Consider the following 57,671-nt stretch of genomic DNA (forward strand, 5'->3'; position numbering starts at 1 on the left):
CTGGTTACTGCGATGGGGGGACGGAGAAGGGTAGGCGATCCAGGCGCTGGTTGTCCTGGTTCAAGCGTGTAGGGGGAGAAGGCAGGTAAATCCGCTTTCTCGTTAACTCTGAGACGTGATGACGAGAGCGTATGCTCATAAAGTCGTTGATCCCATGCTTCCAAGAAAAGCCTCTAAGCTTCAGGTAACTTGAGACCGTACCGTAAACCGACTCAGGTGGGTGAGGAGAAAATCCTAAGGTGATTGAGATAACACTGGTTAAGGAACTCGGCAAAATGACACCGTAACTTCGGGAGAAGGTGTGCCTCCACTAGGTCTAGCGATTTGCACGTGAAGCCGAAGGAGGTCGCAGAGAAATGGCGGTAGCGACTGTTTACTAAAAACACAGGACTCTGCTAAGTCGTAAGACGATGTATAGGGTCTGACGCCTGCCCGGTGCCGGAAGGTTAAGGGGATTTGTTAGCCGCAAGGCGAAGCTTTGAACCGAAGCCCCGGTAAACGGCGGCCGTAACTATAACGGTCCTAAGGTAGCGAAATTCCTTGTCGGGTAAGTTCCGACCTGCACGAATGGCGTAACGATTTCCGCGCTGTCTCAACCAGTGACTCAGCGAAATTGAATTCTCGGTGAAGATGCCGAGTACCCGCGGTAAGACGGAAAGACCCCGTGAACCTTTACTACAGCTTGACAGTGACATTCGGAATAGCTTGTGTAGGATAGGTGGGAGACTTTGAAGCTGGCACGCCAGTGTCGGTGGAGTCGTCCTTGAAATACCACCCTGGTTGTTTTGGATGTCTAACCTAGGCCCGTCATCCGGGTCGGGGACACTGTCTGGTGGGTAGTTTGACTGGGGCGGTCGCCTCCCAAAGAGTAACGGAGGCGCGCGAAGGTTCCCTCAGCCCGATTGGAAACCGGGCGTAGAGTGCAATGGCATAAGGGAGCTTGACTGCGAGACCCACAAGTCGAGCAGGTACGAAAGTAGGTCATAGTGATCCGGCGGTTCTGTATGGAAGGGCCGTCGCTCAACGGATAAAAGGTACTCCGGGGATAACAGGCTGATCTCCCCCAAGAGTTCACATCGACGGGGAGGTTTGGCACCTCGATGTCGGCTCATCGCATCCTGGGGCTGAAGTAGGTCCCAAGGGTTTGGCTGTTCGCCAATTAAAGCGGTACGCGAGCTGGGTTTAAAACGTCGTGAGACAGTTTGGTCCCTATCTACCGTGGGCGCAGGATACTTGAGAAGAGCTGTCCTTAGTACGAGAGGACCGGGATGGACGTACCGCTGGTGTTCCAGTTGTTCCGCCAGGAGCAGTCGCTGGGTAGCTAAGTACGGAAAGGATAACCGCTGAAAGCATCTAAGCGGGAAGCCTCCTTCAAGATTAGGTATCCCTGGGTGTAACAACCCCTGAAGGCCCGTTGTAGACCACAACGTTGATAGGCTAGGTGTGTAAGCGCAGTAATGCGTTCAGCTTACTAGTACTAATCGGCCGTGAGGCTTGACCATAAAAAAATAAATGGAAGGGGGGTGTTAACCCACCCCCCAACCTATAAAGCAATCGACTCCAAAAACTAAACAACTACAATCCCTCAAATGCAATTGGAAATCAATTCGGGTAAGCAGCCTGCCATGTGCTGTTGCTTGACCCAAAAGATTTCTGGTGGCTATGCCGAGGGGGCCACACCCGTTCCCATCCCGAACACGGAAGTTAAGCCCCTCTGGGCCGATGATACTGCACGGGTAGCTGTGTGGGAAAGTAGGTCGCCGCCAGAATTAATTACAGAAGCCCCGCCCAGGTATACCTGAGCGGGGCTTCTGCGTTAATCAAGAAATAACTCTTTCAACTTGGATAAATCATCCAAAACGAGTATAGTCACTTGAATTTATCCGTATGTTGGTTTGAAAGGATTACTGCCGGTATGAGCAGAAAAATGTTGATAAACGTACTCCATCCCGAGGAGGCCCGCGTAGCGATTGTGCAAGACGGCCGCTTGATGGAGCTGAACATCGAAATCAGTGGCAAGGAACAGACCAAAGGCAACATCTATAAAGGGGTCGTCGTGCGGGTTGAACCAGGCCTGCAGGCGGCCTTTGTTGATATTGGCCAGAAAAAACCGGGCTTTATCCAGATGGGGGATCTGCATCCTGACAGCTGGCAGTGGCGCGAGGATGTTCCAGAGGCCGAGCGCAAGCGTCGTCCACGTATTCAGGATGTCCTGCGCAGAGGCCAGGAACTTATCGTTCAGGTTGAAAAAGATGCGCGGGATATGAAAGGGGCCGCCCTGACCAGCTATCTTTCGCTGCCTGGCCGTTATATGGTGCTGATGCCCGGTGATGATGCTGCCGGGATATCCCGTAAGATTGAGGATAATGCAACCCGCAAGGAGTTGAAGACCTTGGTTGCTGAGTTGCAGGTTCCGACTGGTTATGGCTACATTGTGCGGACTGAGGCGGTTGGCAGGACAAGTGATGAGCTAAAAAAAGATCTTGATTACCTGGTTGGCGTACACGAACGGATTCTGTCTCAAGCCGCTGAAATCAAGGGCGCCGGCGAGATATATCAGGATGCCGGTGTGATTATCCGTACCATTCGCGACTATTTTTCTGACGATATCGATGAGGTGTTGGTTGATGATAAGGCCGCCTGTCAACAGGCCATCGAATTTTTTAAAGAGATCATGCCCGGTTGCGAAAAGCTGGTTAAACTGCATAAGGAAAAACGACCGATTTTTTCAAAGTACCAGCTGGAAGAGCAGATCGATCAACTCTACGAAAAGCGCGTGTCTTTGCCCTCCGGCGGTTCATTGGTAATTGAGCCGACCGAGGCGCTGGTCTCTATTGACGTTAACTCCGGTAAGTCAAGTGGCGAAAAAGGTGTTGAGGATACTGCCTTCAAGACCAACCTTGAGGCGGCAGCCGAGGTTGCCCGTCAGCTGCGTTTGCGCGACCTGGGCGGCCTGGTGGTGATCGATTTCATTGATATGCGCGACAACAAGCATAACAAGGAGGTCGAACGGACCTTGAAAGATGCCTTGAAGTCTGATAAGGCGCGGGTCAACCTGGGGCGGATATCGCAGTTCGGCATGATGGAGATGTCCCGTCAAAGGATTGCCAAAAATATTAACGATGCAATTCATCTGGAGTGCCCACATTGTGAGGGCCGTGGTCGTGTCAAGTCAGTCGAGGCGATGGCGGTGTCGTTTTTGCGTAAGGTTCATGCAGCAGCGGCTAAGGGGCAGATAGCTGAAGTCCGAGGAGGTCTGCCGCTTGAAGTCGCGTATTTTCTTTTGAATCGTAAAAAACGAGAGCTGGCGCAGATTGAGAATGACTATGAAATTGTTGTGACAATTAAGGGTAAACCGTCATTTTTGCTAAATCAGCTGGAGCTCGAGACTGTTCGCAGGGAAAAACAGCGCGAAGAACCGCTGGAGCCTGAAGCCCGGCAGCAATTGCCGGCCGTTGAGGTGGCAGGGCCCGAAGCTGTTGCTGCAACTGAGGGGACAGTGCCGCCGGAAGGGGAGCCTAGTCCCGAGTCCGCTCCTAAAAAACGTCGCAAACGCAAGCGTAAGAAAAAGAGTGGTGAACGTACTGTTGAAGCGGCTGCTGCTGATCAGGCTGATATTGTTCCTGATCACTCCGGTGTCGCGGACATGGCACCAGCAGGGGGTGAAGAGCTTGTGTTGAACCAAGCGGCAGAGCAACAGGAACCGGCTGCGAAAAAACGCCGCCGTACCCGTGCCAAAAAGAAACCGGCGGTAGTCAAAGATAGTGAATCGCAGGATCTTAAGCAGGAGATTCTCGTCGTTGACCATGTTGAGGCGCAGGTTTCTGTACCGGTTTCTGAACATGAGCAGCCAGTACGACCGGTAAAAACGCCGCGTCCTAAGCGTGCTACCGGTGTTAAAGCGGCTGCAGCGACAATCAACGTCTCGGGAGAGGTGGCTGCGCAACCTGTTGAAGCTGTTGCAGAGGTGAAGCCTGCAGCTGCGAAACGTAAAACTCCGGCTCGTAAGAAGCCGGCCGTGGAGGCAGCTGTTACTGACGCCGGTTCAGTAGAGCCGGTTCCGTCTGCCAAACCCCGCAAACGCCCTGCTGCTCGTGCCAAAAAGAGCGCCGTTAGTACCGTTGACGAGGCTAAAGAATAGCTTGACGCTGTTGGTTCTCTGAGCTACTTTCTTCCGTTACACCCGCTGTGCGGAATGAGTCTGAAAGGTGAGTTGAGGCAATGGAAGAATTAAGTGAATTGCTGTTGCAACGTAGAAGAAAAGTCAATGATTTGTGGGCCGCCGGGATCAATCCTTACCCCAATGATTTCAAACCGCAACATACCTCTGCTGATGTAGTTGCCGCCTATGGCTCCGTCGAGCAGATTGACGCCCCGGATGCCGAGTTTGTGCTGGCCGGACGGATTATTGCCCGCCGTTCATTCGGTAAGGCTGCCTTCATGCAACTGCAGGACCGCAAAGGCAGGATTCAGGTCTATGTGCGCAAGGATGATCTGGGTGAGGAGGTCTTTGCCCAGTTTGAGTCCTTTGATATCGGCGACATCATCGGTATTGCCGGCTTCCCGTTCCGCACCAAAACCGGTGAACTTTCAGTGCATGCCCGCTCAATCCGTCTGCTGGTTAAGTCACTTCTGCCGTTACCCGAAAAATTTCACGGGCTGACTGACGTGGAGACCCGTTACCGTCAACGTTATGTCGATCTGATCGTTAATCCGGAGGTGAGAGAGCTGTTTGTCAAACGCTCCCGGATTGTAAACCTGATCCGCAGCTTTATGACCTCTCGTGATTTTCTTGAGGTTGAAACGCCGATGATGCATCAGATCCCTGGTGGTGCCACGGCCCGTCCCTTTGTTACCCATCACAATGCCCTGGATATGGAGCTGTATCTGCGGATTGCACCGGAGCTGTATCTGAAACGCCTGGTCGTGGGCGGTTTTGAACGGGTCTTTGAGATCAATCGAAACTTCCGCAACGAAGGGATTTCAGTCCGGCATAATCCTGAGTTTACGATGATGGAGTTTTACCAGGCCTACGCCACCTTTGAAGACCTGATGGATTTCACCGAAGAACTGTTCTGCCACGTAGCTGAACAGGTGCTGGGTTCGCTTGATTTTAACTATCAGGGACTTGCTATCAATTTTCAGCGTCCCTGGCGGCGCCTGACCGTTAAAGAGGCTATCCTGGAGTATGGCGACATCGATGCCAAAAAACTTGATGATCGCGATCTGGCGCTGGCATATGCCCGCAGTATCGGCCTTGATCTGCCGGATGATATCAGTTATGGCAAGCTGGTAATGGAGATATTTGAGGAGGTGGCAGAACATAAGCTGATCCAGCCTACCTTTGTAACCGCCTACCCCACCGAGGTGTCGCCGCTATCCCGTAAAAATGACCACGACCCTTATATCGTTGACCGCTTTGAACTGATGATCGGCGGACGTGAGATTGCCAACGCCTTCTCTGAGTTGAACGATCCGGTCGATCAGAAGGAGCGTTTTTTGGCGCAGGTTGCCGAAAAGGATAAGGGCGATGAAGAGGCGCACTACATGGACGAAGATTACGTTCGCGCCCTGGAGTATGGTCTGCCCCCTACTGCCGGTGAGGGGATCGGTATTGATCGCCTGGTTATGCTGCTGACGGACTCGGCCTCAATCCGTGACGTGATCCTCTTCCCACAGCTTCGTAAAGAGGCAAAATAACCGTTGGCGCTGCCGTTTGAACTGAAAATAGGATTGCGTTACCTGAAGGCCAAACGTAAATCCACCTTCATCTCGATCATCACCTTCATCTCTACAGCCGGTGTGACCTTGGGCGTTATGGCGCTGATTGTTGTACTTGCCGTCATGACCGGATTTGAGCGGGATCTGAAGGAAAAGATACTGGGGACCAACGCCCATCTGGTGGTAATCCGCAGTGGTGCGCCGATGGATGACTACCGCACCATGATGGAGCGCCTGCAGCAGTTGCCCGGCGTGGAGGCGGCAACGCCGTTTATTTACAATCAGGTGATGTTGTCAACCGGGCGGCATGTGTCCGGTGTGGTCTTGCGCGGGATCGATTCCGTGTCAGACAAAAAAGTCACGAGGCTTTCACGGGCGATTGTCCAGGGTTCGATGGACTCCCTTGATCCTCCGCGCGGGTCTGATGCCGATCCTGGAATTCTGATCGGTCGTGAACTGGCAAAACATCTGAACCTGTTTCTTGGTGACCGGGTCAATGTGGTCTCGCCGACCGGTACCATCACCCCGTTGGGGATGATGCCCAAGCTGAAGCCGTTTAAGGTAACCGGCATTTTTAACACCGGCATGTTTGAGTATGATTCAACCCTGGCCTATGTCAGCATCAATCAGGCCCAGAAATTTTTTGATCTTGGGGACACCGTTACCGGCATTCAGCTTAAAGTTGCGGACGTGTATGCGACGACCGAGCTTGCAAAAAACATCAACCGTACCTACGGTCCTGATCTGTATGCCCGTGACTGGATGCAGATGAACAGGAATATCCTTTTTGCTCTCAAGACGGAAAAAGTGGTTATGTTTATCATCCTGACCCTGATCGTGCTGGTGGCCGCTTTCGGAATCGCCTCTACCCTGTTCATGGTGGTCATGGAAAAGACCCGTGATATTGCAATCCTGAAAACCATGGGGGCCCGCTCCGGCAGTATCATGAAAATCTTCGTGCTGGAGGGGCTGATCATCGGTGTGGTTGGAACGGTATTGGGGGTGCTGTCCGGTCTGCTGATCTCGTTCAACCTGGAGCCGATCATAAATCTGGTGCAAAAAGTAACCGGCAAGAACTTCTTCAGCAAGGAGATCTACTACCTGGACCACTTCCCTTCCCATGTGGTGATGTCGGATGTCCTGATCATTTCGATAACTGCAATCCTGATTTCCTTTCTAGCCACGCTCTATCCGGCTTGGCAGGCATCCCGGATGCTGCCGGCAGAGGCTCTGCGTTATGAGTAGTCTGCTGGAGGTGACAGGACTCTGCAAGGATTACCGGATGGGGACTGATACGGTACAGGTGCTGAAGGGGATTGATCTTGGTATCTCGGCTGGAACCACAACAGCCCTGGTCGGGGCTTCCGGTGCCGGCAAGAGCACGTTACTCCATATTCTGGGAGCGCTTGACCGCCCAAGCAGCGGCACGGTTGCCTACAAAGGTCAGGAGCTGTTTACTCGGTCTGACCGGGAACTGGCAGACTTCAGAAGCCATACCATCGGTTTTGTGTTTCAGTTTCACCACCTGTTGCCGGAGTTTACGGCACTGGAAAATGTCATGATGCCTGCCTTGATTGCACGCAAGGATAGCGCTCTGGCAGGTCAGCAGGCCCGGGCTCTTTTGGCGGAAGTCGGCCTGGAACACCGTCTCAACCACAGACCAGGCGAGCTCTCTGGCGGAGAACAACAGCGCGTTGCCATAGCCAGGGCGCTGGTGATGGAACCTGAGTTGCTGTTAGCCGATGAACCGACCGGCAACCTTGATGCAAAGACCAGTGAGGCGATCTACGAATTGCTGGTAAAGATTCAGAAACAGACTGGCATCAGCATGGTAGTTGTTACCCACAATGAGAGAATTGCTGCAAGGATGGAGCGAGTAGTCCGGTTGCTGGATGGCCTGATTCTTCCCTGCACTACGGAGGACATGTGACTTTTTACCCCTACCTGACAACGGCACTGCTGGCTGCTCTGCTCCTCGCAGACCGCACGGCGTATGCCGATGGTGAAAAAATTCTCGACGTGGTTGTGCGCGGCAACCGGCGGGTGGAGGGGGCTGCCATTCTGGGAGCCACCAGGATCAAGCCGGGTGATATACTCGACAGTGATCGCACCGATGCCGATGTCCGGTCAATCTTCCGCTTGGGGCAGTTTCAGGAAGTGCAGGTCTCCAGTGAGCCGGGTAACGGCGGGGTGATACTGGTCTATGCGGTGATTGAAAAGCCGATTGTCAGGGATATCCGGTTTGAAGGAAACAAGGAACTCAAACAGGACAAACTGCTGGAGGGATTGCCGGTTCGCCGGAATGCAATCTTTTCCCAGAAGGATCTTGACAGGGCGGTCGCCAAGCTGAAGAAACAGTACCAGGATGAAGGGTACTATCTGGTTGTGGTTGAGCCTTTGATTGAACAGCGTTCACCAACTGAGTACCAGATCCTCTTCAAGGTAACGGAAGGCAAAAAGATCAGGATCAGTACCATCAATTTTGAGGGGAACACAGCCTTCAGCGCCGGCAAGCTGCGTGGTGTAATGGAGACCAAGCAGGAGTGGTTCATGTCATGGCTGACCGGGGCCGGCACCTATAAAGAAGAGGTGCTGAAGAACGACGCCCTGCTGATTGCTGATCACTACATGAATAACGGGTATATCAACGTCAAGGTCAGTGAGCCGGTCATGAAGCTGGCAGATGACCAGGAATCGTTGCTGGTTGAGATCAACATAACCGAAGGCGACCAATACCGGGTTGGTGAGGTCGCCTTTAAGGGGGATATCCTCTATCCAGAGCATGAAATCCGTAAACAGCTGAAGACAGAGAGCGGAGAGGTATTTAGCCGGGCCAATCTCCGTGCTGATATCGGTACCCTGACGGACATGACCGCAGACAAGGGCTATGCCTTCAACAACGTTAACCCCCAGACCAAGGCGGATCCTGACAGAAAGGTGATGGATCTGACCTTTGACATTGAAAAAGGGGATCTGGTCTATATTGAGCGGATATCCATCGCCGGCAACTCAAAGACGCGCGACAAGGTTGTACGACGTGAGTTGCGCTTGATGGAGGGCGATCTGTACAGCGCCACAGGGTTCAAACGCAGCAAACAGAACCTGATGAATACCGGCTATTTTGAAGAAGCCAATGTGGCAACCTCCAAGGGGAGTAGCGGAAACAAGTTGAACGTCAATGTGGACCTGAAGGAAAAGGCCACCGGTGCGTTTACTATCGGCGGCGGTTACAGTTCGCTGGATGGCCTGATCTTCCAGGGGTCGGTTTCTCAGGCAAACTTTCTGGGACTGGGGCTCAAGGCCAATGCGTCAGCTGCCATCGGAGGCAAGTCCAACACCTACTCGGTCGGTTTGACTGACCCCTATTTCCTGGACAGCAAATGGACGCTCGGACTTGATATCTACCGTTCAGAACGTGACTATACCGACTACAGCCGCCGTCTGACCGGTGGTGACATCAAGGCCGGTTATCCGATTACCGATTTTATCGGTACCTTCTGGATGTACAAGTACGAAATCAAGGATATTTATGATCCTGATATCTACTATCTGGATGCTAACGCAAAGTACCCGGACAGCTATCCGCTGGGGCAGACCACGACCAGCTCCATCTATGCCAGCCTCACCAATAACACAACCGACTTCCGCTTTGACCCGTCCAGCGGCTGGGTCAACACCCTTTCGGTGGAATATGCCGGCTTGGGTGGTGACAATAAATATGTCCGTGAAATTTTTGATAATACCTACTACCATCCGCTCTGGTGGAAGTTCGTTGTCTCCGGCAAGCTTGTGGTCGGTGCAATACAGAAGGCCGGCGGCCCGATCCCGATTGATGAAAAATTTTACCTGGGTGGCATCGGGACACTGCGTGGTTATTCAGCAAGGACGGTAAGTCCTAAAAATAACGATGTCTATGTCGGTGGCGAAAAAGAACTGTTCGGCAATATTGAGATCAAGTTTCCGTTGTTGCCGGAATATGGCATTAAAGGGGTCGGCTTCTTTGATTATGGTAATGCCTGGTCAGGCAGCTTTAAGCCTCCGCAAATGCTGATGAGCTACGGGGGCGGCATCCGGTGGGCCTCACCGATGGGGCCACTGCGGCTTGAGTATGGTATTCCGATCAATCCGCGCCCTGAAGACAGCAAATCCGGCCGTTTTGAGTTTGCAATCGGCAGTTTGTTTTAAACTATACGTAACGTAAGGAGAAATGCGATGAAGCGTTTGGTCATGATGGTACTGATGCTGGCTCTTATGTCTGGTTCTGCCTGGGCTGCTGATACAAAGATCGGCTACCTTGATATGCAACGCGCTCTGAATACCTCTGAGACGGGCAAGGCCGCCAAGGCACAGCTGCAGGAAAAGCTGAAGAAGTATCAGGAACAGATCAACATCAAACAGGAAGAACTCCAAAAACTGAAGGACAGCCTTGAAAAGCAGGGTCTTACCCTGACGGAGGCGGCCCGTGCCGCCAAGGAAAAGGATTACCAGCAGAAGCTGAAGGACTTCCAGCGTTTCACCAAAGATGCTGAAGAAGACCTGCAGGCCCGTGACAGCGAATTTACCAAGAAGATTCTTGAAGTTCTGGAGAAGATTGTTCAGGAGTACGGCAAGAAGAACGGCTACTCGGTGATATTTGATGCCCGCAGCGCCGGTATGCTCTATGCTGACACATCAGTAGACCTGACCGACGAGATTCTTAAGGCCCTGAATGCCGCGCAGGCCAAGAAATAGGCGCAGGTGGCTATGATGTTGACCAAGACGCTTCAGGAACTGGCAGATCACCTGGGTGGCACTGTCCGTGGCGACGGTACGATCAAAATCAACGGACTTGCCCCGCTTGAAGGGGCGACGCCGGACAAAATCACCTTTCTTGCAAATCCCAAATATGCTGCAAAAGTAGCAGAGACCAGGGCTGGCGGCGTATTGATGGCGCCAGGCGGAGAGTCGTACGGTCGCAATGTGATCGAGCTGGCCAACCCGTATCTGGGCTTTGCCAAGCTGCTGAAACTCTTCTACACCCAGCCGCATCCGGCGTTAGGGGTGTTGCCTGAAGCGGTGATCGGGACCAACGTTGTGCTCGGCGAGGGGATCAGTATCTATCCCGGTGCCGTGGTCGGCAACAATGTCAGTATCGGTGACCGGGTGGTGATCTATCCCGGTGCCGTGATCTATGACGGTGTCGTCATTGGGGATGAGTGTGTCATCCATGCCAATGCGGTGGTACGGGAACGTTGCCGACTGGGCAAACGCTGCAAGCTGCAGCCCGGTGCCGTGGTCGGCAGTGACGGCTTCGGCTATGCGCCGGACGGTCCTTCCTATTATCCGATTCCCCAGATCGGCATCGTGGTGCTGGAAGATGATGTTGAGATCGGTGCCAATGCCGCCGTTGACCGGGCAGCCCTTGAAGTCACCCTGATCAGGCGCGGCACCAAGCTGGATAACCTGGTACAGGTGGCCCACAACTGTCAGATCGGCGAAGACTGCATGATTGTCTCCCAGGTAGGGATTGCCGGCAGCAGCAAGATCGGCAACCATGTCACCCTGGCTGGTCAGGTGGGGGTGGTGGGGCATGTCAGCATCGGGGATAACGTGATTGTCGGTGCCCAGGCCGGTGTGCCCGGCTCTCTGGAAGGCAACGCCTACTACAGCGGTTCTCCGGCCATGCCGCACAAGGAATGGCTGAAGACCATGGGAACCCTGCCCAAACTGCCTGAGATGAGAAAAAAAATGAACGAGTACGAAAAACGGCTGGCCGCCCTTGAAGCCCGGCTGGTAAAGGAGTAACGGTTTATGGAACAACCAACTATGCCGATGGATGTGAACGCCATCATGAAGATTCTGCCCCACCGCTATCCGTTTTTGTTGGTGGATCGTATTGTGGAGCTTGAACACGGCAAACGCTGTGTCGGCATCAAGAACGTCAGTATCAACGAACCGTTCTTTCCGGGGCACTTTCCCGGCCATCCGGTCATGCCCGGAGTGTTGATTGTTGAGGCGATGGCCCAGGTTGCCGGTATTATGGCCTACCTTGCCTCTGATGAAGAGACCAGGAAGAAGGTCAGCTACTTTATGGCCATTGACAGCGCCAAGTTCCGCAAGCCGGTTATGCCCGGTGATCAGCTTCAGATCGAGATTACCACCACCATGAACCGTCGCGGCATCTGGGGTGTTGATGGCAAGGCATTTGTTGACGGCAAGCTGGTGACCGAGGCCTCACTCAAGGCTACCTTTGCCCCGGCAGAATAGACAGGGAGAGACCATGAGCATACATGCAAGCGCAATCGTCCACCCTTCTGCACAGCTGGCTGAAGGGGTTGAGATCGGTCCTTACGCCATTATTGAAGAACATGCCATTATCGGTAAAGGTACCAGCATCGGTGCCCATGCGGTGATCGGCAAGTGGACCGAGCTGGGGGAGAATAACCAGATCTATCACCTGGCTTCGGTCGGTGCTGCCCCGCAAGACCTGAAGTACAAGGGGGAGGAGTGCTGGACCCGCCTGGGCAACGGAAACGTGATCCGTGAGTTTGCCACCATCCATCGCGGTACGGTAACCGGTCATGCCGAGACCGTGATGGGTAATAACAATCTGATGATGGCCTATTCCCATGTGGCCCATGATTGTACGGTTGGTAGCGGTAATGTCTTTGCCAATTCAGCCACTCTGGCCGGTCATGTGACGGTACAGGACAACGTGATTCTGGGCGGACTGGTTGCCATTCACCAGTTTGTGACCATCGGCTCCTACTCCATGTTGGGAGGCGGAACCTTGGTGGGGCTGGATATTCCCCCCTACATGATTGCAACATCGGGGAAAAGAGATGCCAAACTGCGCGGGCTGAACCTGATCGGTCTGAAGCGTCGCGGTTTCAGTGATGCGGCGATCAGCAACCTGAAAAAGGCATACAAGACCCTGTTCATGTCGGAGCTTAAGCAGCCCGAAGCAATTGCCAAGATCAGGTCCGAAATTGTCGGCTGTGCCGAGGTCGATACGCTGCTGGCCTTTATCGAGGCCTCACAACGCGGGATCTGCCGCGGATGAGCAGGCTTCGCACGGCGGTCATAGGGGTTGGCTACCTTGGTAACTTCCACGCCCAGAAATACGCTGCCCTGGAAGGGGTTGAGCTGGTTGGGGTCGTGGATGCCGATGCTGCCCGCGGGGCTGAGGTGGCTTCTGCCTGCGGATGTCAGGCCTTTACCGATTACCGTGAGCTGATCGGCCGGGTGGATGCGGTCAGCGTGGTGGTGCCCACCCAGTACCACCATCAGGTTGCAAAAGAGTTCCTGGCTGCCGGCGTGCATGTCCTGATTGAAAAGCCGATTACCGTCACCATTGAACAGGCCGATGAGCTGATCAGCCTGGCTGACGCGGGTGCGCTGGTCTTTCAGGTGGGCCATCTGGAACGGTTCAACCCGGTGCTGATGGCCGTTGAAGAGGTGCTGATCGAGCCGCTGTTTGTTGAATCAGTGCGGATTGCACCGTTCAAGCCCCGCGGTACCGATGTGAACGTGGTTCTGGATCTGATGATCCATGACATCGAGATCATCCAGCATCTGGTCAAGTCGCCGGTGGCCAAGATTGACGCCATCGGTGCGCCGGTCTTTACCGGTGAAGAGGATATCGCCAATGCCCGGATTGCCTTTGAAAACGGCTGCGTTGCCAACGTCACGGCCAGCCGGATTAGTCTCAAGAGCGAACGCAAGATGCGGATCTTCCAGCGCGACGCCTACCTGACGCTCGACTTCCAGAACAAAAAGGTGCTGGTCGCCAAAAAAGGTGAAGGCGAGTTGATGCCGGGTATCCCCAATGTGCAGGTCAAGGAGCAGGAGCTGGGACAATCAGATCCGTTGCTGTCCGAGATCAGCTCGTTCGTAACGGCGATCACTGAAGGCAGGCAGCCCCAGGTCAGTGGCCGTGATGGCAGGATGGCGCTGGAGACAGCGTTGAAAATCAACCAAGCACTGAACAGGATACGCCCATGATACCAATGGTAGACCTCAAAACCCAGTACCACCAGTTGAAGAGCGAGATTGATGCAGCCGTGTTGGATGCCCTGGAAAGCACCCAGTTCATCCTGGGCCCCAACGTTACCAATCTTGAAAAAGAAACTGCCGGCTACCTCGGCAGCCCCCAGGCCATTGGCTGCGCCTCCGGCACCGATGCCCTGCATCTGGCTGTGCTGGCGGCGGGAATCAAGCCGGGTGACGAGGTGATCACCACGCCGTTCACCTTCATCGCCACGGCTGAGGCGATCTGCTATGCCGGTGCCGTGCCGGTTTTTGTGGATGTTGACCCCCAAACCTTTAACATCGTACCGGAGCTGATTGAACAGGCCATTACCCCCCGCACCAAGGCGGTGATCGCGGTACATCTCTTTGGGCAGCCGGCTGACATGGCGGCCATCAGTGCCATCTGTGAACGCCACAATCTAGTGCTGATCGAGGATTGCGCCCAGTCCTTCGGAGCTGCCATTGCCGGCCGTATGACCGGCTCGATTGGCGCTTTTGGTTGCTTCAGCTTCTTCCCCAGTAAAAACCTGGGCGGCTACGGTGATGGCGGCCTGGTGACCGCTGCCACGGAGGAAAGAGCAGAAACGCTCAAGATGCTGCGCAATCACGGCAGCAAGGTGCGTTATCACCATGACGTGATCGGTTTTAACAGCCGCCTTGACGACCTGCAGGCCGCAATTCTCAGGGTCAAGCTGCGCCATATTGATCGTTTTAACCAGGAACGCCGCCGGGTTGCCCACCGTTACTCCGAAGGCCTGAAGGATGTCGTGACCGTGCCGTTTGAGGATGGCAAAGGACTGCATGTCTATCATCAATATACGCTGCTCACCGATCAGCGGGACACGATTATGGCGGCGTTGAACGAGCAGCAGATTGCCAGCGCAGTCTATTACCCGATCCCGCTGCATCGTCAGAACGTCTTTGCTGAACAGTGCCGGGGGATTTCTCTGCCGGTGACGGAATCGATAGCGGCTCGTTGCATGTCCTTACCGATCTATCCGGAAATGACCGATCAGCAGGTGGATCAGGTGATTGCAGCAGTACGCGGGGCTTTGCTTTAATGCTGGTTGCTGCAATGCTGTGTATTTTTGTTGAGAACAAGGCGGCGACAAGCCGGCGACGCAAGGCGTAGTAGATGCTACGTCGAGGAGACGGCTCAGACGCCAACGCAGTTGTCGGCAAAAATTCGCGGCAACGGGTCATGATAGTTGCAGGCGAAGCGTCTGGTGATATCTACGGGGCAGGATTGGTGCGCGCAGTACATGCGGCTGATCCTGCCTTTTCCTTCTTTGGTATCGGCGGCCTCCGCATGCGTGAAGCCGGTTGCGAGACTCTGGTGGACTCTGCCGATATGGCGGTGGTCGGGCTGGTGGAGGTACTGAAACACTTTGATGTGATCGCTGCTGCCTTTCTCAAACTGAAAAAGATCCTGCTGGAAAATCCCCCTGATTTGCTGATCCTGATTGACTATCCCGGATTTAACCTGCGTCTGGCCAAGGTGGCAAAAAAGGCCGGCGTCAAGGTGCTCTACTACATCTCTCCCCAGATCTGGGCCTGGCGCCAAGGGCGGGTAAAAAAGATCAAGCGCCTGGTTGACCATATGGCGGTAATCCTGCCCTTTGAAGTCCCTTTTTATGAGCAGGCCGGCGTACCGGTCTCCTTTGTCGGTCATCCCATGGCTGACCTGGTAACGGTCAGCCTGACCCGCAATCAGGCTGCCACCTCTTTGGGCCTTGATCCATCCAAACAGATAGTGGGGCTGTTTCCCGGCAGCCGCAGGAGTGAAGTCAGCCGCTTGCTGCCCACCATTCTGGAGGCTGCCCGTCTCTTGCAACAGCGCCTGCCCGGACTTCAATTCGTCCTGCCGCTGGCTTCAACCCTCTCCGATGACGACCTCGCCCCCTGGCTTGAGAACTGTGAGCTGCCGATAACGGTTACCCGTGAGCGGATCCATGATCTGATGCGGGCCTGTGATGCGGTGATATCGGTCTCCGGCACGGTGACCCTGGAGATCGCCCTGGTGGGGACACCGCTGGTGATCATCTACAAGCTTGCATCGCTCACCTTCCAGTTGGCCAAGCGCTTGGTCAAGGTTGAGCATATCGGTCTGTGCAATATTGTGGCGGGAGAAACGGTGGCCAGGGAGCTGATTCAGCAGGAGGCCTCACCGGAGCAGATCGCTGGAGAGATTGAACGCTTGTTATCTGATGCCGCTTATAATGCAGCGCTCAGGGAGCGGCTTGCCCATGTCCGTGAGCGCCTGGGGGGCGGTGGAGCCGACCGGCGTATGGCCGAACTGGTGCTCAGTATGGTGGAACAGTCATGAAAAAGATCGTTTGGATGCTCCAGGTGGCGGTACTCTACGGTTTTACCTGGGTGGTGGCCCTGGTGCCGGAACGTCTGGCGGAACGCTTCGGGGTCTGGACCGGTCTGCTGCTGCGCCGGATATTGGGAAGCCGCCGTCGTATTGCAGAGCAGAACATCAGCCGTGTGCTTGAGCATATGCGCGCCCAGCCGGAGTGGACCTGTACTATCCCGACAGCCGAGGGGATTGCGCGGGAGGTGTTTTGCAATCTGGGGCGTTCACTGGTGGAAACCTGCCGTTTATATCACGGTAAAGGTGGCGGGCTGATTGACCGGATTGAGGTGCGCGGCAGGGACTATTATGATGCCGCCCGCGCCCAGGGAAAAGGAATTATCTTTCTGACCGGCCACTGTGGAAACTGGGAACTGGTTGCCCTGGCCTATGCCCGCTTGTTTAAGCAACCACTTTCTGTAGTGGCCCGCCGTCAGAACAATCCCTATCTGAATACCATGGTCGAGCGGATGCGCCAGCACTACGACAACAGCGTTATCTACAAGGATAATGCCCTTAAGAACATGATTGCCGTCATCCGCAGGAATGGAACCGTTGGGCTGCTGGTGGATCAGACGGTGTTTCCTGAAGAGGGGTATCTGGTTGATTTTCTGGGCCGGCCGGCCTGGGCTTCCAAGGCTCCGGTCCTGATTGCCCGCAAGACCGGTGTAGCGATTGTACCGGCCTTTATTCACCGGGAGGCCGGGCGCCATGTTATCGAGATCCATCCTCCGCTTCAGTTTGAAGGCAGTGCCGACGAACAGGGCTGGTGCGATGATGTCAAAACCTACTCCCGTATCATAGAACAGTTTATTGTGGCCCATCCCACCGAGTGGTATTGGGTGCACAGGCGCTGGAAGAGAACCGAAGGTCTATGAACAGCGGACGCTTCTGGGCAGAGCTCTGGATGGTGCTGGTGCTGCTGGTGATCGCCACCGGCCTGCTTGCCTACAGCGGTGCGGATCTGCAGCTCGCAACGTACTTTTATCAGGCTGGAGGCTGGCCGACCGGCGAACAGTTTCCCTGGAAGCTGCTCTACCGGATTGACCGGAGCCCGGCGATTCTGCTGGCCCTGGGCTGGCTGGTGGTCGTGCTGAGAAGTTTTGCCCAACCGGATCTGCGCCGGTGGCGCCGGGCCGGTATCTTTATGGTGTTGCTGCTGATCCTGGGACCCGGCCTGCTGGTGAACAGTGTCTTTAAAGAACACTGGGGCCGCCCCCGGCCACGCGAGGTCATCGAGCTGGGGGGCGGCAAGGCCTTTCTGCAACCCTGGCAGCCGGGAATCAGCGGCCAGGGACGCTCCTTCCCTTCGGGTCATTCTTCTGCAGCCTTTTATCTGTTGGCCCCCTGGTTTATCTACCGCCATCGTAAACCGTTTGCTGCACGCTGCTGGCTTTCCGGCGGGATCGCTTTTGGTGTTGCGATGAGTGTGGCCCGGATTACCCAGGGAGGACATTTTCTGACAGATTGTCTCTGGGCCTTTGGCATGGTCTGGCTGACCGGGCAGCTGCTGGCGGCCGTACTGTTGCCGGAACAGGAGAATGGCGAGGGGCTGTCGTCATGAACTGGTCGATCCTGTACCGTCTTCTGACACTGGCTGCGCTGCCATTTGCCCTGTTGTACCACTGGTACCGCTCCATCAGCAGGGGGAGAAGGAGCGCCTTTGGTGAACGGTTCGGGTTTCTGCCGGTGGCGGCTCAGAGGTCGCTGGCAGGACAGCCGGTTATCTGGTTGCATGCGGTCTCCGTGGGAGAGGTGATTGCCGGCCGGCCGTTGCTGAAAGGGTTGCGACAGCGTTACCCCGAGTACCGGCTGCTGCTCTCGGTTACCACTGAAACCGGCCGCAGTGTGGCTGAACGGGACCAGCTGGCTGATGTCGTCACCTACTTTCCGTTTGATATCCATTTTGCGGTCTGCCGTCTGCTTGATGCTGTCAGGCCGCGGGCGATTGTCATCATGGAAACCGAGATCTGGCCGGTCTTTACGTATGAGGCGCAGCGGCGCAGCATACCGCTCTTACTGGCCAATGGCCGGATATCGGCACGTTCCTTTCCACGCTACCGGCGCTTTGCCTGGTTCTTCAGGCCGGTGCTGCAGCGCTTCAGTGGTCTGGGAATGCAAAGCACGGCTGATCTTGAGCGGATACTGGCCATCGGCGCACCGGAGTCCCGCAGCCGGGTTCTGGGCAACCTCAAGTACGATATACCGTTCAGTCCGGTTGCTGCAGATGAGCGGGGACAACTGCGCCGGCTCTACCGTATCCCGGCCGACCTGGCGGTGTTCTGTTGCGGCAGTACTCATCCCGGTGAAGAAGAACCGCTGCTGGCTGCCTACCAGGGGCTGCTCAGGCAGTTTCCCGGCCTGTTGCTGGTTTTGGTGCCACGTCACCCCGAGCGGGTTGTTGAGGTTGAAACACTGGCCTCTGACCTGGGACTGACGGTGGTGCGACGTTCCCGCCTGGATCAGCAGCCTGATGGCTGCAGTGCCGGCATGGTCCTGCTGGTTGATACGGTGGGCGAGCTGATGCAGCTGTATGCCCTGTCAGATCTGGCCTACGTGGGGGGCAGCCTGGTCCCCACCGGTGGTCATAACCTGCTGGAGCCTGCCTCGCGGGGGATCCCGATCCTGTTCGGCCCGCATATGGATAATTTTCAGGAGATTACAGCTCTGGCACATGCCTACGGGGCCGGGGTGCAGGTGGCTGGCCAGCAGGAACTGCAGGATGCAGCAGCGGACTTCCTGGCAACGCCTGAGCTGCGGCATGTGGTGGGCAACAATGGTCTCAAGCTGCTGCGTGACAGCGGCGGCGCGGTTGAACGTCATCTGGCCATGCTGCACGGGGTGCTGCAGCAATGACAGGGGCTGTCTGGTGGCGTGGCATGGCTGACGGGAGCAATCGGAGTGCCGCTGCTTTTGCCCTGAAGCTGCTGCTGGCCCCCCTTGCCTTTGTGTACGGCACGATACTGCGTATCAGGGCCCTGCTCTACCGGACCGGTATCCTGGCCACCCGCCGCCTGCCTTGTCCGGTTATTTCCATCGGCAACCTCACGGTCGGCGGTACCGGCAAGACACCGCTCACCATTCTGCTTGCCCGGGAACTGCAGCAACGGGGGAAGCGGGTTGCCGTCCTGTCCCGTGGTTATGGCGGTTCCCTTGAAGGGCAGGTTGCTGTTGTGAGTGACGGTGCTTCATTGCTGCTGGGACCTGGACAGGCCGGTGACGAACCCTGTCTGCTGGCCCGAAGCGTGGCAGGCCTGATCGTGGTTATCGGTTCAGATCGTTATCAGGCCGGTCTGGTGGCGCTGGAACGCTTCAGACCTGATGTGCTGCTGCTGGATGATGGTTTTCAGCATATCCGCCTGTACCGGGATCTGAATATCCTGCTGCTGGATGCAGCCCGTCCGTTCGGTAATGGCTGGACGGTGCCGCTGGGTATGTTGCGTGAGCCCCGTACGGCGTTGCAACGGGCTGACCTGGCACTGTTTACCCGCTGCAACGGTGCAGAGACGTTACCGGTGCTTGCACTGCCAGCCGGCCGGTCTTGTCACCGTCTGTCCAGCTTCCAGCTCGTGGCAACCGGAGGGGTGGTGCCGCTTGAACAGCTGCAGCAGGGCCGGGTTGCCGCCTTTGCCGGTATAGCGGAGCCGTCGGCGTTTTTTGGGTCGTTGCGGCAGGTCGGAATTGAGCCGGTTGCAACCCTCAGTCTGTCTGATCATGAACCCTATCATGCCGCAGCACTGCAGCAGCTGGAAGCTCTGGTTGCATCGGCAGAGCCGGACTGGTTGATCACCACAGAGAAGGACGGGATCAAGCTACAGCAGGGGGGATATGCCTGGAGTTCCCGCCTGGTAACCGCACGCCTCGAAGTCCAGCTTGAGGACCGGGAACTGCTTGCAAGAACCCTTGATAAACTGTTTCAAATCGGTCCTGAGTAAGGCATACTGTACCATTGCCATGAAAAGCTCCCACAATGCTGAAATAGCCGGGCAGCAGGCTGCCATACAGAGGGTGCTGGTCCGGGCGGTTAACTGGATTGGCGACGCGGTTATGACCACGCCGGCCCTGGCAGCCCTGCGTACAACCTTTCCCCGGGCAGAGATCACATTGCTGGCCAACCCGCTGGTGGGGCAACTGCTGCAGGGACATCCGGCTCTGGACCGGATCATGCTGTTTGATCGCAAGCTGCAGCACCGTGGTCTGCTGGGGCGCTTGCGCCTGGCCCGTCAGGTGGCTGCGGAACGGTTCGATCTGGCAGTTATCCTGCCCAACTCCTTCGACTCGGCCCTGATCCCCTGGCTGGCAAGGATTCCTGCACGGATCGGCAAGGCCTCGGATGGGCGCAGCCTGCTGTTGACCCAGCGCTTCCACGAGGATTCGCCTGCTGCAGAGCGGCATGAGACACAGTATTATTGTGAGTTGCTGAGGGCATTCGGCATTACTGCCGAACAGTCGCTGCCAACGCTTGCCGTCACCGTTCAGGAGGAGCAGGAGGCGGCAACGCTGCTGGCAGAACATGGCATTTCTACAGATCAGCTGGTGCTTGGCATCAATGCCGGTGCCAGCTTCGGCTCGGCCAAACGCTGGTACCCGGAGCGGTTTGCCGGCGTTGCCCAACGCCTTGCCGCCTCATGGGGCGCGCGAGTCGTCCTGTTCGGCGGTCCCGATGAGCAGGAACTCGTGGCGGTGATCGAGCGGGAGATGGCAGGCAACTGCCTGAATCTGGCAGGCAGGACCACGGTGCGTCAACTGATGGCGTTGATCAAACGCTGCAATTTTTTCGTGACCAATGATTCCGGTCCGATGCACATCGCTGCTGCCTTTGGCGTGCCGCTGGCGGCTATCTTCGGTCCCACCGATCATAGCGGAACAGCCCCTTGTTCCGAGCGGGCTGTGATCATCCGCCAGGATCAGCCCTGTGCCCCGTGCAAGTTGCGGGTCTGTCCGACCGATCACCGTTGCATGACTGCTATAACGGTTGATGATGTTGTGCACGGCGCGGAGCAGCTCTGGCATTCCGTGCGGGCGTAAGCATTTTTTGAGGAGAATGTTATGATGATGAAAAGAGCACTGATCACCGGCATCACCGGCCAGGATGGCGCCTATCTGGCCGAACTGCTGCTTGAGAAGGGGTATGAGGTCCACGGCATCAAGCGGCGGGCCTCCCTGTTCAACACCGACCGGATCGACCACCTCTACCAGGACCCCCATGAAAAGGGGCGCCGGCTGGTCCTGCACTACGGTGACATGACCGACTCCACCAACCTGATCCGGATCATTCAGGCTGTGCAACCGGACGAGATCTACAACCTGGCAGCCCAGTCCCATGTTGCTGTCTCCTTTGAAACCCCTGAATACACCGCCAATGCCGACGCCATCGGTCCCTTGCGTATTCTGGAGGCGATCCGGATCTTGGGGCTTGAGAAAAAGACCCGCTTCTACCAGGCCTCAACCTCCGAACTCTACGGCCTGGTCCAGGAAATTCCCCAGAAGGAAACCACCCCCTTCTACCCCCGGTCCCCCTATGCCGTAGCCAAACTCTACGCCTACTGGATCACCGTCAACTACCGCGAAGCCTACGGCATCTACGGCTGCAACGGCATCCTCTTCAACCACGAATCACCGTTGCGGGGAGAAACCTTTGTCACCCGCAAGATCACCCGCGCCCTGGCCCGGATCAAACTGGGGCTTCAGGACTGCCTCTACCTGGGCAACCTTGACTCCCTGCGGGACTGGGGCCATGCCAAGGACTATGTCGAAATGCAATGGCTGCTGATGCAACAGGAACAACCTGAAGACTGGGTCATTGCCACCGGTATCCAGCACAGCGTCAGAGAGTTCGTCAATGCCGCCGCCGACGAACTCGGGATGAAAATCAGCTGGCAGGGCAGCGGCGTCGATGAAACCGGTACCGACCAGAGCGGTAAAGTGATTGTCAAGGTAGACCCCCGTTACTTCCGTCCCACTGAAGTCGAAACCCTGTTGGGAGATCCGGGCAAGGCCCGTGAGAAGCTGGGCTGGACGCCAAAGATCAGCTTTAAGGAACTGGTTGCCGAAATGGTCCGTGAAGACCTGAAGGCGGCTGAACGGGATGAACTGGTCAAAAAGCATGGCTTCAAGGCGTTTGACTATAATGAGTAGCACTGATTTGCAAAGACATGTCCTGTTGAGAACCCTTGACTACCTCAAGCCGTACTGGGGCCTGCTGGTGGTTTCAGCCCTGTGCTCTATGGTGGTGGGCGCCATGGATGGTGCCTTTGCCTATCTGGTGGAGCCGGTACTCAAAAAAATATTTGCCGGCAAGGATAACGGTATCTTCCTGCTGGTGCCGATCGGTATCATCACCCTCTTTGTGCTGCGCGGTATCTGCCGCTTTACCTACGACACCACCATCAAGCTGGCTGGTCAGAAGGCGATTCAGGATATCCGCAATGACCTGTACGGCAGCACCATCAGGAAGGATATGGCCTTCTACAACCGGCAGGCCACCGGTGAACTGATGTCCCGCATGACCAACGACATCGGTATGATGCAGGATGGTATGGCCAACGTGGTCTGCGGTCTGTTCCGGGACCTGATCTCTTTCCTGTCGCTGCTGGTGGTAATCTTTTACCGTAACTGGCAGTTGGCGATCCTGTGCTTTATTGTACTGCCGGTGACAATCTATCCGGCCCAGTTAATCGGCAAAAAGATCAAGAACTCGGCCCGGCGCAGTCTGGATGTCATGGGAGGGATCGGTTCAATCCTGCAGGAGACCTTTTCCGGTATTAAGGTGATCAAGGCCTTTGGTCTTGAGACGCGGGTCATTGAGCGCTTCCGCACCGAAAACCTGGCCTTTCTGAGCCAGTACAAACGGTTTATCAAATATGAGTCGTTGGCCATGCCGGTGTCCGAGATGATCATTTCGCTGGGGATTGCCGCAGTGGTCTATCTGGGAGGGAGTCAGGTCCTGTCGGGGCGGATGTCTGCCTCAGAACTGTTTTCCTTTATCGCTGCCATGATCATGCTGTTCAACCCGGTCAAGAAGCTGCAGGGATCCTTCAATGTGGTGCAGCGCTCTTCCGGCGGTGCCGAGCGGGTCTTTCAGCTGATGGATGCACAACGCCTGATCGTAGACAAAGACGCTGCCGTTGAACTTGGACGGGTCAGCGGCAGGGTCGAGTTGCGTGAGGTCTCCTTCAGCTACGGTGATGAACCGGTGCTGCAGGATATCTCTCTGTCCGTTGAGCCGGGCCGGATGGTGGCGCTGGTGGGGCCGTCCGGTGGGGGCAAATCGACACTGGCAGCCCTGCTGATGCGTTTTTACGATGTCAGCAGTGGCGCCATCCTGCTGGATGGGCATGACCTGCGCGGGATCAGCCTTGAATCGTTGAATCGTCAGTTTGCGCTGGTTGACCAGGAAACAACCCTGTTTAACGATACAATTGCCAACAATATCCGCTATGGCTGGACCGATGCATCCGATGCAGAGGTGGAGGCCGCTGCTCGGGCCGCCTTTGCCCATGATTTTATTCTGGATCTTCCGGAGGGATATGCCACCAATATCGGTGATCGCGGGGTGCGGTTGTCCGGCGGGCAGCGCCAACGGATCTGTATCGCCCGGGCGATTTTGAAGAATGCGCCGATCCTGATCCTGGATGAAGCCACCAGTGCGCTGGATACCGAGAGTGAGAAGATGGTGCAGCAGGCCCTGGACAACCTGATGCTGAACCGGACCACGTTTGTGATCGCGCACCGGCTTTCAACGGTGCTGCATGCCGATACCATCGTGGTGCTGGAGAAAGGCCGGATTGTTGAGTGCGGCAGCCATGCCGATCTGGTTGAGGGGAGCGGGCTCTACAGCCGTTTGCATGCCCTGCAGTTCAGCGATCAGCCCGTCAAGGGCGATGCTGCCTCAGCGTGACAGGTCATGCCGATATCCGCCACCATCATCACCCTGAATGAAGGAGACAACATCGCCGACTGTCTTGCCGGTCTTGATTTCGTTGACGAGATCATCGTGCTTGACTCCGGCAGCTCCGATCAAACGGAAGATCTGTGCCGGGTCCATCCCAAGGTCCGCTTGTATCATCAGGAGTGGCTGGGGTACGGGAGACAGAAAAACCGGGCCGCAGAGCTGGCCCAACATGACCTGATCCTGAATGTCGATGCGGATGAGCGGGTCTCACCGCTGTTGCGGCGTTCAATCGAACAGTTCGACAGCAGCAGTTTTGCTGCTGCACGCATGGCGCGGGAAAACTATTTTGGCCGGCGCTGGATCCGGCACTGCGGCTGGTATCCTGACTATTCCACCCGTCTGTATGATCGCCGTCGCTGCTCCTTCAGTGAACGTGCGGTGCATGAATCGCTGCAGACTACCGGAGCGGTCGCCACTCTTGCAGGGAATCTGGTTCACTACACCTACAACGGCGTGGGTGACTACCTGGAGCGTATGAACAGGTATTCGAGGCTGGCGGCAGAAGAGTACCACCGCGCCGGCAAAACCGCCGGACTGTTCTCGATGCTGGTCAAGCCGGTTGCCACGTTTATCAAGATGTATCTGCTGCGCAGGGGATTTCTGGATGGCCGGAGCGGGTTGGTGCTGTCACTGCTCTATGCCGTTTATACCTTCTGTAAATACGCAAAACTGTCAGAGCTTAACGCTGAAGAAAACCGAAAGTAGCCGCGCCATGCCCAAACTCTATATTGAAGAATTTGTGGGAATAACCAATCGTCTGGAGACGCTGCCGCTGGCCTTTGCCATCCAGCAGGAGTTCGGCCACGATATCGTGCTTGACTGGCGGGAGCTTGACTCGTTTGAGGTTGAGGGGACCAGGCAGGGGCGTGTGACCTGGCTGACAAAGCTGGGGGCCGAACGGGTCAGGAACTGTGATGAGGCTGTCTTTAACGGACTGCGGGGGAAAAAGATCCTGCTGCGCTCACTGGACGGCCCTCCGCAGCGGCTGGACCCGATCTACATGCAGATCCCGCCGAAGCTGCGTCTGAAACAGCATCTTGCCGATGCGGTCCGGGAGACCTTTGCCAAGACGGCCGGCCGGCCGGTGGTGGGGGTGCATATCAGGCACGGCGATTTTCAGGTCATTGATGCTGACAGCTACCGTATCGACGGTTACGAGTGGCCTGCCGTGCCGGTCTGGTGGTATGAAAAGGCCATGGAGGCGCTGGTCCGTAAAAATCCGGAGATCTGTTTTTTCCTCTCCTGCACCGGTGACCCTGCCGCATACGAGTCGCTGATGAAAAACTTTGACCTGATCACCCTCAACCAGGCATCGCATTACGCCTACAAGAATGCCGGTAATGATCACCATTCCCTCATCAACCCGGTGGCCGACCTCTTTGCCCTGGCCTGCTGCCCTGTGGTACTGGCAACACCGATCTCCGGCTATTCCCACTGGGCTGCCAACGTGCTGGGGGTGCAGGCAACCTGTCTGGTCCCCCTGCCCGGGGCAACCAGAACAGCGCCGGCAATCGGGATGGTAAATATCCATGGCAGCCGTTTGCCACGCTGGAGAGCCGCCGGTCGTACCGGAAGCGATACCGTTGCACTGGGCGCTGACCTGGCAGGGCTTGAACTCGGCCAAACAGCGGATACCGGGTGGCTGTAATGGGGCAGGCAGACGGGCGCATAACGGCAGCAGTCAGTATCGTGATTCCGCTGTACAATCAGCTGGAATATACCCGCGGTTGTCTGGAAAGTCTGCGCCGTACCACCGCTGCCGATGTCGAGCTGATTCTGGTGGATAATGCCTCAAGCGACGGGACTGCCGACTATCTGCAAACCGTGCCGGATCTGGTGCTGATTGCCAACCGGGAAAACCGTGGTTTCGCCGGTGCCTGTAACCAGGGGATTCTGGCGGCATCGGGTGAGTGGATCGTGGTCATGAATAACGACGTGATCCTCAGTCAGGGCTGGTTGCAGGGGCTGCTGTCGGCTGCCGGTGAGCGGCAACTGGATATGGTCAGCCCGGCCATTCGTGAAGGTGATCTGAATTACGACCTTGAGCCCTATGCAGAAGAGTTGACCGGCCGGATGAAGTCGGTTTTCAGATCCGGTACGGTCAACGGGATCTGTTTTATGGCACACCGCAGGGTGTTTGAAGCCATCGGGGTTTTTGATGAAAACTTCCGTATCGGTCAATATGAAGACAAAGACCTCTTTCTGCGTGCCCGGCGGGCCGGTTTTCGGCTGGGTACTGTGGGGGCGGCCTTTATCCATCACTTCGGTTCCATCACCCAGAAGGCGGTGGGGGCACGCCGCGAGACGCGGGACTACGCCCTGGCGAACAAGGCCTACTTCAGCCGGAAGTGGCACCTGCCCTGGTGGAAACGGCTGTCTGAACGTAGCTGGAACAGGCTGAAAAACCGGCTGCATAGCCTCAGGGAAAAGCGGCGCTATGGCCATACCCTGATGGAAAAATGGATTGACGGGCAGTTGCGCCATGACTAGTACACAACCGCTTACCTACCTGATTGTCTGCTGCCGCTATATCGGCGATGTCCTGGTGACCACGCCGCTGGCCCTTTCCATCAAGACGGCGCAACCTGACGCGGTGGTGGACTATCTGGTGTTTGAGGGAACTGAGGGGATTCTTGCCAAGAATCCTCATGTCCGCACCGTTCACACCATTCCCAACAAAAAGGCCTCCGTCGGAAAGCTGTTCTCACTGTACCGGCAGTATGATGTGGCAATCGCCGCCTACCCTTCTGACCGGACCGTTGTGGCAGCAGCCATTGCCGGCAGGTATGCCATCGGGCTGACCAATGGCTGGCGCAGGGAGTGGTGGAAGCATCTGCTGCTGGACATGCACTATGTCTGCTATGACCGCCTGCATGTTGTCCAGAATATGCTGATGCCTCTGCGGATGTTGGGGATAGAGCCGATTCCGCAGGTGGTGGTGGCTACTGATGCCACGGGCGGACAGGTTGTGCAGGAGCTTATTCCTGCTGGCCGCTCCTACCTGGTACTGCATCCCTACAGCAGAAACAGCTTTAAATGCTGGCCCGCTGAGGCCTGGGGCAGGCTGGCCGCCCTGATCAGCAGCCAGCTGGACTGTCTGCCCCTGTTTACCGTTACCAATGATGCAGCGGACAAGGTCTACCTGGAGGCCATTCTTGCCCATGCACCATCCGGAACGGCCGTTTTGAACCGCTGTAACCTGAATCAGCTGGCTGCCGTCATAGCCGCTGCTGATGCGTATGTCGGGAGCGACACACTGGTGACCCATATGGCATCTGCGCTCGGTACTCCTACGTTTGCACTCTATGGCGCCAGCTGGACCCGCTACTGGGCGCCCTGGCCTGATGGCTGTCATGAGTTTTCTCCCTTTGTACAGAACAAGGGGGTGCAGCGGGTCGGGAATGTCACCGTTATCCAGGAGGCGTGGGAATGTGTCCCCTGCAACAAGGAACAGTGCAGGATCAGTACGCGCAACCGGCCGGAATGCCTGGATGCCATTACTCCTGACCAGGTGTTGGGGGAAATACAGAAACATGCGCTACGAACTCATTCAAAATAACCAGTACAATATTGGTCATATCTGCACCACGCAGCAGTGCGCGGCAGGCCGCGGCAACAAGGTGGCAATGCGTTGGTTTTCTCCCCGGCTGGAGCGGAGTGACTACACCTTCCTTGACCTGGAACGTTCTACAAACCGGTTTGCCAATCTGCTGCAGGGGCTGGGTATGACAAAGGACAATTGGGGAGGTGAAAATGGGACGTAAAGAAATAATTCTTAAACATATACAAAGAGATGGGGCCGGTTTGGAAATTGGTCCTAGCCATTCTCCTGTTGCGCCAAAATCAGAGGGCTATAATGTGCATGTTGTTGACCACGCAGATAAGGCTTCCTTGATAGAAAAGTATCGTCCACACGGTGTTGCCGTGGAGCGTATCGAAGATGTTGACTTCATCTGGCGTGGTGAATCATATGCAGAGCTAACTGGTAAGACTGGTTATTATGACTGGATTATTGCTTCGCATGTTGTCGAACATGCTCCTGATTTTATATCGTTTATTAATAATTGCGCAGAGGTTCTTAAAGAAGACGGTGTGTTGTCTTTAGCGATACCTGATGCAAGATTTTGCTTTGATTGTTTTAGGCCACTAACAGGTATTTCAAAAGTTATTGACGCACATGCACAGAAGATGACAACTCACTCCCTTGGAACGGTTGTTGAGTGCCTTTCTAGATCAAGTAGAAAAAAAAATAAAATAACTTGGGGATACGGGAAAGCTAGTGGTAATTTTGATCTTGTTCATTCATTTGATGAAATACAAAATGCGATCAAAGCCAATAATATAACTGATGAGTATTCTGATTTTCATGCATGGTGTTTTACGCCCAACTCTTTTAGATTGTTAATGCATGATCTTAATATGTTGGGGCTAATCACAATGAAGGAAGTGTCGTTTTGTCCGACACGAGGCTGTGAGTTTTATATTGCGCTAAGTCGGAAGGGAGCCGGCCCTGATATTTCAAGGCTTAAGCTCATGCAGAAAATAGACGATGAGCTCCGAGTTGATACGTCATTTTTCAGGTTATTAAAGCTAAAAGCTGAACACTGGATAGCACACATTCGGCAAAAGCTGGCTTAATGATGAAAAGACTTGTCTGTTATGCACATTTTGACGGAAAGGGCCAGGTCAGGCCGTTTGTGCAGCATGCCCTGCAGATGATACGGCCATGCTGCGCTGATCTGGTCTTCGTTTCCAATTCACCGATCACGGATCAGGATCAGGCTCTTCTTGCTGCTTCAGCGACCCATGTTATTGTGAACAACAATACCGGCTATGACTTTTATATGTGGAAGCTCGGGTTGGAGTCGGTTGATCTGTCGCTTTACGACGAAGTGATTCTGATGAACTCCAGCGTATTCGGTCCCCTGTTTGCCATGGAACCGGTCTTCTCTGCCATGGCTGCTGTGGCGTGTGATTTCTGGGGTATAACCGAGTGTTTCCAGATGCAGCCGCATATCCAGAGCTATTTTCTGGTGTTCCGCAAGGCGATGGTCCGGTCAGAGGCCTTCCGGCTCTTCTGGAACAGCATCCTGCCCTATACGAACAAGCTTCAGGTGATTCAAAGCTATGAGGTCGGTCTGACCCAGTGGTTTGTTGAGTCGGGCTTCCGTGCCGGAGTGTACTGCAGCTTTGAACAGATCGGCCTGTTGTGCCGAAACGCCGGTAAGCGGCTCAGGAAAAAAGACAATACCTCGGTAAAATTTGCTCTTGAGCTGCTGCAGGCGGGCAGCCCGTTCCTGAAACGGGACGCGGTCAGAAACCGGAAGGTTGACCTGAAACCTGTTGATCAGTACCTGGAAGAGTGGGGCTACCCGCGCCGGTTGATTGATGACGAATTTTCTGAACCGGCCGGGGCGGTCTGTCCGCTCTGTGCAGGCAGCGGTAAAACAGCCTGCAAGGGGGTGCAGGATTATCATAACCTGCACGAAGCCGGGCGCTATGATTATATGCGCTGCACTACCCCTTCCTGCGGTGTTGTCTGGCGCCGGTCACTATCCGCAGTGGCAGACAGCACTGTTGCAACGACTACCCTGCGTCTGCCGGCAACAGCCGGCATGTCAGAAGCGCCGGGTGCGGATCTGCTCTCCGTTCTGGGCACAAGGCCGGCAGGTGAACTGCTCGTGATTGGCGTTGTTGATGACCGTCAGTTGCAGGGGCTGCACGAAGCCGGATGGCGGATCTCAGGCGCTCTGCCGGCCGATACGCTGCGGGAGAGTCTCGACGTGCCGACCGGGGGGGCAGCAACGGCTGCTGACCGGTATGACGGCATCCTGATGATGGACGGGTTTGAGCAGACCTATCAGCCGGGACGCCTGCTTGAGGCCTGTCATCGGGTGTTAAAGCCGCAAGGAACCCTGGTGCTTGTTACGCCGAACAGCGCTGCATTGCTGCTGAGCATATTCAGAGGCTATTGGTCCGGGTTTAATGCACCGCGCAACCTGATCATCCATAACCGCTCGTCAATCCGGTCGCTGCTGACAGCAGCGGGATTTGAGGTCGCAGGGATCAGAACCGATAGCAGGAAGAGTGACCGCTATGCGCTGTACAGTCTTGAATCGCTTTTGAACAAATGGACATCCGGTTCCGTTGACCCGCGTACCGGCAGGCGGTGGCTGGCACTGCTGTTCAGGGCCTACGGTGCCGTTTTGGGCCTTTTTCTGCGGGGCCGGGGAGACGAGTGTGTTGCGGTGGCGGTGAAAACAGCTGTTTAGTTGCCGAAAATGATTGCAAGTGAGAATTATGACCGAAGAAAAAACAAATGCTATAATTCTTGAGCGTAATTATGCCCGATTCAACTGGGTACAACAACGGGCTTTGCTAGCCTTTGAACAGCGCAAGTTTAATCAGGCTGTCGGGTGGGCATATATTGCAGGTTTTTGTGCTTGGCGTGCTCATATGGGGCAGTTTGCACATCCCGGCTTAGAATTTATGTTGCATAACATCGGTGCTGATCTCAAACATCCAAACAGAATGAGCAGGCCTGCCACCTATCATCGCTTTTCACAACGCCGGTGGTTGCATGTACTGAGCTCAGCATTTAGCATTGGAGGACATACACGCCTCGTTCAACAGTGGATTCGAAAAGATTATGGGGGGGCTGAGTGTCATTCAGTCATTCTTACGGACCAGCGCAATTATTCGGCGCCTGACTGGTTGAAAGAAGTAGCACTCGCAACAGGCGGTGATTTTAACATTTTGCCACCCAGCATGAGCATATTTGAGCGAGCTTGCGCATTACGTGAACTGGCCATGAATAGTGCTGATATTATTGTCCTTCATACCAATCCTAATGACCCGCTACCGTTACTGGCATTTGCACAAGAAGGTCTGCCACCGATAATCCTGATGAATCATGCAGATCATGTATTTTGGTTTGGTGCTACTGTTGCCGATGCAGTTGCAGACCTGAGGCCATCAGCTCAGGTAATCACACGAAGCAGGCGACTAGTTGAAAATTCGCAATTACTTCCGATTCCGCTTGAAGTGCCTGCATTGTCAAATGAATCGAAAGAAATGATCAGAAAAAGATTGGGGCTTCCTGAAAGTGCAACGATATTGCTGTCTATAGGTAGCAATTATAAATACCTGCCATACGGAAATCTTAATTTTCCTGAAACTGCCGTTAGAATCCTTCATGAAAACCAGTCAGCTGTCTTGGTTGTTATTGGTACAGATAGGAAAAATAAAGATTGGCTGTTAGCCTCAAGCAATGTTGGAAATAGGCTTGTTTTGGCTGGGCAGCAGACTAATATTGTTGATTATTATCAAGCATCGGATATTTATCTTGAGAGTTTTCCGCTAGGCTCGCTTACTGCCACCCTAGATGCCGTCTTGTATGGTGCGCCAGTAATACGGGCTCCTCAACTTGTTTTAGATATTTTGGGGCTTGATTGTTATGACGGGATGAACAGTAACGCTGAATCTATTGAAGAGTACTGTTCATATGTTAAGAGCCTTATAAATGATTCGTCCAAACAAGAAGAGCTTTTGCAACTCCAGAGGCAATCTGTTGCTTCTGCTCATACTGGTGATGGCTGGAGACAACAGCGTGACACGCTGCTTAACAGTCTTCCTGAACACCATCTGTTGAATTTTGCACACCAGAATGTACCCACAAATGGTTTTGAGCAAAGTGATGAAGTCTGGGCAGGACTTCAATATCTCCATGAGGGTAAAAAGATACTTTCTAGAGCATACTTTGATAATCCAGCCTACAGTGCATGCCTTAAACCCAGCATGCTGGACCGTCTGCAGGCTTTGACCCTGTTGCGCAGACAATACCATCCTGAATTTAAAACTGTTATGTTAAAAATAAACAAGCAACTTCCAAGGGTATAAGATTTTTTGCAAGTTGTTATGGAGGTGGGCTGATGCTAGAAGGAAGAAATATTAGATTTAGACTTATTGAGGAAAACGATGCAGAATTTATTGTTGAATTGAGGTGCGATGAATTTAAAAATAGATATTTATCAGCTGTAAAAAATGATGTGCAAACACAGGTTAATTGGATTAAGGAGTATAAATTTAGAGAAGAAAAAGGCGAAGAATATTATTTTGTTATAGAGGATAAAAATGGATGCAGATTAGGGTGTTTGCGACTTTATGATTTTAGGAATGATTCATTTTGCTGGGGTAGCTGGATAATAAAGGGTGGAAGTCCATCTTGGACTGCAGTCGAATCTGCTTTGCTTGTTTATGAATATGCTTTTTATAAACTAGGGTTTAATAAATCGCATTTTGAAGTACATAAAGAAAATACCAAGGTTGTTAGCTTCCATACAAAATTTGGAGCTAAAATAGTAAGTGAAAATGATACTTTTTTCTTTTTTAATTACTCAAAAGAAGCATATGAAGAAATAAGGGGTAAGTATACTAAATATTTGCCAAAACATAGCACTGCTTTTTGATTACAGGAGGTTATTTTGAAACTTGAATTATGTAGGTTAATTGATTTGCCTAAAATTGCAGATCCGCGAGGGAACCTCACGTTTGTTGAAGGGAATAATCATATCCCTTTTGAAATAAAACGTGTTTTTTATTTGTATGATGTCCCTGGTGGAGAAATGAGGGCCGGGCATAGCAATATTGAATCTGAACAGTTTATTATTGCTATGAGTGGTAGTTTTGACATCACCCTTGATGATGGTTTCGAAAAGAAAACATTCCATATGAACCGTGCCTACTACGGACTCTATATTCCTACAATGATTTGGAGAGAAATTGACAATTTCTCTTCAGGAGCTGTTTGTCTTGCCCTTACGTCTACCACGTATTCCGCTACTGATTACATTCGGGACTATAATCAATTTGTTAATAGTGTAAGGAAATAATCATGAGCGGGTGTATTCCATTTCTTGATCTGAAGGCTTCTTATCTGGAACTTAAAGAGGAGCTGGACGCCGCCTATCATTCTGTTATGGATTCCGGTTGGTATGTTCTTGGCAAAGAGGTTGACGCCTTTGAAGCCGAGTTTGCCTCTTTCTGCGGCGTGCGGCACTGTGTTGGTGTTGGTAACGGCCTGGATGCGTTGCATCTGATCCTGCGGGCCATGGACATCGGGCCAGGTGATGAAGTGATTGTGCCGTCCAATACCTATATTGCCACCTGGTTGGCAGTCTCCTATGCAGGAGCAACTCCGGTGCCGGTGGAACCGGACGAGCAAACCTATAATATCAACAGCACCGGGATTGAGGCGGCAATTACTGCACGTACTAAAGCAATCCTGGCAGTCCATCTGTATGGCCAGCCCGCTGATATGGATCCAATCATTGATATTGCCCGCCGTCACAACCTTAAAGTGATTGAAGATGTTGCTCAGGCCCATGGTGCACGCTACAAGGGGAGACGCACCGGTTCTTTGGGCGATGCGGCGGGTTTTAGCTTTTACCCGGGTAAAAACTTTGGTGCCTTCGGAGACGGAGGGGCCGTAACAACCAACGATGCCGGTCTTGCCGAACGTATTCGAACGTTGCGTAACTACGGTTCAAAGGTTAAATACCACAACGAGCAGAAAGGCTTTAATTCTCGCCTTGACGAGCTGCAAGCTGCTTTGCTGCGTGTTAAATTGAAATACCTGGACAGTTGGAATGCGCGTCGCGAGATACTTGCTGGAAAATATATGCTGGCTCTACAGGCTACAGGATTACAGCTGCCTTCTGTCCCTGAATGGGCGCAGCCGGTTTGGCATCTATTTGTTATTGGATGCAGCAACCGTGAGCAGCTGCAGCAGCAGCTCACTGAAGCAGGGATCGGGACGATGATTCATTATCCGGTTCCTCCTCACCTGCAACCGGCCTATGCCGAGCTTGGCCTCAAGGAGGGTAGTTTCCCTATCTCTGAGCGTATTCATAACACCGTACTCAGCCTTCCAATGTGGCCACAGATGGATGAAAACCATATTCAGACGGTGATAGATGTCCTGCAAGAGATCAGCTTATGCAGGCGAAGCCATTGAGTGCCAATGCGCTTTGAAGTAAATCCTTCCGCACCCCGTTAAGCCCGCTCCCATGGGGATGGCCCCTCGCCTTATGGGGGGCTTGATTTTATGCAATTTGAAGGTTTTTGTTGCGTATTGCATAAAATTGACGTAAGTTAGCCGCTATGTTTGCCAGAACCATCACACCAACCCTGCTATCCCTTGCAACGGAATTTCCAGTTGTTACGATTACCGGCCCTCGTCAGAGTGGTAAGACAACCCTGTGCTGTACAACCTTTCCTGATAAACCCTATATCAATCTTGAACAACCCGAAACACGTCAGTTTGCCAAGGAAGATCCCAAGGGCTTCCTGGCGACAATCCCTGATGGCGCTGTCCTTGATGAGATTCAGCGTGTGCCTGACCTCCTCTCGTATATTCAGGTGCTGGTTGATGATAAACCGGCGGCAGGCCGGTTTATTCTGACCGGTAGCCAGCAGTTTGAAGTGATGAATACCATCAGTCAGTCCCTGGCGGGCAGGACGGCGCTTTTAAAACTGTTGCCACTCAGTATCGAAGAGCTGACAACTGCGGGTGTTACCGCTTCTTCCAGCCAGCTCATTCTGAACGGCTTCTATCCCCGTATCCATAGCCAGCGGCTTAATCCGACGCGTGTGCTCAGTGACTATTTTGAGACCTATGTCGAGCGGGATCTCCGCCAGTTGGTCACGCTGAAAAATCTCGGCCTGTTTGAAAAGTTTGTTCGTTTGTGCGCCGGAAGAGTCGGGCAGCTTCTTAACCTGCAAGGCCTGGGGGCGGAAGTTGGCGTTTCTCATTCAACGGCACGCGAATGGTTGACTTTGCTTGAGGCCAGCTATGTTGTGTTTCAGCTGCGACCCTGGCACAGCAACATTTCAAAGCGATTGATCAAGTCTCCAAAACTCTATTTCTATGATGTTGGGCTTGCAAGTTATCTGCTGGGGCTGGAAACTGAGTCGCAGGTGGGGAGAGACCCTTTACGCGGCAATCTCTTTGAAAATATGGCGATCATTGAGGCCCTTAAATATTGTTACAACCGGGGCAAAAAGGGGGCAGCCTCTTTTTACCGGGATAGCAACGGCAATGAAGTGGACCTAGTGATGGAGGTCGGGCCGGACCTGTTTCCCGTTGAGATTAAATCAGCCGAAACCATAGTGCCGGAATTTTTTAAAGGGCTTGTGTCGTTCTCGAAGATAGCCCCTAAAGTACTGCTTGGCGCTGGTCTGGTGTATGGCGGGACTGAACAGCAGAAGCGTACAGCCGGAGATGTCTGGCCGGTTGCCAGGATGCATGAGATGCTGGATGGCGTCTATTGCCGTGAGGCAGTATGAAAATCCTGATCATCAAGACCTCTTCCCTGGGGGATATCATCCATGCCTTGCCGGTGCTGGAGTATCTCCGGCAGGCGGAGCCCGCTGCAACCATTGACTGGGTGGTGGACGAGGCGTTTGTTGATCTGGTGTCCGGTAACCCGTTGATCAACCGTGTGCTGCTGGTTGCCTTCCGGCGCTGGAAAAAGGCTCCCTTTGCCCGGCGTACCAGGCAGGAGCTGATGTCGTTTGTCAAGACACTGCGGCAGGAACACTACGACCTGATCTTTGACCTGCAGGGCAACCTCAAGAGCGGCTTGGTCTGCGCTTTTGGACGTGCCCCGGTGAAGGTCGGCTTCAGCAGGGCGCATCAGCAGGAACGTCTCAATGCCCTCTTCACGAACCGCAAGGTCGGCTTTCTTCCGCCGGACAAAAATGCCGGTCAGCGTTACCTGCGGATTGTGAGTGCCCCCTTTGCCCTGCCCCCCGAGTCGGTTGTCCCCCATGGCGATATTTATACCTCCCCTGAGGACAATGCCCACGCACAGCAGATGATTGGTGGGACGGCGGGGCCCCCCCTGCTGCTGTTCCATAACGGCACCACCTGGACAACCAAGCTCTGGTATGCAGAGGGCTGGAAGCAGCTGGCAGACGCCCTGCTGCTGCGTTATCCCCAGGCCACAATCCTGCTGTCATGGGGCACTGCGGAAGAGCACATGCTTGCAGAGGAGATTGCCCGCCATATCGGTGGCCGTGCCGTTGTGCTCGGTAAGATGTCGCTCAAACAGTTTGTGGCGGTGTTGAAGCGGGCCGATCTGGTGGTGGGGGGCGATACCGGGCCGATCCATCTGGCCGCTGCTGTGGGGACGCCAACCGTCTCCTTCTACCGTTGTACGGATGGCTCGTTGAACGGGCCGCTGGGAAGAGATCATTTGATTGTGCAATCGCCATTGCCCTGTACCAAGTGTCTGCGCAAGAGCTGCGAACGGGATGAGGAGTGTAGGAAGAGCATCAGCGTCAAGGCCATGCTGGCCGCAGCGGAGTCCTGCCTTGACCACGGAAAAGCGGCAGCCCTGTGAAGATCGCACTGGTCAGACTTTCATCCCTGGGAGACATCGTCCTGTCTATGGCCTCATTGCAGGTGATCAGGCAGGCCTTTCCTGACTGCCGGATCACCTGGGTCACGGACCAGAGGTTTGCCGGTCTGCTTGACTGCCAGCCGGATGTTGAGCAGGTCATTGCCCTTGACCTGAAGGGGATCAAGAAACGTCCCAGCTGGTCCGGTCTGGTCGCGCAGTTTCAGGCCTTGCGTTCCGCCGGTCCGTTTGACCGGGTAATCGATCTGCATGGCATGATCAAGTCCGCGGTTGTGGGGTCGCTGCTGGGGGGCAGGCAAGACGGTTTTGCCAGGTCATGCCGGAAGGAGGCGCTGGCCGGTCTTTGGTACCGCGAGGCCTATAGCATTCCCTATGACCTGCCGGCCACCGTGCGCTATACCCTGCTTGTCTGCAGGGCCCTGGGCATCGCCTGCAGCCCTGCAGAGGCGGCGTCCTATCCGCAACGCCCGTACATGCATTGGCAGAAACGTGATGAAGCGGTGCTGGAACCCTATCTGAGCGACCAGGCAAAAAATGTGCTGATCGTACCGGGAACCAGTGCAGCTAACAAGAATTACCCGCCGGAGCGGTTTGCAGCCGTGGCCAACCTGTTGAAGCTGAACCTGCTCGTCTGCCATGGTAATGACGCCGAGTATGCGGCTGCGCTGACCATTGCCGGGCATGCCCCCCACGTCAGGGTGCTGCCGCGGCTTCGCCTGGGGGAACTCAAGGCGCTGGCCGGTCGCATGGATCTGGTGATTGGCGGCGATTCCGGGCCGACGCACCTCGCATTGGCCAGTGGCGTGCCGTCGATCACGCTGTTTGGTGCAACACCGGTCTGCTTTACGCCCGGTCTGCGGAACAGGGTGATCAAGACCGCTACGGTGCCGAATCTGCTGAAGCCGGATCCCCGTGACCTTTCCGTGACAGAGATACCGGCCGGTCAGATTGCCGAGCTGGCTGTTGAACTGCTTTCAGGGGAGGTGAACAGGTGCAGCCTGTAGCGGGACATGAACAGATCTTCAGCCGGACGGCCCTGCTGCTGGGAGCGGCAGGGCTGGAGCGTCTGACCGCTGCACGGGTAGCGGTGATCGGTATTGGCGGGGTGGGGAGCTATGCGGCAGAGGCGCTGGCCAGAGCCGGTGTGGGCAACCTGACGCTGCTGGACGGCGACGTGGTGCAGGCCAGCAACATCAACCGTCAACTGCATGCCTTGACCAGCACGGTCGGACAGGCCAAGACGGCGATCATGGCGGAGCGGCTGCTGCAGATCAACCCGGAACTTCAGATTGTTCACCAGCAGGTCGTGCTTACGCCGGATAACGCCGGCGCCCTGCTGGCTTGCGGCTACGACCTGGTGCTGGATGCGATTGACAGCTTCAGCGCCAAGGTTGCCCTGATTCAGGGTTGTCTGGCGGCCGGTATTCCGGTGATTTCCAGTATGGGGGCAGCAGGCAAGCTTGATCCGGCACGGGTGCAGCTGGCTGACATCAGCGCAAGCCACGGGTGCCGTCTTGCCCGCAAACTGCGCAAGGAGCTGCGTCGCAGGGGTATTGCCCGTGGTGTGACGGTGGTCTACTCCGATGAAGCCTGCCAGTTTGAGCAGCTGGGACAGCCGGAAACAGACGGGGACTCCCGCCGTCCGCTGGGCAGCATCTCCTATCTGCCTGCCATCTTCGGCCTGCATATGGCTGCTGCAGCCGTCCGGCGGTTAACAGGCTGTTAAAAAACTACAACGGTGCCTGCCTACTGCGTTACGTGGTGCTTGTTCCCTCGCCTAACTGTCTAACTGTCTGTTCAGCCTCAGCCGCTGTGCTTCGCGTGCCTTGTGGCCATGCGCCCTCATAACGTTTCTCAATAGTCTGTTGAGCGGCTAGCCGTGCCGGTGTCTCCGGACTGAAACCGGCATTATGCAGCCGGTGCTTCTGAAACGGTTTCAGCCTGCTGTTCGACCCCGTTGCGTCCCCGTTCCTTTACCAGATAGAGCGCCTCGTCAGCCCGTTTCAGGAGGGTTTCCGGTGTGTCGCCGGCCCGCACCTCGGCTACGCCGATGGAAAGGGTTACCTTGAACTCGGTCCCATCCAGCAGGAAACGGCTTTCGCGCAGATTGCTGCAGAGTTTTTCAGCCAGGACGGTAGCAGGCTTGAGGCTGGCTTTGATCAGTAGCAGGGCAAATTCGTCCCCGCCGAAGCGGGCCAGAAAATCACTTTCCCGCAGGGAGGTCTTGATCTTGAATGCCACCCCCTTCAGGATCCGGTCGCCGGCCTGGTGACCATGGCTGTCGTTGATGTTCTTGAAGTAATCCACATCAATCATCATCAGTGAGAACGGCTCGTTGTAGCGCTGGTGCAGCAGGATCATTTCCAGCAGTTTTTCATCAAAATAGGCCCGGTTGGCAAGCTGGGTCAGACCATCAATCCGCACGGCGGTCTTCAGGGTCTCAATCTGTTCACGCTGGGTTGCAAGTATTGCGTGAGAACTGGCAAGCTCTCCCTTCAACAGACTGTTGCTGGCGATGACCCGGTCAATTTCGGCAATCAGCAACGCGTGGGCGGCGGCAAGGTCGCTGGGCAGGCCGGTCTGATCAATTGTTGCACGGACCTCGTTTAAGGCGTGGGAGGAGTCATTGGCGGCCTGGTCGGTGCGTTGGATGACCGACGCGAGTGAGAGCAGGATGCTGCGGATGGTCTGGGCTGAATCGCTGATCTGCTGTTCGCGCGGGTCAACCTGCCCGGCCGGCGGTGTCTCCACCCCTCGCCGGGCCTTGGCAAGATCTGATCTTTTCTCGAAATAGTTGACGAGGGCGCTGAACGGTGCGGTAACAATCTGCCCGATCAGGTCCAGCACGTAATTGATGCCGTCAGACTTCAGCATCCGTGCGAAGGGGTGCAGCATCAGTCCAACAATCAGCCCGCCGCTAAAGATAAACCAGCTCATCGTCTGCTCTCCCGGAGGATATTCAATTTTCAGTCATGAAATGCTGCTCGTAGAGGTCCTCAAGGCGCTGCAGATGCAATGACTCCTCGGCCTTGAGGCGGGCAAACAGGACTGCCATGGGGGCACCTGCGCATCCGTCGGCAACACGACCATAAAAATCGACAGCCCCCTTTTCCAGATGGATGGCATAGGCCAACGCCTCCCGGACTCCGGACTCCGGGCCAAGATCCTGCTGTTTCAGGACATAGTCGAGATTCATGCTGGGGATCTCACGCAGCATCTCGTCACTGCTGCTCACCTGCCCCTCAACCAGTGCCTTTTCCAGTTGGTACTTGTGGTTGAGTTCGTCCAGGGCATTTTCCCGCAAAATCTCCTTTGCCCCCTTGTTCTGCACCGCCTTGAGTGCGCGCAGATAGTTGCGGAACCCTTCCTCTTCCATGCTGATGGCGGTTTCCAGTGCTCCTTCAAAGGTGTAACAGGTTATTGCATCGCTCATTGATTAAACCTCCATGAAGTAGTGACGACGGCTCATACCGTACCATCTTTTCCAAAGAATGCCAGTTTCTTAAGGGGTAGAGACCTCTGCGCCGATCACGCGGATCGCTTCGTAGATAACCGCGTCATACTTGTCCTGACTGATGGCCAGGGCAACGGCAGGGATCCGCAGGAGTGATTTGACAAAACCGAAACGCACATCACGGGGCAGCAGCGCAATGTAGTTGACCAGGTGCTGCTCCTGGTCAGGCTCAAGCTGCGGCGTTAACTGCAGCGTGGTAAGCAGGTCGTTGATGGTGGCTGCCTGGACATCATCACGCTGTGCGGCTGCCCGCTGGGCGGCGTTGTCCCAGTCATCAAGCACCTCCCGGGCCGTCAGGGGACGCCCCTCGCGGTCTGCAAGCCAGCGCATGAAGGTGATTGCCGCCTCTTTGCCGATGATACCGGCATAGACCTCCATGGCCAGGTCACCCGGAAAGCGGCAGTGCCGGCGCAGGGTGCTGACCATCTCCCAGCCACGTTCGGTCGGCTCGACCTGCATATCCATGGCAGCACCCTGTTTGGCCAGCAGGGCGCTGTTGCCGGCCAGAAAACCGCGTACCTCGCTGTCCAGTTCACGGCTGGCGGCATAACGTGCCCAGCACTGGAAATCGCTCTCAACATAGAGCATCACCATCCGGTCAATCAGGGCGCGGTCAAGGGTGGCAACCTGGTAGGTGCCGTCCGGCGGGTTGATGGTGACTACCACCTTGTGGCGGGTGGCGAGACGGTGGGTATGCAGGGCACGCTGCAACCCTTCGGTGGGCGGCTCCACAAACTGGAAGATCGCCTGCAGGGTGTCCTCCTGCTGCGCCCGGTTCAGCTCATCACAGTGCACCAGCGTCGGCGGGGCTTCATCCTCAGGCCACCAGGAAGGGCGGGACCAGTGCATGACATTGTCTTCGCGAAACGGGATGCCAACCAGATCCCCTACTTCCATCTGTCCCAGGCGCAGGGGGGCATAGCGCCAGCCGATCTCCCGGCAGACCTGCACAATTCCGGCTGTCTTGCCGACCCCCCGGTGTCCTACCACGCAGGGCGTCAGGTCGGTTCTGGTCAGGATCTCTTTCAAAACGAGCTTCATCTGTTCAATATTCATACCGCAGCAGCCTCCTTGCATCGAGTCTGAAATGATAGATGAAAGAGTGGATTGGTTCAAGCGCTATTGGACTAATTTGCTCTTTTTACATTGCTTTCTTGTTGTTCGTGTATTCTGTGCTACATAGATGCAAACAGAAACGATACGGACAGAAAAGATAAGGATACCTGTCATGACTGATGCCGTTTCAGACCGTTGGGGCCTGCGCCAGATTCTGGCCCTGGTGCTGCTGGTTGCCGCTTCACTGCTGGGTAATGTCCTGGCTCCGCAGCTTTTTACCGGCTTTAACTATCTGCTGGGCAGTATCGGCGTGATGCTGGTGTTGCGGCTGTTCGGCATTGTGCCGGCTCTGTGTGCGGCCTTGCTTGCTGCGGCGTGGTGCAAACAGCTTTTCGGACATTATTATCCACTGCTCTGGCTGGGGCTGGAGCCGCTCTTTGTCTGGTTCTGGTTAAAGCGGCGCCCGCAGGACAGCCTGATCATGGCAGATCTGTTCTACTGGCTGGCTGCCGGTCTGCCGTTGCTTGTTTTTGTGTTTATTGCCCTGCTTAAGGTCGCAGCCCTGGGAACCGCTGCTGCGGCACTGATGTATTTGACCATTGGCGTTACCAATGCCCTGGTCGCCACGCTGCTGCTCAGCCAGCTTGCTCTTGAACAACGGGTCTGGCCGCAGCGCCCTGTTGCTACGGTGAGCATTTCCCAACTGATCTTTCAGGTCTTGATGCTGGCTGTTGTGCTGCCGGCCCTGCTGGTGCTGGTGCTGGTGGGCAGGAGCCGTGAGGCGGCCGTAAAACAGAAGATGTTTGATACCCTTGAGATCAAGGCCCGGCAGATCGGGCAGGAGGTGCGTCAAAAGATCTTTCATGATGTCTATCCTGCGGTCTTTGGTCAGGAACAGCGTACGCGGCTGGATCTGGCGGCCGTTACGAAGGTGCTGAAGGACATTCAGCCCAATCGGGATGTGCAGCTGCACCTGCTGGCCAATCAGGGCGAGGTGATCGCCTCCACCGACCAGACGGTCGCCGGGCTGCCCGGCTATGATCCGTTGAGCATGGGGGCCACCCGTCCAACCGACCGGGAACAGCTCTACCAGCGTATGCCGCCTAATAACCCGCCGGTGCCGCTCTGGCAGCGGGCGGGGAGAAGTGCCTTTATCCGTGTTAATCATTTTCCCGGGACAACGGTCTATGCCGTTGCAGAGACCCGTTTTGCCCCGTACCAGGCCCAGATCCTCAAGGGACATCGTAATGCCCTTGCCGCGCTGCTGCTGTATCTGGCCGTCGGCGCCGTGCTGGCTTCACTGGTGGCACGCAAAATTGCAACACCTCTGGAGCTGTTGTCAAAAACCACGACTGACCTGCCGGGCAAGCTGGTGTCCGAAGATCTTATCTGGCCTGACAGCACGATCGTTGAGATCGGAAGTCTTGTTGAGAATGCCCGCCAGATGGCCCGTACGCTGGGCAGCCAGTTCCGGGAGATTGCCCGGATCAACTCTGAGCTTGAAGAGCGTGTTGAGCTGCGGACCCATGAGCTGCGTGAAAGCAACCAGTCGTTACGCCGTGAGATTGATGAGCGGATTACCGCAGAACGCCAGCGTGATCATTTGATGGATGAGCTGACCATCCAGCTCCGCTTCCTGCAGACCCTGATGGATGCCATCCCCAACCCGCTCTATTTCAAGGATACCAGGGGGCATTACCAGGGCTTTAACCAGGCCTTCGGACAGGCGCTGGGCGTTGTCCGCGAGCAGGTTATCGGTAAGAGCGCTGATGCGCTTTACCCTCCCGAAATTGCCGCGTTCCATCGTGACAAGGACGCTCAGCTCTTCACTGATGGGGGAATGCAACAGTATGAAACAGATCTGATCTATGCCGACAGGAGGCCACATACGATCATAGTCAACAAGGCCACCTACCACAGCCTGTCCGGCGAGCTGGCAGGCCTGATCGGTGTCTTTGTTGATATCACGGAACGGAAACAGGCCGAACTGGAACGTGACCGCCTGATGCGTGAACTGGAGGCCAAGAACAACGAGCTGGAGGGGATTATCTACGTTGCATCACATGATCTGCGCTCGCCGCTGGTTAATATTCAGGGTTTCAGTCGTAAACTGGCAAAAAACTTCACGGTACTCAGCAAACATCTGACCGGGATCGAGCTGCCGCCGGAGCAACGGGATGAGCTGTTGAAGTTGCTGACCGAGAGTATGCCCCGCTCAGTCGAGTTCATTACCGGCAGCGTCGAGAAGATGGACAGCCTGCTGTCAGGCCTGTTACGGCTCTCCCGGCTGGGGCGTGCCGCCATAGCCATAGAAAACCTTGACATGAATCTCTTAATGAGCAAAATAACTAATTCTCTTGCCTATCAGATTGAATCAGCCGGAGCGCGGATAACCGTCGAAGAGCTGTTGCCCTGTCAGGGGGATGCGGTCCAGATCAGTCAGGTCTTTACCAACCTGCTGGATAATGCAATCAAGTACCGCATGCCGGAGCGGCCCCTTGAGGTGCTGATCTCAAGCACCGTCTGCGATGATGGAATCCGGTACTGTGTCAGGGATAACGGTATCGGTATCCCGTCTGACTATCAGGAACAGGTCTGGGAGATCTTCCATCGCATCAACCCGCGTGATATTCCGGGAGAAGGGCTGGGACTGACCGCCTCCCGCAGGATACTGGACCGTTTGAACGGTGCTATCTGGCTTGAATCCGAGGAAGGCGCCGGGAGCAGTTTTTTTGTCAGGCTGCCTGCTCAACGGGGGCTGAAAGGATGATTCAGACGCTCATGGAAAAACTGGCCAAAAGTGAAGTTACCATTCTGATTGCCGAGGATGATGACGGGCATGCCGAGCTGATTGTTGACAACCTGCGGGAAGCCGGTCTGACCAACGCCATTATCCGTTTCCGGGATGGGCAGGAGGTCTTGGATTTTCTGACCGGCGAGCCGGGGGCACCGGAAACCCGCCAGAGCGGTACCGCCTATCTGCTGCTGCTGGATATCCGCATGCCGCGGGTGGACGGGGTTGAGGTGCTGCGGCGTGTCAAGGCGGTGCCTGAACTGCATAAGATGCCGGTGATCATGCTGACCACCACCGATGACCCCCGCGAGGTTCAGAACTGCTACGAGCTCGGCTGCAGCTGCTATATCACCAAGCCGGTTGATTATGACCGCTTCTCAGAGATGCTGCACCGGCTGGGGCTGTTCCTGATGGTGGTGCAGGTGCCGGATATTAACGGAAAGGCATGACATTCTATGTGTGGTATTGTTGGTTATATCGGTGAACAAGAGGCAACTCCGATCATTTTTGAGGGACTGCGCAAGCTGGAATACCGCGGCTACGATTCTGCCGGTATCGCTACGCTGCAGCCTGATGGTATTGCGGTGCGTCGCAGTGAAGGCAAGTTGCTTAATCTGGAGAAGCTGCTGCGGGAGCAGCCGCTGGCCGGTTCCATCGGCATCGGCCATACCCGCTGGGCCACCCATGGACGTCCTTCCGAGACCAACGCCCATCCCCACCGGGCCGGTTCCATTGTGGTGGTACATAACGGCATTATTGAAAACTACCTTGGCCTGAAGGAACAGCTGCAGGCGGCAGGACACGAGTTTTCCAGCCAGACCGATACCGAGGTGATCGCCCATCTGGTGGAGGAACGTCTGAAAACAGCCGGTTCCTTTGAGGTTGCGGTCCGTACCGCCCTGCAGGAGCTGCAGGGGGCCTTTGCGGTCTGCATCCTCTGCAAGGATCAACCTGACACCCTGATTGCAGCCAAGGTCGGTTCACCGATGGTGGTCGGGCTGGGGCAGGGCGAGTTTTTTGTTGCCTCCGATATCCCTGCCATCCTGGCCCATACCCGTGAGATGGTCTTCATGGAGGATGGCGAGCTGGCGGTCTTTAATGATCGGTCAGCCCGTTTCTCCACCATTGCCGGAGCGCCGCTGGAGAAGAAGGCACGGCATATCGACTGGTCGCCCCTGATGGCGGAAAAAGGGGGCTACAAGCATTTCATGCTGAAGGAGATCCACGAGCAGCCCCGGGCGGTGCGGGATACGATTGCCGGGCGTTTGCAAGAGCAACAGGGGGATGTCTATCTGGAGGACCTGGGCTACGCTGACGCTGCTCTGCAGACCGTGCAGCGGATGGTCATCGTGGCCTGCGGCACCTCCTGGCATGCCGCCCTGACCGGCAAGTTTCTGATTGAAGGGCACTGCCGTATCCCGGTTGAGATCGATATCGCCTCGGAATTCCGCTACCGCAGTCCGGTGATTGATGAAAAAACGTTGGTGATGGTCATCTCCCAATCAGGCGAAACCGCTGATACCCTGGCAGCCCTGCGGGAGGCCAAGAAGCTGGGGGCCATGAACCTGGCCATCTGCAACGTGCTGGATTCCTCCATTGCCCGTGACGCCGCCGGGGTGATCTATACCCATGCCGGTCCGGAGATCGGGGTGGCCTCCACCAAGGCCTTTGTGACCCAGTTAACCGCGCTCTATCTGTTTACCATCCGCCTTGGCCGGGCCATCGGCCGGTTGAGTGTGTCAGAGGGGCAGCAGATGATTGCCGATCTGAAGAAGGTGCCGGAACTGCTGGAGCAGACCCTGAAACTGAACGGCCAGACCGAAAAGATCGCCCGCCAGTACATGAACGCCCGTGATTTTCTCTACCTGGGCCGGGGCAGAAACTTCCCGATCGCCCTGGAAGGTGCGCTCAAACTGAAGGAGATCTCCTACATCCACGCGGAAGGGTATCCTGCCGGCGAGATGAAGCATGGCCCGATCGCCCTGATTGATGAGCATGTGCCGGTGGTGGTGCTGGTGCCGAAGAATAGTACCTACGAAAAGACCGTCTCCAACATGGAAGAGGTGGTCGCGCGCAGCGGCCGGGTGATCGCCCTCTGCAGCGAAGGTGACCGTGAGGTGCAGGATAAGGCCGAGGCAACGCTGGAACTGCCTGAGCTCAGTGACGACCTTGATCCGATCCTGCTGTCGGTGCCGTTGCAGCTGCTGGCCTACCATATTGCCGTATTAAAAGGTACTGACGTGGATCAACCACGCAACCTTGCCAAGAGCGTGACGGTGGAATAGGCGATGCGAGTAAGTAATATGCGTGTAAGCCACCGGCTGGTGCTGGTGGCTTTTTTTACCATCCTGCTGACCGGCAGCTGGCTCACTTGGGAGATAGATGCGGTTGACCCTCCGGCGGCCTCTCCAACGGACAAGGCGCAGGAGGATCTTTCCCGGATTGAATACCCCAGCCAGAAAGGGATGCGCTGGCATCCCCACTTTGTACTTCCGAATGAAACACTGGAATCGCTCTACGGCAATGATTGGGTCTGGGTGGCCCGTTTCAACCGGGTTGACCGGCGGCATGTCTACCCCGGCATGACCATCAAGGAACCGGAGCGGATGGAGGATATCAGGGGGTATGTGCCCCTGCCGAAAGAACTGCCCGCTGCAAAGCCCCATCGTAAATATATCCTGCTGGATCTGACGGAACAGTGGATTGGTGCCTATGAGCGCGGTGTGCTGAAGTTCTCCATGCCTGCAGCCACCGGTAAGGCCGGCACCGAAACCCCAGTCGGCACTTTCAGGATCAGCGCCCGCCATCAGACCCACACCTCTTCACTGTACAAGATCGACGGTGAAGAAGGAGGGCAGTATCCGATGGATTATGCCCTGCGTTTTCACATTGACGAGAAGAATATCGGCTATTGGATCCATGCCCGCGACCTGCCGGGCCGGCCGGCCTCCCACGGCTGTATTGGCCTGTATGATGAAGAGATGCAGGAACGTACTTTTGGTATGCCGGAAAAGCCTGTTCTGATGGATTCGCGCAAACTGTATGAATGGGCGGTGCCTGACAGTGAATACGGCGATGATTATGGTGATTTTGAAGAGGTGGAGAACGGTCCGGTTCTGGAGGTTCGAGGTGCCCTGCCGGTATACCGCTAGGGAGACAGTGTTTTCTCTTTTCCTTATGATTGCTCTGAGCTAGTATGACCCGTTATTTTATTTCAATTCGAGGCATCTATCTGTGGATAAACTGATTATTAACGGCGGCAGGAAGCTGAAGGGCGAAGTAACGGTCAGCGGCTCCAAAAACGCCTCCCTGCCGATCTGTATCGCTGCGGCCCTGGCTCCCGGGGCCAGCACCATCACCAATGTGCCCCGCCTGCGCGACATCACCACCACGGCAAAACTGCTGGAATCTCTGGGGGCTGTCATCGAGCGCCATGAGAACACCATGCGGATTGATGCCGGCAGTATTAATACCGTTGAGGCTACCTATGATCTGGTCAAGACCATGCGTGCCTCGGTGCTGGTGCTGGGGCCGCTGTTGGCCCGTTTTGGGCGCTCACGGGTCTCGTTGCCCGGCGGCTGCGCCATCGGCGCCCGGCCGATTGATCAGCACTTGAAGGGGTTGAAGGCACTGGGGGCCGAGATCAGGCTTGAACACGGCTATGTTGAGGCGATTGCCAAAAGGGGGCTGAAGGGGGCCCGGATCAACTTTGATGTCTCCACCGTGGGTGGCACCGAACATCTGATGATGGCTGCCGCGATTGCCAAAGGCGAGAGCATACTGGAAAATGCTGCCCGTGAGCCCGAGATCGCTGATCTGGCTGATTATCTGAACCGGATGGGGGCCAAGGTTGAGGGGGCCGGTACTGATACGATCCGCATCCAGGGGGTCTCTGAATTGACCCCGGCAGCCTACGAGGTGATGCCGGACCGGATTGAGGCCGGTACCTTCATGTGTGCTGCTGCCATTACCGGCGGTGATGTCAAGATCAACGGCATGAAGCTGGAGCATCTGGATGCCCTGACCTTCAAGCTGATGGATGCCGGTGTTGAGATCAGCAACCGCGGCGGTCTGGTGCGGGTTAAAGGGCCCAAGCGGCCCCAGGCGGTCAACATCAAGACCCGTCCCTATCCCGGCTTTGCCACTGACATGCAGGCCCAGTTCATGGCGTTGATGTGCGTTGCCGAGGGGGCCAGCGTGATCTCCGAAAACATCTTTGAGAACCGCTTTATGCACGTCTCGGAGCTACTCCGATTTGGTGCTGATATCACGGTGGAGGGTAATTCAGCCACGGTCAAAGGGGTCAAGAAACTGTCCGGTGCGCCGGTCATGGCAACTGACCTGCGGGCCTCGGCCTGCCTGGTGCTGGCCGGCCTGGCAGCTGAAGGGACCACTGAAATCCAGCGGATTTATCATCTGGATCGTGGTTACGAGCGGATCGAAACCAAGCTGGCCGGTTTGGGAGCTGATATCCAGCGGGTGTCCGAACCATGAACAATCAACTGACCATTGCCATCCCCAAGGGACGTATCCTGACCGAGTCGATTGAACTGTTTGGCAAGATCGGCATCCATCTGGAGAGCATGCTGGAGGACTCCCGCAAGCTGATCTTCGAGTATCCTGAGCAGAACCTGCGGGCCCTGATCGTGCGAGCCACTGATGTGCCGACCTATGTGGAGTATGGCTGTGCCGACCTGGGAATTGTGGGCAAGGATACCCTGCTGGAGCAGGACAAGGATCTCTACGAACCGCTGGATCTCAAGTTCGGTTACTGCCGGATGATGGTGGCAGAGCCGGCTAATCTGGCTAAAAGCGATGATCCCGGCCGTTGGTCCCATATCCGTGTAGCCACCAAATATCCCCATGTGGCAGAGAAGTACTTTGCCTCCAAAGGGGTACAGGCCGAGATCATCAAACTGTACGGTTCCATTGAGTTAGGGCCGCTGGTGGGGCTTTCGGAGCGGATTGTGGATCTGGTCTCCACCGGCGAGACCCTGCGTCAGAACGGCCTGGTGGAGGTTGAGACCATTGCAGAGATCACCACCCGGCTGGTGGTGAACCGGGCCTCGCTCAAGACCAAGCATCAGCGGATTCGCGGGATCATTGACGGTCTTGAGCAGGTACTTGCCAACAAGGAGTAAGAACGTGTTGTTTCTTGATATCAATGACACTGATTTTGATACCCGTTTTGCTGCCATCCTGACCCGTGGCGAGGAGACCTCGCAGCAGGTGACCGAGGTGGTGCGGGGGATTATCAAGGATATCCGCAGCAGCGGTGATGATGCCCTGCTGGAGTATACCAACCGTTTTGACCGGTTGGGACTGGCCGATGCCAACGGGCTGGAGATAACCGCTCACGAGATTGAGGCTGCGGTTGCTGCCGTGCCTGCTGACGACCTGGCAGCCCTGCAACTGGCGGTTGAACGGGTGGCCCGTTTCCATGAAAAACAGAAGCAGCAGACCTGGCTGTCAACCGAAGAGAGCGATATCCTGCTGGGTCAAAAGGTAACCCCGCTGAACCGGGTCGGCATCTATGTGCCTGGCGGCAAGGCCAGCTATCCCAGCAGTGTGATCATGAATGCCGTGCCGGCCAAGGTGGCCGGTGTGCGGGAGATCATCATGGTCTGCCCCACGCCGGGTAATGAGATCAACCCGGCGGTGCTGGCCGCAGCAAAACTTGCCGGTGTGGACCGGATCTTCAGGGTGGGCGGGGCGCAGGCCGTGGCTGCCCTGGCCTACGGCACCGCCAGTATCCCCAAGGTGGATAAGATCACCGGGCCGGGCAACATCTACGTCGCCACCGCCAAGCAGCTGGTCTTTGGTCAGGTGGGGATCGACATGATTGCCGGTCCCAGCGAGATCCTGGTGATCAATGACGGCACCGGCAATCCGGCCCATATTGCGGCAGATCTGCTGTCACAGGCCGAACATGACGAACTGGCCTCCTCGATCCTGATCACCACCGAGCGCGGTTTTGGTGAAAAGGTTGCTGCCGAGGTGGAGCGCCAGCTGAGCCTGCTCTCCCGCGAATCGATTGCACGGGCTTCATGGGATAAGTTCGGTGCCGTGATCGTGGCAGGTTCGCTTGAAGAGGCTGCAGCATTCTCTAACCGGATCGCACCTGAGCACCTGGAGCTGGCTGTGGCCGACCCGTTCGGCCTGCTGCCCTTGATCGACAATGCCGGGGCGATCTTCATGGGGCACTGGACCCCTGAGGCAGCCGGTGATTATCTGGCCGGTCCCAACCATACCCTGCCCACCGGCGGCACCGCCCGCTTCTTCTCACCGCTGTCGGTGGATGACTTTGTCAAGAAATCCTCCATTATCAGCTTTTCCGAGCAGGGGCTGAAGCGGCTGGGCAGTCGGATCGTGCAGATCGCCGGTCTGGAAGGGCTTGAGGCCCATGCCCGCTCGGTCAGCCTGCGGTTGGAGGATGGCAAATGAACCCACTACGCCCCGCCATTGCCAATATGGCCGGCTATGTGCCCGGCTTTCAGCCACCGGACATCGCCTCCTGGATCAAGTTGAACACCAATGAAAATCCGTACCCGCCGTCGCTCAAGGTAAAAGAGGCGATTCTGGCTGAGCTGGGCGATGATGCCGCCTTGCTGCGGACCTACCCCAGTGCCTCCAGCGAGAAGCTGCGTCAGGTCGCTGGTCAGCTGTACGGTTTTGACCCCTCCTGGATCATCATGGCCAACGGTTCGGATGAGGTGCTGAACAACCTGATCAGGGCCTGTGCCGGTGAAGGGGAGGAGATCGCCTATGTGCATCCTTCCTACTCCTATTACGCTACCCTGGCTGAGATCCAGGGGGCGAAGGTGCGTACCTTTGGACTGACCGATGACTTCAGGATTGCTGATTTTCCTGAGCGCTACAGCGGCAGGCTGTTTTTTCTGACCACCCCCAACTCGCCGCTGGGATTTGCCTTTCCGCTTGCGTATGTGGAAGAACTGGCAAACCGGTGCGATGGTCTGCTGGTGGTGGATGAGGCCTATGCCGACTTCAACGACTGGAATGCGCTGGATCTGGTCAGGCGCTATCCCAATGTGGTGATTACCCGCACCCTTTCCAAGAGCTATGCCCTGGCCGGCATGCGGCTTGGTCTGGCCATCGCCCGGCCTGAGATTATTGCTGCCCTGGACAAGATTCGTGACCACTACAACCTGGATCGCCTGGCCCAGGCCGCCTGTGTTGCGGCGTTGCAGGATCAGGAGTACTTCAGGAGGCGCTGTGAGCAGGTGGTGGCAACCCGGAAGTTTTTTGTGGCAGAGTTGCAATCTTTGGGATATGCGGTATTAGAAGCTGCCGGTAATTTTGTTTTTGCCTCACCACCGGACCGGAATGGCCAGCGCATTTATGACGGGCTGTATGCCCGTAAAATTCTGGTGCGTCATTTCAGTGACCCGTTGCTTTGCCACGGGTTAAGGATTTCAATCGGTACCCGTGCAGAGATGGAGCAGACCCTGAGCGCCCTCAGGGAGATCGGTTAGCAAGGAGGAGTAGCATGCAGCTTTCTGAGATGCACACCCGTTGTGGTCAATGTCATTTCAACTACTCACGGATTGATACCGAGGCCTGGGGACGCTTCAGCTCCCGCCGGATTATGTGCCCCATCTGTGGCTGGACCGTCTACGAAGAGCACCGCTGGGACGAGAGTGGTGAGTCCGTGCTGATGAAGAGAAATGAGGCCCAGGGATTCGGGGCCTACCGTCTGATTCCGCCGGGCGGCTACACCGGCTACAATGCCTTCCACTCAGAGCCGCCTCCAGAGGTGCTCAATAATATCAAAGAACTTTTGACTGAAAAAGGCTGGAAGGGCTACCTTTCGGTTTGGGACAGTAAAGAGAAAAAGGCGAAGCTGGTGACAGGACACCCCCTGAACAAGTTTGATCTGGCAGGGGTCAATGGCAGTAAGTGAGGAACAGTATGAAACGAACGGCAGAGATTGATCGCAGCACCTCGGAAACAAGGATTCATCTTAAGTTGGCAATTGACGGTACCGGCCTGTCAGCGATCCGGACCACGGTTCCGTTTCTTGATCATATGCTGCACCTGTTTGCCCGTCATGGTCTGTTTGACCTGACTGTCGAGGCCCAGGGGGATATCGATATCGACTTCCACCACACGGTTGAAGATATCGGGATTGTTCTGGGGGAGGCGTTCCGCCAGGCCCTGGGGGATAAAAAGGGCATTGTCCGTTACGGCACAGCCCGGATCCCGATGGATGAGACGCTGGCTGATGTGACGGTGGATCTGTCCGGGCGTCCCTATCTGGTCTATAATGTGGATCTGCCCAAGGTCAAGGTGGGGGAGTTTGATGCAGAACTGGCCCGTGAGTTTTTTCAGGCCTTTGCCAATAACTGCGGCTGTAACCTGCACCTGAACCTGCTGTATGGAGAAAATGTCCACCATATTATCGAGGCCTGCTTCAAAGGTTTTGGCAGGTCTCTGGACAGCGCCACCCGTCAGGATTCGCGTCTGCACGGGGTGATGTCCACCAAGGGCGTTCTGTAGTCTTTAGCGGGATTCGTTAGACACAAAGAGGGGCAGCCTGTTCAGGTCTGCCCCTCTTTGTGTATCAATAGCTTTAGACTCTACTTTACTTCCTTCAGCAGTACCTTGGCCTTTTTGGCCTCATCACTCTTGGGATAATCGCCGATCAGCCGCTTTAACAGGTACTGGGTGCTCTTCAGGTCTTTGAGCGCCTTAAACGACAGGGCCTGCTTCAGCATGGCAGCCGGTGCCTTTTCCTTTTTGGGGTATTGCTTGACCACTTCCTGGAACTCAAGGATGGCCTGTTCGTAGTTCTTTTCACCATAATAGGTCTCCCCGATCCAGTAGCGGGCATTGGGTACCAGGTCATGGCTGGGGTTTTTTTCGATAAAGCTGGTCAGCTGGGTGCGGGCGCTGGGCATGTCACCAGCCTTAAAGGACTCAAGTCCTTTCAGGTACAGGGCATCGGGTGTTGCCTCTTTGCCGGGGGCGGAGCTGTTTTGAGCAAACTCTTTCATCCGTTTGTTCAACTCATCCACTGCGACCTGCAACTTGACGATCCGGTCTTCAAGCGCCACGATCCGGCGGTCTGAGTCTTCACGGTAGCGGGCCAGTTCTTCGACAGGCTTTTTGATGGCCAGCCCCTGGTCGTCAAGTTTGCCGGCCATCAGCTGGAGGTCTGTCTTAAGGCTGTCAAGGTTTGCCTGAAGGTCGGCATCCCCCTTGCGTAGTGCTGCAAAGTCAGACTTGAAGGTCTTTTCTCCCTCCCTCGCCGTACCCAGATCTTTTTCAATGGTATAAATGCGATTCTTGGTTTCATCGACATCACGGCGCACCGCTTCAACAGAACCTGTTGAGGCACAGCCCCCTGTCAACGCCAGCATCAGACAGCCGGATAGAATCCAGACTCGTTTCATTAGGTGCCCCCTGTGGATGAACTAACATTGCGTGATTGAACTTTATACCATGCGGCCTCTTGTGTTGACAAGCATACCGTTGGCCTGCCGTGTACTTTTCAATTGACAAACAGGGTGGATTCTTTTAACTATTTTTCGTTTGAGTTTTGGCAGGTTAACGTCGTTCGTGCGTTTATTACATTCAGGAGGTTTGGTATGGAACAGTATGCAGTTTACTTCGCCCTGGCCTGCGCCGTGGCAGCCGTTATCTACGGTCTGGTTTCGGCACAGTGGATCCTGGGGCTGCCCCAGGGCAATGAGCGGATGAAGCAGATCGCAGCAGCGATTCAGGAAGGCGCCAGCGCCTACATGAAGCGTCAGTACACCATTATTGCCGTTGTTGGTGTGATTATGTTCGTCGCCCTCTTTGCAACTCTGGGCTGGAAAACCGCAGTCGGTTTTGCTGTTGGTGCCATTTTCTCCGGTCTGACCGGTTTCATCGGCATGTTTGTCTCGGTTCGGGCCAACATCCGCACCACTGAGGCTGCCAAATCAGGTATCCACAAGGCCCTGAACGTTGCCTTCAAGGGCGGCGCCATCACCGGTATGCTGGTGGTTGGCCTGGGCCTGCTGGGCGTTGCCGGCTACTACTTCATCCTGCTCAAGCTGATGCCTGAGGCACCGGTCAAGGATGTGGTCAGTCAGCTGGTTGGTCTGGGCTTTGGTGGTTCGCTGATCTCTATTTTTGCCCGTCTGGGTGGTGGTATCTTCACCAAGGGTGCTGACGTCGGCGCTGACCTGGTGGGTAAGGTTGAGGCCGGTATTCCTGAGGACGATCCCCGCAACCCGGCAGTTATCGCGGATAACGTTGGCGACAACGTCGGTGACTGCGCCGGTATGGCTGCCGACCTGTTTGAAACCTATGCGGTGACCCTGATTGCTGCCATGCTGCTGGGGGCCATCGCTTTCAACAACTTTGCCGGCGCTGTCAGCTACCCCCTGATTCTGGGTGGTATCTCCATCATTGCGTCCATCATCGGTACCTTCTTTGTCAAACTGGGTGCCAGCCAGAAGATCATGCCTGCCCTGTATAAAGGCCTGATCGCTTCGGGCTTGCTGGCCTGCCTCGCCTTTTACTTTGTTACGGTCCAGATGTTTCCGGCGGGTAACCCCACCGGTTACTCGGCCACAAACATCTTTATTTCCGCTATCGTGGGCCTGGTGGTAACCGGTGCCATCTTCTGGATTACCGAGTACTACACCGCCACTGAATACGGCCCGGTCAAGCATATTGCCCAGGCTTCCACCACCGGCCATGCCACCAACATCATTGCCGGTCTTGGCGTCTCCATGAAGTCCACAGCTGCTCCGGTGATTGTCATCGCCGCCGGTATCATTGTTGCCTACAAATGTGCCGGTGTGTACGGCATTGCCATTGCTGCCGTTTCCATGCTGTCTCTGACCGGTATCGTGGTTGCCATGGATGCCTATGGTCCGATCACCGATAACGCCGGCGGTATTGCTGAAATGGCCGAGCTGGATGATTCGGTTCGTGCGGTAACCGATCCGCTGGATGCTGTCGGTAACACCACCAAGGCGGTTACCAAGGGCTATGCCATCGGTTCTGCCGGTCTGGCCGCCGTGATTCTGTTCACCTCCTATGTGGATGAGCTGAAGGCTGCCGGCAAGGCAATCGACTTTAGTCTGTCAGACCCGTACATCATCGTCGGTCTGTTCCTGGGGGGCATGCTGCCCTACTATTTTGCCGCCCAGTGTATGGAGGCGGTTGGCAAGGCAGGCGGATCGGTTGTTGAGGAAGTGCGTCGTCAGTTCCGTGAGATCCCCGGCATTATGGAAGGTACCGGTAAGCCGGACTATGCATCATGCGTAGATATCGTCACCAAGACGGCTTTGAAGGAGATGATCATTCCGGGTATCATTCCGATTGCCGCCCCGATCATCATCGGCTTTACCCTGGGGCCCAAGGCCCTGGGCGGTGTGATCGTCGGCACGATCGTGACCGGTATCTTTGTGGCCATCTCCATGACCACCGGTGGCGGTGCCTGGGACAACGCCAAGAAGTATATTGAAGACGGCTACTTTGGCGGTAAAGGGGGCGATGCCCATAAAGCCGCTGTTACCGGCGATACCGTTGGCGACCCCTATAAGGATACTGCCGGCCCTGCGGTTAACCCGATGATCAAGATCATCAATATTGTTTCCCTGATGATTGTGCCGTTGCTTGCAAAGCTGATGTAACGGCTGCAGCCGGTTGAGACGTAAAAAGCGGCATGGGGCACAGCTCCCATGCCGCTTTTTAGTTGTACTGCCTCTTGGAGACCTATTCTCTTACGTAGGTATCAACATCGCTATCATTTACCATTCCCATGATGTGGGCATACTCCGCCTCTATCAGGGCGAAATGTCCTTCTGTCTCCTTGACCACCCGCTCGAAGATTGCCTTGACCATTGGATCAACCACTCCGGCAGCAAGCTGGGTGTACTGACCGATGCATTCCTTTTCTTCAATAAGGGCCAGCTCCAGGGCTTTCTGCTCACCCATATCTTCGCTGATCGCTTTTTCAAGCTTCATGTAGGTGGGGTTCTTTGCGTCAACCGGGGTTGCCATAAAGCTTTGCAGATCGCCAAATTCAGTCCCCTTGTAGTGATCAAAGAAGTGCTTCACATGGGTTGCCTCTTCTGCTGCCAGCATTTCCAAAACTTTCTTTGCCCGTTCATTTTTGGCCACCGAGGCTGCCCGGGCATAAAAATCCATGCTGTCTTTTTCTGCCTTAATAGCAAGTTTCAGGGCCTCTTGAACTGAGTATTCCTTTCCCATGATGGTTCCCTCCCTAGAATGTGATGGTCTGATGAGATGGGTTATACCTGCAAATTGGAATACTGCAAGTGCTGTAGGTGAATTTTTTAATCAGTTGGCTACAGAGGGAAACCGTAATAAAAAAGGGGGTCAGCCTGTTGGCTAACCCCCTTTGTGTGTTTATGGCTCCCCAGCGCGGACTCGAACCACGGACATGGTGATTAACAGTCACCCGCTCTACCGACTGAGCTACTGGGGAACAAATGAGACCGTTCTTCTAACATAGGGCCGAAGGTTGAGTCAAGCTAAAAGTGTTGCTGCTGGCATTTTAAACAGCTTTGTGTCGGAGTGAACCGTCTGGGTGTCGTTTGGGCCTGCTGTTATGTGGCGACAGGCCTTTTTCTTGACTTGCGTCAAAAAGCCGCTATAACAACTTCGGCACTGTAAAAATCAATACAAATAGCTATTTATATGGATATTTGTATATTGATGGCCTCGACATGAGGTTACTACGCAAAGGGGGAGCAATGCATATGAAGCTACGGAGTATGTTTGCACATGCAGTACTGTTGCTGGGGGTGTCTCTGGCAACCTCTGCCGTCGCCGGAAACCATGCCGAGTACGTTGGTAATGGACCTTTCAAGAACGGCCCTGAAGTGACTAAAAAATGTATCGAGTGCCACGAAAAGCAGGCCAAGGACTTTATGAGGACGAGCCATTGGACCTGGTCAAGGGAGCAGATCGTTGCCGGCAAAAAGGTCGCTGTCGGTAAGAAGGATTCACAAAACAACTTCTGCCTTAACCTGCCGTCGAACTATCCGCGCTGTACCAGTTGCCATGCCGGTTATGGCTGGAAGGATGGTAAGTTTGACTTTAGTAAGGCAGAAAATGTTGACTGCCTGATCTGTCACGACACAACCGGAACCTACAAGAAATTCCCGGCCGGTGCAGGTCATCCGGTGTATGCCGGTGAAACGAAAGAGTTCCCTAAAGGCAAGCCCTGGCCGGCTGTGGATCTGGTCAAGGTGGCCCAGTCGGTTGGTGCCCCTTCCCGTGCCACCTGTGGCGCCTGCCACTTTTATGGCGGCGGTGGAGACCGGGTGAAGCATGGTGATCTGGATAGTACCTTGGCCAAGCCAACCCCTGACATAGATGTGCATATGGGCAAGCTGAACTTCACCTGTCAGTCCTGCCATAAGGGTAAGGATCATGCCATGAAGGGTGAGGCTCTGTCTGTTTCCGTTGGCGCCGGTCCGCGTGCCATGAACTGTACTGACTGTCACAAGGCCGAACCTCACAAGAACGCCATGTATAACAAACATGCCAGGAAGGTCGCGTGCCAGACCTGTCATATCCAGACCTTTGCCAAGGCCAAGCCGACCAAGACCTGGTGGGACTGGTCAACTGCCGGTAAGGATGTGAAAGATGTGCCGAAGGATCAGTATGGTGAGAAGCTGTATGACAGGATGAAAGGTGATTTCAAGTGGGAGCAGAATGTGGTGCCTACCTACTTCTGGTTTAATGGTACCGTCGACCGTCTGGTTCCCGGTCAGAAGATTGATCCCTCCAAGGTGGTCAAGATCTCCGCTGCCCGTGGTGATCGCAAGGACCCGAATGCCAAGATCATGCCCTTC

The 57,671-nt window shown here is 55.4% G+C and carries 51 protein-coding genes, 1 tRNA gene and 2 rRNA genes (2 of these 54 running past the window's edge); 48 read left to right on the forward strand and 6 right to left on the reverse strand.

What is annotated here, in order from left to right:
* The 36 genes from FY034_RS03200 to FY034_RS03375 all read left to right on the forward strand — a co-directional run.
* Positions 1-1,502, forward strand: a 23S ribosomal RNA gene (locus FY034_RS03200); it begins 1,455 nt to the left of the window's first position.
* A 150-nt stretch (positions 1,503-1,652) separates the two neighbouring features.
* Positions 1,653-1,769 (forward strand): 5S ribosomal RNA (gene rrf / locus FY034_RS03205).
* Positions 1,770-1,915: 146 nt separating this feature from the next.
* Positions 1,916-4,141, forward strand: a complete 2,226-nt coding sequence (locus FY034_RS03210) for an Rne/Rng family ribonuclease (RefSeq protein WP_265553698.1) — start codon at positions 1,916-1,918, stop codon at positions 4,139-4,141.
* A gap of 80 nt (positions 4,142-4,221) precedes the next feature.
* Positions 4,222-5,700 carry a lysine--tRNA ligase gene (gene lysS / locus FY034_RS03215; RefSeq protein WP_265553699.1) on the forward strand — a complete coding sequence of 493 codons (1,479 nt, stop codon included), beginning with the start codon at positions 4,222-4,224 and terminating at the stop codon, positions 5,698-5,700.
* Between the two features lie 9 nt (positions 5,701-5,709).
* Positions 5,710-6,966, forward strand: coding sequence for a lipoprotein-releasing ABC transporter permease subunit (locus tag FY034_RS03220; RefSeq protein ID WP_265555207.1), 1,257 nt, complete (start codon positions 5,710-5,712; stop codon positions 6,964-6,966).
* Positions 6,959-7,651 carry an ABC transporter ATP-binding protein gene (locus FY034_RS03225; RefSeq protein WP_265553700.1) on the forward strand — a complete coding sequence of 231 codons (693 nt, stop codon included), beginning with the start codon at positions 6,959-6,961 and terminating at the stop codon, positions 7,649-7,651. Before FY034_RS03220 ends, FY034_RS03225 begins: the two co-directional genes overlap by 8 nt.
* Positions 7,648-9,906, forward strand: coding sequence for an outer membrane protein assembly factor BamA (gene bamA, locus FY034_RS03230; RefSeq protein ID WP_265553701.1), 2,259 nt, complete (start codon positions 7,648-7,650; stop codon positions 9,904-9,906). The genes FY034_RS03225 and bamA overlap by 4 nt, the downstream gene beginning before the upstream one ends.
* Before the next feature lie 27 nt (positions 9,907-9,933).
* Positions 9,934-10,452: an OmpH family outer membrane protein gene (locus tag FY034_RS03235; protein ID WP_265553702.1), complete on the forward strand. Its 519-nt coding sequence runs from the start codon at positions 9,934-9,936 to the stop codon at positions 10,450-10,452.
* A 12-nt stretch (positions 10,453-10,464) separates the two neighbouring features.
* Entirely contained in the window at positions 10,465-11,505 is a 1,041-nt protein-coding gene (lpxD, locus tag FY034_RS03240) for a UDP-3-O-(3-hydroxymyristoyl)glucosamine N-acyltransferase (protein ID WP_265553703.1), read from the forward strand.
* A gap of 21 nt (positions 11,506-11,526) precedes the next feature.
* The gene (fabZ, locus tag FY034_RS03245) at positions 11,527-11,967 is read left to right on the forward strand and encodes a 3-hydroxyacyl-ACP dehydratase FabZ (RefSeq protein WP_265555209.1); all 441 of its coding nucleotides are present in this window, start codon (positions 11,527-11,529) and stop codon (positions 11,965-11,967) included.
* 13 nt (positions 11,968-11,980) lie between these two features.
* A complete protein-coding gene (gene lpxA, locus FY034_RS03250) occupies positions 11,981-12,763 on the forward strand; it encodes an acyl-ACP--UDP-N-acetylglucosamine O-acyltransferase (RefSeq protein WP_265553705.1) in 783 nt (260 codons plus the stop codon).
* Entirely contained in the window at positions 12,760-13,704 is a 945-nt protein-coding gene (locus tag FY034_RS03255) for a Gfo/Idh/MocA family protein (RefSeq protein WP_265553706.1), read from the forward strand. Before lpxA ends, FY034_RS03255 begins: the two co-directional genes overlap by 4 nt.
* Positions 13,701-14,792 carry a DegT/DnrJ/EryC1/StrS family aminotransferase gene (locus FY034_RS03260; protein ID WP_265553707.1) on the forward strand — a complete coding sequence of 364 codons (1,092 nt, stop codon included), beginning with the start codon at positions 13,701-13,703 and terminating at the stop codon, positions 14,790-14,792. Before FY034_RS03255 ends, FY034_RS03260 begins: the two co-directional genes overlap by 4 nt.
* 74 nt (positions 14,793-14,866) lie before the next feature.
* Positions 14,867-16,057, forward strand: coding sequence for a lipid-A-disaccharide synthase (gene lpxB / locus FY034_RS03265; protein WP_265553708.1), 1,191 nt, complete (start codon positions 14,867-14,869; stop codon positions 16,055-16,057).
* Entirely contained in the window at positions 16,054-16,965 is a 912-nt protein-coding gene (locus FY034_RS03270; protein WP_265553709.1) for a lysophospholipid acyltransferase family protein, read from the forward strand. The genes lpxB and FY034_RS03270 overlap by 4 nt, the downstream gene beginning before the upstream one ends.
* Complete coding sequence (locus FY034_RS03275) at positions 16,962-17,651, forward strand: phosphatase PAP2 family protein (protein ID WP_265553710.1); 690 nt, start codon at positions 16,962-16,964, stop codon at positions 17,649-17,651. The genes FY034_RS03270 and FY034_RS03275 overlap by 4 nt, the downstream gene beginning before the upstream one ends.
* Positions 17,648-18,943: a 3-deoxy-D-manno-octulosonic acid transferase gene (locus tag FY034_RS03280; RefSeq protein WP_265553711.1), complete on the forward strand. Its 1,296-nt coding sequence runs from the start codon at positions 17,648-17,650 to the stop codon at positions 18,941-18,943. The genes FY034_RS03275 and FY034_RS03280 overlap by 4 nt, the downstream gene beginning before the upstream one ends.
* A complete protein-coding gene (gene lpxK / locus FY034_RS03285; protein WP_416222770.1) occupies positions 18,940-20,022 on the forward strand; it encodes a tetraacyldisaccharide 4'-kinase in 1,083 nt (360 codons plus the stop codon). The genes FY034_RS03280 and lpxK overlap by 4 nt, the downstream gene beginning before the upstream one ends.
* 19 nt (positions 20,023-20,041) lie before the next feature.
* Positions 20,042-21,115 (forward strand): lipopolysaccharide heptosyltransferase II, encoded by a 1,074-nt coding sequence (waaF, locus tag FY034_RS03290; protein ID WP_265553713.1) that lies wholly within the window; start codon positions 20,042-20,044, stop codon positions 21,113-21,115.
* A gap of 27 nt (positions 21,116-21,142) precedes the next feature.
* Positions 21,143-22,225: a GDP-mannose 4,6-dehydratase gene (gene gmd, locus FY034_RS03295; RefSeq protein ID WP_265555211.1), complete on the forward strand. Its 1,083-nt coding sequence runs from the start codon at positions 21,143-21,145 to the stop codon at positions 22,223-22,225.
* Complete coding sequence (locus FY034_RS03300; RefSeq protein WP_265553714.1) at positions 22,218-23,987, forward strand: ABC transporter ATP-binding protein; 1,770 nt, start codon at positions 22,218-22,220, stop codon at positions 23,985-23,987. Before gmd ends, FY034_RS03300 begins: the two co-directional genes overlap by 8 nt.
* A gap of 6 nt (positions 23,988-23,993) precedes the next feature.
* Positions 23,994-24,746, forward strand: coding sequence for a glycosyltransferase family 2 protein (locus tag FY034_RS03305; protein ID WP_265553715.1), 753 nt, complete (start codon positions 23,994-23,996; stop codon positions 24,744-24,746).
* Between the two features lie 7 nt (positions 24,747-24,753).
* A complete protein-coding gene (locus FY034_RS03310) occupies positions 24,754-25,689 on the forward strand; it encodes a hypothetical protein (protein WP_265553717.1) in 936 nt (311 codons plus the stop codon).
* Positions 25,689-26,531 (forward strand): glycosyltransferase family 2 protein, encoded by an 843-nt coding sequence (locus FY034_RS03315; RefSeq protein WP_265553719.1) that lies wholly within the window; start codon positions 25,689-25,691, stop codon positions 26,529-26,531. The genes FY034_RS03310 and FY034_RS03315 overlap by 1 nt, the downstream gene beginning before the upstream one ends.
* Positions 26,524-27,600, forward strand: a complete 1,077-nt coding sequence (locus FY034_RS03320; protein ID WP_265553720.1) for a glycosyltransferase family 9 protein — start codon at positions 26,524-26,526, stop codon at positions 27,598-27,600. Before FY034_RS03315 ends, FY034_RS03320 begins: the two co-directional genes overlap by 8 nt.
* The gene (locus tag FY034_RS03325) at positions 27,575-27,805 is read left to right on the forward strand and encodes a hypothetical protein (RefSeq protein WP_265553721.1); all 231 of its coding nucleotides are present in this window, start codon (positions 27,575-27,577) and stop codon (positions 27,803-27,805) included. Before FY034_RS03320 ends, FY034_RS03325 begins: the two co-directional genes overlap by 26 nt.
* Positions 27,795-28,679, forward strand: a complete 885-nt coding sequence (locus FY034_RS03330) for a class I SAM-dependent methyltransferase (RefSeq protein WP_265553723.1) — start codon at positions 27,795-27,797, stop codon at positions 28,677-28,679. Before FY034_RS03325 ends, FY034_RS03330 begins: the two co-directional genes overlap by 11 nt.
* Entirely contained in the window at positions 28,679-30,313 is a 1,635-nt protein-coding gene (locus FY034_RS03335; RefSeq protein WP_265553725.1) for a rhamnan synthesis F family protein, read from the forward strand. The genes FY034_RS03330 and FY034_RS03335 overlap by 1 nt, the downstream gene beginning before the upstream one ends.
* A gap of 28 nt (positions 30,314-30,341) precedes the next feature.
* Positions 30,342-31,940, forward strand: a complete 1,599-nt coding sequence (locus tag FY034_RS03340) for a hypothetical protein (protein WP_265553727.1) — start codon at positions 30,342-30,344, stop codon at positions 31,938-31,940.
* Between the two features lie 32 nt (positions 31,941-31,972).
* Positions 31,973-32,509, forward strand: a complete 537-nt coding sequence (locus tag FY034_RS03345) for a GNAT family N-acetyltransferase (RefSeq protein ID WP_265553729.1) — start codon at positions 31,973-31,975, stop codon at positions 32,507-32,509.
* A gap of 15 nt (positions 32,510-32,524) precedes the next feature.
* On the forward strand, positions 32,525-32,932 hold the full coding sequence (locus FY034_RS03350; RefSeq protein ID WP_265553731.1) for a sugar 3,4-ketoisomerase: 408 nt from the start codon (positions 32,525-32,527) through the stop codon (positions 32,930-32,932).
* 2 nt (positions 32,933-32,934) lie between these two features.
* On the forward strand, positions 32,935-34,056 hold the full coding sequence (locus tag FY034_RS03355) for a DegT/DnrJ/EryC1/StrS family aminotransferase (protein WP_265553733.1): 1,122 nt from the start codon (positions 32,935-32,937) through the stop codon (positions 34,054-34,056).
* 146 nt (positions 34,057-34,202) lie between these two features.
* Entirely contained in the window at positions 34,203-35,387 is a 1,185-nt protein-coding gene (locus FY034_RS03360; RefSeq protein WP_265553735.1) for an ATP-binding protein, read from the forward strand.
* The gene (gene waaC / locus FY034_RS03365) at positions 35,384-36,445 is read left to right on the forward strand and encodes a lipopolysaccharide heptosyltransferase I (RefSeq protein ID WP_265553737.1); all 1,062 of its coding nucleotides are present in this window, start codon (positions 35,384-35,386) and stop codon (positions 36,443-36,445) included. Before FY034_RS03360 ends, waaC (FY034_RS03365) begins: the two co-directional genes overlap by 4 nt.
* A complete protein-coding gene (gene waaC / locus FY034_RS03370) occupies positions 36,442-37,467 on the forward strand; it encodes a lipopolysaccharide heptosyltransferase I (protein WP_265553739.1) in 1,026 nt (341 codons plus the stop codon). Before waaC (FY034_RS03365) ends, waaC (FY034_RS03370) begins: the two co-directional genes overlap by 4 nt.
* Complete coding sequence (locus FY034_RS03375) at positions 37,455-38,189, forward strand: tRNA threonylcarbamoyladenosine dehydratase (protein ID WP_265553741.1); 735 nt, start codon at positions 37,455-37,457, stop codon at positions 38,187-38,189. The genes waaC (FY034_RS03370) and FY034_RS03375 overlap by 13 nt, the downstream gene beginning before the upstream one ends.
* 182 nt (positions 38,190-38,371) lie before the next feature.
* Here the strand turns inward: FY034_RS03375 and FY034_RS03380 are convergent, their stop codons facing one another.
* The 3 genes from FY034_RS03380 to FY034_RS03390 form a co-directional block, all read right to left on the reverse strand.
* Positions 38,372-39,400: a GGDEF domain-containing protein gene (locus tag FY034_RS03380; protein WP_265553742.1), complete on the reverse strand. Its 1,029-nt coding sequence runs from the start codon at positions 39,398-39,400 to the stop codon at positions 38,372-38,374.
* Between the two features lie 22 nt (positions 39,401-39,422).
* The gene (locus FY034_RS03385) at positions 39,423-39,896 is read right to left on the reverse strand and encodes a ferritin-like domain-containing protein (protein ID WP_265553744.1); all 474 of its coding nucleotides are present in this window, start codon (positions 39,894-39,896) and stop codon (positions 39,423-39,425) included.
* Between the two features lie 69 nt (positions 39,897-39,965).
* Positions 39,966-41,033 (reverse strand): hypothetical protein, encoded by a 1,068-nt coding sequence (locus FY034_RS03390; protein WP_265553746.1) that lies wholly within the window; start codon positions 41,031-41,033, stop codon positions 39,966-39,968.
* Between the two features lie 172 nt (positions 41,034-41,205).
* Between FY034_RS03390 and FY034_RS03395 the strand changes: the two genes are divergently transcribed.
* The 10 genes from FY034_RS03395 to hisB all read left to right on the forward strand — a co-directional run bounded on the left by FY034_RS03395 (position 41,206) and on the right by hisB (position 52,344).
* A complete protein-coding gene (locus FY034_RS03395; RefSeq protein ID WP_265553748.1) occupies positions 41,206-43,803 on the forward strand; it encodes a sensor histidine kinase in 2,598 nt (865 codons plus the stop codon).
* On the forward strand, positions 43,800-44,276 hold the full coding sequence (locus tag FY034_RS03400) for a response regulator (protein ID WP_265553750.1): 477 nt from the start codon (positions 43,800-43,802) through the stop codon (positions 44,274-44,276). Before FY034_RS03395 ends, FY034_RS03400 begins: the two co-directional genes overlap by 4 nt.
* Positions 44,277-44,282: 6 nt before the next feature.
* Complete coding sequence (glmS, locus tag FY034_RS03405) at positions 44,283-46,112, forward strand: glutamine--fructose-6-phosphate transaminase (isomerizing) (RefSeq protein WP_265553752.1); 1,830 nt, start codon at positions 44,283-44,285, stop codon at positions 46,110-46,112.
* A 3-nt stretch (positions 46,113-46,115) separates the two neighbouring features.
* Positions 46,116-46,979, forward strand: a complete 864-nt coding sequence (locus tag FY034_RS03410; RefSeq protein WP_265553754.1) for a L,D-transpeptidase — start codon at positions 46,116-46,118, stop codon at positions 46,977-46,979.
* Between the two features lie 82 nt (positions 46,980-47,061).
* Positions 47,062-48,321 carry a UDP-N-acetylglucosamine 1-carboxyvinyltransferase gene (gene murA, locus FY034_RS03415; RefSeq protein WP_265553756.1) on the forward strand — a complete coding sequence of 420 codons (1,260 nt, stop codon included), beginning with the start codon at positions 47,062-47,064 and terminating at the stop codon, positions 48,319-48,321.
* Complete coding sequence (hisG, locus tag FY034_RS03420; protein WP_265553758.1) at positions 48,318-48,968, forward strand: ATP phosphoribosyltransferase; 651 nt, start codon at positions 48,318-48,320, stop codon at positions 48,966-48,968. The genes murA and hisG overlap by 4 nt, the downstream gene beginning before the upstream one ends.
* Positions 48,969-48,972: 4 nt before the next feature.
* Entirely contained in the window at positions 48,973-50,271 is a 1,299-nt protein-coding gene (hisD, locus tag FY034_RS03425; RefSeq protein ID WP_265553760.1) for a histidinol dehydrogenase, read from the forward strand.
* Positions 50,268-51,320, forward strand: a complete 1,053-nt coding sequence (gene hisC / locus FY034_RS03430; RefSeq protein ID WP_265553762.1) for a histidinol-phosphate transaminase — start codon at positions 50,268-50,270, stop codon at positions 51,318-51,320. The genes hisD and hisC overlap by 4 nt, the downstream gene beginning before the upstream one ends.
* Before the next feature lie 14 nt (positions 51,321-51,334).
* Positions 51,335-51,748 (forward strand): hypothetical protein, encoded by a 414-nt coding sequence (locus FY034_RS03435; protein WP_012468905.1) that lies wholly within the window; start codon positions 51,335-51,337, stop codon positions 51,746-51,748.
* 8 nt (positions 51,749-51,756) lie between these two features.
* Positions 51,757-52,344, forward strand: a complete 588-nt coding sequence (gene hisB / locus FY034_RS03440; protein ID WP_265553764.1) for an imidazoleglycerol-phosphate dehydratase HisB — start codon at positions 51,757-51,759, stop codon at positions 52,342-52,344.
* Positions 52,345-52,424: 80 nt separating this feature from the next.
* On the opposite strand, the gene ybgF is transcribed toward hisB, so the two are convergent.
* Entirely contained in the window at positions 52,425-53,240 is an 816-nt protein-coding gene (gene ybgF / locus FY034_RS03445) for a tol-pal system protein YbgF (protein WP_265553765.1), read from the reverse strand.
* Positions 53,241-53,435: 195 nt separating this feature from the next.
* On the opposite strand from ybgF, the gene FY034_RS03450 reads away from it, so the two are divergent.
* The gene (locus tag FY034_RS03450) at positions 53,436-55,478 is read left to right on the forward strand and encodes a sodium-translocating pyrophosphatase (RefSeq protein WP_265553767.1); all 2,043 of its coding nucleotides are present in this window, start codon (positions 53,436-53,438) and stop codon (positions 55,476-55,478) included.
* Positions 55,479-55,560: 82 nt separating this feature from the next.
* On the opposite strand, the gene FY034_RS03455 is transcribed toward FY034_RS03450, so the two are convergent.
* Entirely contained in the window at positions 55,561-56,058 is a 498-nt protein-coding gene (locus FY034_RS03455; RefSeq protein ID WP_265553769.1) for a ferritin-like domain-containing protein, read from the reverse strand.
* 162 nt (positions 56,059-56,220) lie between these two features.
* A tRNA-Asn gene (locus FY034_RS03460) sits at positions 56,221-56,296 on the reverse strand.
* A gap of 289 nt (positions 56,297-56,585) precedes the next feature.
* On the opposite strand from FY034_RS03460, the gene FY034_RS03465 reads away from it, so the two are divergent.
* Positions 56,586-57,671 carry the 5' portion of a tetrathionate reductase family octaheme c-type cytochrome gene (locus tag FY034_RS03465; RefSeq protein WP_265553770.1) on the forward strand. It continues 324 nt past the right edge of the window, so the window shows 1,086 of its 1,410 coding nt (coding positions 1-1,086); the start codon lies at positions 56,586-56,588; its stop codon lies beyond the right edge, outside the window.

Origin of the sequence: Trichlorobacter lovleyi (genome assembly GCF_015239775.1) — a bacterium.
In the GTDB taxonomy this organism is placed as follows: Bacteria; Desulfobacterota; Desulfuromonadia; order Geobacterales; family Pseudopelobacteraceae; genus Trichlorobacter; species Trichlorobacter lovleyi_B.

Excerpts from the sequence above, each read along its gene's own strand:
- FY034_RS03210 (WP_265553698.1), top strand. The coding sequence starts at position 1,916 with ATGAGCAGAAAAATGTTGATAAACGTACTCCATCCCGAGGAGGCCCGC.
- lysS (WP_265553699.1), top strand. The coding sequence starts at position 4,222 with ATGGAAGAATTAAGTGAATTGCTGTTGCAACGTAGAAGAAAAGTCAAT.
- FY034_RS03225 (WP_265553700.1), top strand. The coding sequence starts at position 6,959 with ATGAGTAGTCTGCTGGAGGTGACAGGACTCTGCAAGGATTACCGGATG.
- FY034_RS03235 (WP_265553702.1), top strand. The coding sequence starts at position 9,934 with ATGAAGCGTTTGGTCATGATGGTACTGATGCTGGCTCTTATGTCTGGT.
- lpxD (WP_265553703.1), top strand. The coding sequence starts at position 10,465 with ATGATGTTGACCAAGACGCTTCAGGAACTGGCAGATCACCTGGGTGGC.
- fabZ (WP_265555209.1), top strand. The coding sequence starts at position 11,527 with ATGCCGATGGATGTGAACGCCATCATGAAGATTCTGCCCCACCGCTAT.
- lpxA (WP_265553705.1), top strand. The coding sequence starts at position 11,981 with ATGAGCATACATGCAAGCGCAATCGTCCACCCTTCTGCACAGCTGGCT.
- FY034_RS03255 (WP_265553706.1), top strand. The coding sequence starts at position 12,760 with ATGAGCAGGCTTCGCACGGCGGTCATAGGGGTTGGCTACCTTGGTAAC.
- FY034_RS03260 (WP_265553707.1), top strand. The coding sequence starts at position 13,701 with ATGATACCAATGGTAGACCTCAAAACCCAGTACCACCAGTTGAAGAGC.
- lpxB (WP_265553708.1), top strand. The coding sequence starts at position 14,867 with ATGCTACGTCGAGGAGACGGCTCAGACGCCAACGCAGTTGTCGGCAAA.
- FY034_RS03270 (WP_265553709.1), top strand. The coding sequence starts at position 16,054 with ATGAAAAAGATCGTTTGGATGCTCCAGGTGGCGGTACTCTACGGTTTT.
- FY034_RS03275 (WP_265553710.1), top strand. The coding sequence starts at position 16,962 with ATGAACAGCGGACGCTTCTGGGCAGAGCTCTGGATGGTGCTGGTGCTG.
- FY034_RS03280 (WP_265553711.1), top strand. The coding sequence starts at position 17,648 with ATGAACTGGTCGATCCTGTACCGTCTTCTGACACTGGCTGCGCTGCCA.
- lpxK (WP_416222770.1), top strand. The coding sequence starts at position 18,940 with ATGACAGGGGCTGTCTGGTGGCGTGGCATGGCTGACGGGAGCAATCGG.
- waaF (WP_265553713.1), top strand. The coding sequence starts at position 20,042 with ATGAAAAGCTCCCACAATGCTGAAATAGCCGGGCAGCAGGCTGCCATA.
- gmd (WP_265555211.1), top strand. The coding sequence starts at position 21,143 with ATGAAAAGAGCACTGATCACCGGCATCACCGGCCAGGATGGCGCCTAT.
- FY034_RS03300 (WP_265553714.1), top strand. The coding sequence starts at position 22,218 with ATGAGTAGCACTGATTTGCAAAGACATGTCCTGTTGAGAACCCTTGAC.
- FY034_RS03305 (WP_265553715.1), top strand. The coding sequence starts at position 23,994 with ATGCCGATATCCGCCACCATCATCACCCTGAATGAAGGAGACAACATC.
- FY034_RS03310 (WP_265553717.1), top strand. The coding sequence starts at position 24,754 with ATGCCCAAACTCTATATTGAAGAATTTGTGGGAATAACCAATCGTCTG.
- FY034_RS03315 (WP_265553719.1), top strand. The coding sequence starts at position 25,689 with ATGGGGCAGGCAGACGGGCGCATAACGGCAGCAGTCAGTATCGTGATT.
- FY034_RS03320 (WP_265553720.1), top strand. The coding sequence starts at position 26,524 with ATGACTAGTACACAACCGCTTACCTACCTGATTGTCTGCTGCCGCTAT.
- FY034_RS03325 (WP_265553721.1), top strand. The coding sequence starts at position 27,575 with ATGCGCTACGAACTCATTCAAAATAACCAGTACAATATTGGTCATATC.
- FY034_RS03330 (WP_265553723.1), top strand. The coding sequence starts at position 27,795 with ATGGGACGTAAAGAAATAATTCTTAAACATATACAAAGAGATGGGGCC.
- FY034_RS03335 (WP_265553725.1), top strand. The coding sequence starts at position 28,679 with ATGATGAAAAGACTTGTCTGTTATGCACATTTTGACGGAAAGGGCCAG.
- FY034_RS03340 (WP_265553727.1), top strand. The coding sequence starts at position 30,342 with ATGACCGAAGAAAAAACAAATGCTATAATTCTTGAGCGTAATTATGCC.
- FY034_RS03345 (WP_265553729.1), top strand. The coding sequence starts at position 31,973 with ATGCTAGAAGGAAGAAATATTAGATTTAGACTTATTGAGGAAAACGAT.
- FY034_RS03355 (WP_265553733.1), top strand. The coding sequence starts at position 32,935 with ATGAGCGGGTGTATTCCATTTCTTGATCTGAAGGCTTCTTATCTGGAA.
- FY034_RS03360 (WP_265553735.1), top strand. The coding sequence starts at position 34,203 with ATGTTTGCCAGAACCATCACACCAACCCTGCTATCCCTTGCAACGGAA.
- waaC (WP_265553737.1), top strand. The coding sequence starts at position 35,384 with ATGAAAATCCTGATCATCAAGACCTCTTCCCTGGGGGATATCATCCAT.
- FY034_RS03380 (WP_265553742.1), bottom strand. The coding sequence starts at position 39,400 with ATGAGCTGGTTTATCTTTAGCGGCGGGCTGATTGTTGGACTGATGCTG.
- FY034_RS03385 (WP_265553744.1), bottom strand. The coding sequence starts at position 39,896 with ATGAGCGATGCAATAACCTGTTACACCTTTGAAGGAGCACTGGAAACC.
- FY034_RS03390 (WP_265553746.1), bottom strand. The coding sequence starts at position 41,033 with ATGAATATTGAACAGATGAAGCTCGTTTTGAAAGAGATCCTGACCAGA.
- FY034_RS03395 (WP_265553748.1), top strand. The coding sequence starts at position 41,206 with ATGACTGATGCCGTTTCAGACCGTTGGGGCCTGCGCCAGATTCTGGCC.
- FY034_RS03400 (WP_265553750.1), top strand. The coding sequence starts at position 43,800 with ATGATTCAGACGCTCATGGAAAAACTGGCCAAAAGTGAAGTTACCATT.
- glmS (WP_265553752.1), top strand. The coding sequence starts at position 44,283 with ATGTGTGGTATTGTTGGTTATATCGGTGAACAAGAGGCAACTCCGATC.
- FY034_RS03410 (WP_265553754.1), top strand. The coding sequence starts at position 46,116 with ATGCGAGTAAGTAATATGCGTGTAAGCCACCGGCTGGTGCTGGTGGCT.
- hisG (WP_265553758.1), top strand. The coding sequence starts at position 48,318 with ATGAACAATCAACTGACCATTGCCATCCCCAAGGGACGTATCCTGACC.
- hisC (WP_265553762.1), top strand. The coding sequence starts at position 50,268 with ATGAACCCACTACGCCCCGCCATTGCCAATATGGCCGGCTATGTGCCC.
- FY034_RS03435 (WP_012468905.1), top strand. The coding sequence starts at position 51,335 with ATGCAGCTTTCTGAGATGCACACCCGTTGTGGTCAATGTCATTTCAAC.
- hisB (WP_265553764.1), top strand. The coding sequence starts at position 51,757 with ATGAAACGAACGGCAGAGATTGATCGCAGCACCTCGGAAACAAGGATT.
- ybgF (WP_265553765.1), bottom strand. The coding sequence starts at position 53,240 with ATGAAACGAGTCTGGATTCTATCCGGCTGTCTGATGCTGGCGTTGACA.
- FY034_RS03450 (WP_265553767.1), top strand. The coding sequence starts at position 53,436 with ATGGAACAGTATGCAGTTTACTTCGCCCTGGCCTGCGCCGTGGCAGCC.
- FY034_RS03455 (WP_265553769.1), bottom strand. The coding sequence starts at position 56,058 with ATGGGAAAGGAATACTCAGTTCAAGAGGCCCTGAAACTTGCTATTAAG.